The organism is Myxococcus sp. AB056 (genome assembly GCF_006547365.1).
Lineage (GTDB): Bacteria > Myxococcota > Myxococcia > Myxococcales > Myxococcaceae > Myxococcus > Myxococcus virescens.
This window is the reverse complement of sequence record NZ_VHLB01000032.1, coordinates 1-56,520: the sequence shown is the minus strand read 5'-3', so window position 1 is coordinate 56,520 and position 56,520 is coordinate 1. Positions and strand designations below refer to the sequence as shown.

Here is a 56,520-nt window from a genome sequence, read left to right as displayed (position 1 = left end):
AGGAGCGGGTGGACGCGGTGTCAGTGGAGCGGATGAAGCTCCAGCAGGACACCACGCTGTCGCCCGACGAGCGCGAGCGCCGCATCGCCGCGCTGGATGAACAACTCCCCGAGGAATACCGCGCCAGCCGCGACGAGGCGCTGCGCCCCCTGCGGCAGCAGGCGGTGGAACGCGAGCTGGTGGAATCCGGTGCGTCGGCCGAGGACCTGCGCCAGCACCGGCTGGCCACCGTGGGCGCGGAGGCCACCGAGCGGCTGGAGGCCATGGACCGCGAGGAGGCCGAGTGGAAGCGGCGGCTGGCGGAGTTCCGTTCCCGCCGGGAGGCGCTAGGCCAGTCCGAGCCGAACCCCGCCGCGCGTCAGGCCGCCGTGCAGCGGCTGCTGTTCGACTCCTTCACCCCGGAGGAGCGCTTGCGGGTGGAGGCCCTGGACGCCATCGACGCGGCGGCCAGAGCTCCCTGAGCCTCACAGCACCGGGGCGTGAGCAAGCGGGTGCTCACTTCCCAGGGAAGGTGTCGTACTCCACGAGGCCCGGAGTGATGTCGTAGTAGTCCCCCTTGCTGCCCAGATAGATGTGCGCCTTCTCGCGGATGCCGGTGGGCGACTCCAACGTCCCGGCGCAAATCGACATCTTCGCGGAAGGCGCTTCATCAAACAGCACACTGGAACCGCACTCGACGCAGAAGCCGCGCCGCACCGTGGGCGAGACGGTGTGCCATTTGAGGCCGTGCTCCTCCGTGAGCCGGAAGCCATCCCGGTCCACGGCCGCGTAGGCCCCGACGTGCCCATGCCATTTGCGGCACTTCGAGCAATGACAGTACGTCACCGCCGTCAGCGGCGCGCTCACCTCATACCGCACCGCTCCGCAAAAGCAGCCACCCGTGTTCTTGTTCATGCGCTCGTTCTACAACACACACCCCGAGCGAGTGCGCAATTCATGAACAGGGTTCAATCGTCATCATCATCGTCTTCGTAGTCCCCGTCCAAGAAGCCAGCGGCCCGCTCCGGCGACGGCACGTTGAAGGTGCAGGTCAGCTCACTGCCATCCCTGTAACGATAGACGAAGCGGCCCGCGGCCAGGTCATCATTCACCGCGTCCAGGGTCACCGAGCCCGCCACCGGCATGCCCGTCGTTTCGGGAAAGCCCGTCGTCGAGTGTGTCGCCACGCTGGCGAGCCAGTCCACCACCAGCGAGTCCGCCGCTGGCACCAGCCGCTGCCCATCCTCGTTGGACAACGCCACCGTCACCGGCCCGCCGCTGACGACGGCCCCATTCACGAGCCGGATGTCCACGCCGAACCTCGTCATACCCGCGGTGCCCTTGGGGTCGTAGCTCAGGTCAATCCAGGTGCCGTGCTGCCCATTCCCGCCGGAGCCATTGCGGATCCACCGGGACATTTCACCATCGATGGGCCATTTCACACGGGTGCCCAGAAGGGTGCCTTGGCATTCCCCCGTGGCGTCGGTACCGCAAGCCGAGGTGAGCAGGGCGATGGCAATGATTGGAATCACGACACGCATTGAAAATAGAGGCATGGGCGTCATCATAGATGCGACCGCCAGTCCTTCCACAAAGCCCCCAGCCGACGTCTCCCATCCCGGGCAACACATCGCGTCATGACGACCGCAAGGGATTGCCTCTCACGGTTTGTGTCCCCCGCCCCCGGGCCGTTCGTCCCCACCGGCGTGCAAGGCATCCCTGTCGCCCGTTGGAGACGCTGTCACAGGGAGAGCACCTGCGGGTCCTGGGCACCGACAGAAGGGCCGTGCGGACTGGGAGCAGCCACCGCGCCCGCGTGAGTCCGCGCTGGGCCATGGGCCAGAAGGCACGGGCGTTCGGCGCGCAGTGGGTGAGTCCGCGCGCGGATCCTGAGATAGTCGTCCCCGTATGAAAATCTGGGTCGATGCCGATGCCTGCCCGGGCCCCGTCCGGGACATCATCCTGCGTGCTGGCCAGCGCGTGAAGGTTCACACCGTCTTCGTGGCCAACCACGCGATCTCCCTGCCCCGGCTGGCCTATGTCTCCAGCGTGCAGGTGGGCGCGGGCCTCGACGTCGCCGACCGGCACATCGCCCAGCAGGCACAGCCGGGAGACCTGGCCGTCACCCAGGACATCCCGCTCGCCGCGCTGCTGGTGCCCAAGGGCGTCGTGGTGCTGGACCCGCGCGGAGAGGTCTTCACCGAGGAGAACGTCGCCGAGCGGCTCTCCGTCCGGAACTTCATGCAGGAGCTTCGGGAGAGCGGCGTGACGACCGGAGGCCCGGACGGCTACTCGGCACAGGACCGGCAGCAGTTCGCAGGCGCCCTGGACCGGGAGCTGACCCGGCTGGTGAAGGCGGAGCCCAAGTAGAACCTGAGAGCGCCATCCAGCCATCGCTGGGCCCTCAACGCCCGCATCGAGAACGTGTCCCCCGAGGAGATGCAGCGCCGCTTCACGCCGCTGCGCCAAGGCTGAGGCTCCGGCCTACTTCCCCAGCGACTTCACGAAGTCCGCGCGCTTCTGCACGGAGTCCTCGTTGTCCAGGCTGAAGCTGCGCGCGAGGCTGAAGTCCTCTCGAAGGAACGTGGCCGTGTCCTCGGCCAAGGCCTGCACGGCCTTGCGCCGCTTGGGCGCCAGCGGCTCGAAGGTGTGGAACACCACGTCGTCCGCCTTCGGGTCGAACTCCCACAGCCCCACCAGCCGCTCCGCATCCAGCACGGGGCGGACGAAGATGTGGGCGGCCGCTCCCAGGGTGCCGCCCTTGGCGGAACCCCACGTCGGAACCGCGATGCCATGGTGCTTGGGGTCCGTCACCCAGGCGGGCCCGCCATGCGACGAGACATACAGGTCATGCGCGGGCAGCAGGGACACGGACGTGGCCGCGGGGACCTTTTTTCGCAACTCAGCGAGGGCGTCCTCGGGCACATAGGCCGCCTCCGAGTACCCCTCCACGGCCACCGGCACCAGCCCCGCCCGCGCCACGGCCGCCTTCGCGTCCCGCTGCGAGAAGGCCGACCACGCCGCGAAGTCCTCCACCGTCGCCGGACCGAACTGGCGGAAGAAGAGGGCCGCCAGCCGCGCGTTGCGCTCCTCCGCCGCGGCGGGCACCTTGGCCCCGGTGAAGGGGTTGCGAGCCGTCAGCCGCCACAGGTAGCGCTCCGTATCCAGCCGCCCGCCTTCGGTGCGGCGCTCCACCTTGCCCTCGAACTCCAGGTGGCGCAGCGCGGGCGGCAGCGTCGAGGACAGGCCCACCTTCTTGCCCACCTCGCCCAGGCTGCGCACCACGCCCGCGGGCATCGCCTTGCGCAGCGCGTCCGAGGACAGCGGGCCCTTGCGCAGCGCCACCAGCGCGGCCTCGGCCACGTCCGCCAGCTCCTTCGCGTCCAGGCCCACCTTCTCGTGCTCGCGGTCGGCCCGCTTGCGGTACGCCTCCTCGGCCACGCGCATCACCAGGGGCACGTGGACGCGAGGCACCAGGTAGATGCAGCCACGCACCGCGGGAATCACCTGGAGCTGGGACGCCTCCGCCGCCGCGTCCAGGTCCGCCCGCCGCAGCCCCGGCACTCGGGCCCGCACCGCCAGGTACACGTCCACGCCACCCAGCGTCCGCACCCAGCCCGTCGCGGCGACCACCTCTTCCAGGCTCCCCTTCAGCGGCTCCGCGAGCCCCTGCGTCCGCAGCCAGTGCGCACGGGCGCGGGCGAGGGTGATGCTCAGCGCGGAATCAGCGGATGCGGCGACCTTGCGAGCCATGGTGTCTCCTCCTCCGCTCCCTCTAGTGCGACGGGCCCCGGCTCCACCAGGGGCACCGCGTGAGAAAGCAGCCTGAACGGAGCGCGAGACTGTGGAGCCTGGAACGCCCGGCCCCGGGTGGACGCGTACACCCCTGGCCGCCCCAGGGCTTCTGGATTACCTGGAGGCCATGCCTACCCTCGTCCTGGTCCGACACGGTCAGTCGCTGTGGAATCAAGAGAACCGCTTCACCGGCCTCGTCGACGTCCCCCTCACCGACCAGGGGCGCCAGGAGGCCCGGCGCGCGGCGGAGGCGCTGAAAGGGATGACGTTCGACGTCGCCTATACGTCAGCGCTCATCCGGGCGCAGGAGACGCTGTCCATCCTCCTGGGCTCGTTGGGACAGCAGGTCCCCACCATCCGGGACGCCGCCCTCAACGAGCGCAACTACGGCGACCTGCAGGGGCTCAACAAGGCGGACGCCGCGAAGCGTTGGGGGGACGCGCAAATCAAGGTGTGGCGCCGCTCCTTCGACGTGCCTCCCCCCAACGGCGAGTCCCTGGAGATGACGGCGGAGCGCGTGTTGCCGTTCTATGAGCGCGCCATCGCCGGGGACCTGCGCCTGGGGAAGAACGTGCTGGTGGTGGCCCACGGCAACTCCAACCGTTCCCTGGTGATGAAGCTGGACAACCTCACGGGAGAGCAGGTGGTGGGGCTGGAGCTGGCCACCGGGGTGCCGCTCGTCTACGAGATGTCGCCGGACGGCGAGGTGCTGTCCAAGCGCACCGCGTCCCCCTGATTCAGGTGAAGGCACAGGGGGACTACCCATCCCCCTGGAGTCATGGGATACGCACGGCGGCGCGAGGACGGCTCAGGCCGCTCCAGGGGGAACTTCCGTGGTCCGGAGGCAGGCTGCACGCCCTACCGCGTCCGGTTGAATGGAACCGGCCCCGGCGCGTCAGATGCTTCGAGCACATGAAAGGACGCTCCCCATGAAGGCCCTGATCACCTCCCTCGCTCTCCTCTTCGCCCTTCCCTCTCTGGATGCCCACGCCCAGGCGGAAATGCGCCGTCCGCCCAGCCCGCCGCCGGGGCAGCAGATGCCGCAGCCGCACCATCCGCACCAGCCCAACTACCCGCCGCAGCACAGCGGCAGCCAGGTGGTGGTGGACCGGCGGGAGTTGAACGAGCGCCTGGAGCGGCTGGAGAAGCTGCTGAAGGAAGCCGAGCAGCGGATGAACCGGCAGGAGCGCAACAAGTTCCGCAACGCCAAGGAGACGCTGAACTCCGTGCAGGACCTGGTGAACAGGGCGCCGCTGCTGGCCACCGTCCTCCCGCCGCCGGCGCCGATGCCGCCCCCGCAGCCGGTGGTGCGGCCCATCTCGGACAGCGAGCTGCGCCGCATCCACTCTTCCATCTCCCTGCAGACCTTCGCCGAGGACAAGATGCGCGTGCTCGTCTCGGCGGCCCAGCACCACTACTTCCTGGTCTCCCAGGTGGGCCAGCTCCTGGGCAACTTCCAGTTCACCCAGGACAAGCTGGCCGTGGTGCGCGAGCTGAAGCCGTACATCCTGGACCCGCAGAACAGCCACACGCTCTACAGCCACTTCACCTTCTCCAGCGACAAGAAGCGGCTGGACGACATTCTCTCGCAGCGCTGAGCCGCGCGGGCAGACAGGCAGACAGCAGGACTCCGGGCGTCGCGGGAAGTGATTCCGCGGCGCCCGTCGCGTTCTAGAACGAGCACACCGGTCCGCGCGGGAAGAGACGTCCCGCCGGGACGGGCGTGAAGGCGCGCTCCATGGCCTCCGCGGCCTCCGCCAGCGAGCCATGCGACGCCTCGATTCGGGCAAAGCGCGTCCGCATCCGGTCCAGGATTCCCGCGGGCAGCAGCCGCCGCGCCATGGGGAACACCTGCGCCTCCTCCACCGCGGTGTGCCCCCGGTACAGGCGCAACCAATCATCCGCCGCGTCGAGCATGCGCGCGGGGTCCGTCTCCCCGCCCCGCAGCATCGCCTCCGCCGCGCAGAGCATGGCCACCGCGTGCTCGCTGCCAGTGCCGTGCTCGCCAGACACCTGGGCCAGCAGCCCGGGCGCCAGCGGCAGCCGGTGCGCCACCATCGTCTGGAAGAGCACCATCTCCTTCGCGTGGTGGCTGCCGTCCACGAAGGTGAGGAAGAAGTTCGCGGCGCGAAGGAAGAGGGAGGCCGAGACGAACTCCCCATCACGGCCCTTCGCCACCGCCCGCTCCAGGACGACCAGCACGCGCTGGATGTGGCGGTGCTCCTGGTTCAACACGTCCAATGCATCCATGACCGACCCCTTCACACCGTGCGGGAAAAGCGGGGGCGCTCCGTCCCCGCGAGATACGCGTCGAACACCATGGCCACGTTGCGGACGAAGAGCCGCCCCATGGGCGTCAGCTCCAACTGCGAGCCGGTGCGCGTCACCAGGCCATCGGCCTCGAACGCGCGCAGCCGCTCCAGCTCCGGCGCGAAGTAGTCGGCGCCGTCCGCCCCCAGGTCCACCCAGAAGTTGCACATGAGCCGGGTGATGACCGCGCGGCGGCGCTGGTCGTCCGCCGTCAGGGACAAGCCCCGCTCCGTGGCCAGGCAGCCCTGGGAGACGCGCTCGTAGTAGCGCGGCAGCGCGCGGACGTTCTGCGCATACGCGCCATCCACATCGCTGATGCCGGTGCTGCCAATGGCCACCACGTCCGACGCGGCCTTGACGGTGTAGCCCTGGAAGTTGCGGCCCAGCCGGCGCTCGGCCTGCGCGCGCGCCAGCTCGTCCTCGGGCACGGCGAAGTGGTCCATGCCGATGGGCCGGTAGCCCGCGGACACAAAGGCCGAGTAGGCGGAGCGGAACAACTCCAGCTTGGCGCGCCCGCTGGGAATGGCCTCCGCGGGCATGCGCCGCTGGTGCTTCAGCACCTCGGGCATGAACGCGAAGGAGTAGACGGCCAGCCGGTCCGGCCGCATCGACAACACCGTGTCCAGCGTGCGGGCCCACCCCTCGGCGTCCTGGTGCGGCAGGCCGTAGATGAGGTCGAAGTTCACGCCCTTGAAGCCCAGCAGCCGCGCGTGCTCCAGCAGCGCCCGCGTCTCCTCCGGGGACTGGATGCGGTTGGTGGCCTCCTGCACGCGCGCGTCGAAGTCCTGCAGGCCCATGGACACGCGGTTGAAGCCCATGCTCCGCAGCAGCGTGAGCTGGCCGGGCGTCGTCACGGCCGGGTGGATTTCGATGGCCACCTCCGCGTCCGACGCGATGCGGAAGCGACGGGTGAGCGCCGTCCACAGCCGTTCGAGCTGCCGCTCATCCAGGAAGGTGGGTGTCCCTCCACCCCAGTGAATCTGGGACAAGGAGCGCCGGCAGCCGAGCCGCTGCACCACCAGGTCCAACTCCATCTCCAGATGGTCGATGTACTGGTCCGCCGCGGCCCGGTCCCGGCTGATGACGACGTTGCAGCCGCAGTACCAGCAGAGGCTGCGGCAGAAGGGCAAGTGCACGTAGAGCGACAGCGGCTCGGCATGCTCCCGGGAGCCTGCACGCTCGAGCCGCTCCACCAGATGCTCCGGACCGAAGTCCTTCCGCCACTCGGGCGCCGTGGGGTAGCTGGTGTAGCGCGGGCCGGAGACGTCGTACCGGCTCAGCAGGGCTTCGGGTGGCGTGGGGACGTCCTGGCGGGGGGGCTCCATCTCACCGCTTCACCATTCCAAGCCTCGTGCCAGGAGCATCCAGGACGGGACGGGGACGGAAACCGGCGAGGATCGCGCACGATTTGCGACTCCCCCCAGGCCCTGTGCAAGTCCTGCACAAACAAACGGATGTCCCGAACTTCAGCGCCACAAGGGACGCATCGGCTTCCCAATTGGGACGTACCACCTGCCACAACAGGAGCCAGGTTCACAGCACACCCAAACTGGATCTTTAAACCGCCGCAACAACAAACACAGTCCACACCTCGCTCAATCCATCAAGACTCAATTCAAATCCTTCCCACACGCAACCATCATTCGACAATTCAAACCAAAACCAATAGACAAGAATTGCCTGCCAAGACGGGCCCGGAAGCAGAAACCATCCTCCACTAGCGAAACGAGACCCAACATGAAGCGTGCGTCAACTACGTTGGCAGCAGCATTTTGCATTGCACTCGGCATGACGGCGTGTGGCCCAGGTTCCGCCCCGGAGGGAACGCCGGAAACTTCGACTGAGTCGAACGAAGTAAGCGCCCAGGCCTGCTCCCTGCACGGATGGTGGACGTGCCCAGACGATGGCACCGAGTTCCCATGGGACTCCGAAACGTGCTTGGTCCCGGCCACGAAGACGAAGGCCTATATGCGAACTGCCTGCGAGAGCTACTGCACCGCGACTTGTGTGGCCACGGACACGGACACGAACACCTGATTGCCACTGGGCTTTCAGCCGCCATGAGCGGTTTGCCCAGGACCGGATGAACCACTGTCCACCGTGAGAAGCCGAGCCAGGTGACGTTCTTCATCGACGTCACCTGGCATTTCTCTATCAAATCATGTCAACCGCCCTTGGCGGCAGGCCCTAGGAAGCGGGCCTCCATGCGCTTCACTTCACCTGAGGCCGCGTCGGCCACCTCGACGGTGAAGTGGAATGGGAGCTCCGTCCCGCTGCGCTCCACGGTGATGAACAGCGGCACTCGGAAGCTCTCCAGCGAGGCGAGCGTCACCTGCGCCTGTGGCACCACCACCTTCGCGGGCACGGGACTGTCCACGCGGATGGTGAGCACCGTCTCGGAGGGGTTCTTGTTCACGAGGTGCAGCTCGAACTGGTTGCGCACCGTGCCCTGCTCGACGACGTAGGGCATGCCCTGGAAGCGCAGCAGGTTCGCCTCGAAGGGCACGCGCCGCACCAGACTCAGCGTGAAGCCCACCACCGCCACCAGCATCAACGCGCCGTAGATGAACAAGCGGGGCCGGAGCACCCGCCGTGGCTGCCCGTCCAATCCGTTGAGCGAGTCATAGCGGATGAGCCCACGCGGCCGGCCCAGCTTGTCCATGACGCCGTCGCACGCATCCACGCACTGCGTGCACGCGAGGCAGTCCATCTGCAAGCCATTGCGGATGTCGATGCCCGTAGGGCACACAGCCACGCACTTGAAGCAGTCCACGCAGTCGCCGCGCGGAGGCGGGGCCGGGACACCTGGAGCGGCCTTGATGAGACGGCCCCGGGGCTCTCCGCGCCGCGTGTCATAGCCGACGATGAGCGAGTCCCGGTCCTGCATCGCCGACTGGAGGCGGCCATACGGGCACACCACCACGCAGAGCTGCTCACGGAACCACGCGAAGTTGAAGTACAGCGCGCCCGTCACGGCCATGGCCCACGCGAAGGCCACCGGCGAAGCCACCGGGCCGTCGGCGACCATCGCGACGAGCCCTCCCGCCGAGACGAAGAGGCTCAACGCCGCGTGGGAGATGAGCAGCGACACCGCGACGTACGCGCCATGCTTGAGCACCGCCCGCGCCACGCGCACGGGCGTCCACGGCTCCTTCGCGGCCTTCAGCCGCCGCTCCCGGGGCCCATCGATGAACCGCTCGATGGGACGATAGAGCGCCTCCAGGAACACCGTCTGGGGACACGCCCAGCCGCACCACACGCGCCCCAGCCACGCGGTGAAGAACAGCAGGCCGAAGCCCACCGACGTCAGCAGGAACAGGACGCGCCAGAAGTCCTGCGCGTTGTACGTGCCCCCGAAGAGGTAGAAGCGGCGCGCCGCCACGTCCAGGTGCACCGCCGGGTGGCCCCCCACCTCCACCAGTGGAAGGGCCAGATAGATGGCGATGAGGACCGCGAAGCCCACCCGCCGCCGATTGATGAACCGGCCGTGCACGTCCGCCGGGTGGAGCGCCAGCCGCGAACCATCCGCGTGGATGGACGTGAGCTGGTCGATGCGCGGGCCATCCCGCTGCGGTGCCGCCGACATGGCTGCTTCCTCTCCGTGAGCTACGGCTGCTCGGGTTCGCCCTGCGGCTCCTTGCCGCCAGGCGCGTTGGTGCCCTTGAGCGTGAGCAAATAGGCGGTGACGGCCTTGACGCGCTCGGCGCCCAGGGTGCGCTCCCACGCGGGCATGCCCTTGGCCACCACGCCGTCCGCCACGACCTTGTGGATGGCCATGGGGCCGCCACCGTGCATCCAATACGCGTCCGTCAGGTTGGGGCCGATGGAGCCCTGCCCCTGCACGCCGTGACAGGCCGCGCAGTTCGCCTGGAACACCTGCTTGCCGCTCTCCAGGGAGGCCGGGTCCTTGGCCAGCGCGAGCAGCATGCTGTCCGACGCCGGCGCGTTTCCGGACGCGCGCTTCGCCACCTCCGCGGACTCAGCGGCGTACTCACCGAGCTGTCCAGGCCCCGCCTCGGCGATGTGGTACCAGAACCAGTACCCCGCGCTGAAGATGATGGACGTCCAGAGGATGAACAGCCACCAGTTGGGCAGGTGGTTGTCGTGTTCCTCGATGCCGTCATAGACGGAGTGCACCAGCGGCTTGTCACTGCTCATGGCGGCCCTCCCCCTGCTCGCTCAGCGGCATCCGCGCGAGCGCGTCGAAGTCCCCGCTGCGCCGCGCCATGAACACCCAGGCGACGACGCCGAGGAACACCGCGATGAACAGGACCAAGGCGAAGAGTGGCAGCTCGGTGAGCGACATCCCTTGATAGAATTGCTTGTACATCAGCGGCCCTCCTCACTGGCGATGGTGGCGGCAGGCAAACGGTCCGGCGGCGCGGGCGCCTTCTCCGGCGGCGCGGGCAGGTCCTGCGGCCCACGGCCCAGGCGCTGGAGGTAGGAGATGATGGCCACCATCTCCGAATCCCACGCCACCTGGACACCCTGCGCCGCCAGGTCCGCGGTGATGCCCTCCGCCTGGGACTTCTGTCGCGCCTCGGCGCTGTCCACGTCCGCGTTGCTGTACGGCACGCCCAGCCGCTGCATCAGCGCGAGCTTCTTCGGCGCGTCCTTCACGACGATGCGCTGCTCGGCCAGCCATGGGTACGGCGGCATGTTGGAACCGGGGCTCGTCGCCCGAGGGTCCATCATGTGCGTGTAGTGCCAGAGGTTCGGGTACTTGCCGCCCAGCCGGTGCAGGTCCGGGCCCGTGCGCTTGCTGCCCCACTGGAAGGGGTGGTCGTAGATGAACTCCTCCGCGCGGGACACGTCGCCGTAGCGCTGCGTCTCCGCCACGAAGGGGCGAATCATCTGCGAGTGGCAGGTGTAGCAACCCTCGCGGACGTAGAGGTCGCGGCCCTGGAGCTCCAGCGGCGAGTACGGCTCCTGCGCCTGGCCGTGCGCCGGCACCGCCTGCTTGAGCATGATGGTGGGCAGCAGCTCCGCCACACCGCCAATCAGGATGGCGATGAGCGTGAGCACGGTGAAGGCCAGCGGCTTGCCCTCGATGAGGCCGAACCACGACGGACGGCCTGCTTCACGGTCCCTGCGGGTGACAATCCAGGCGAACTCGCCCAAGGCGATGATGGCGCCCATCAGCACCACCGCGCGGACCGGCTTCGCCCAGCCGAGGAACATCGTCACGGTGAGGATGGCGATGGCGAACACCAACGGCCGGCCCGTGACGACCTGCACCCAGCCAGGCGTCGGGGCCTTGGCGGGGGCGGGCTCGGTGACGGGCGTGGGCGGCTCCACGACGACGGTGGTCTCCCCGTCCACGGCCTTGCCGGCGCGGGCCGTCTTCCACAGGTTCCACGCCATCATGATGAAGCCCACCAGGTACATGGACCCGCCGACGAAGCGGACGATGTACATGGGCCGGATGGCCAGCAGCGTCTCCACGAAGTTCGGGTAGAGCAGCGTGCCGTCAGGGTTCGCCGCTTGCCACATGAGGCCCTGCGTGACGCCGCTGATCCACATCGACACCATGTAGAGGAGGATGCCCACCGTCCCGAGCCAGAAGTGCGCGTCCGCCGCCTTGGGCGAGTGCAGCTTCGTGCCGTACAGCCTGGGCACCAGCCAGTAGAACATGCCGGCCGCCATGAAACCGTTCCAGCCCAGCGCGCCGCTGTGGACGTGGCCGACAATCCAGTCCGTGTAGTGGCCCAGCGCGCTCACCGACTTGATGGACAGCAGCGGCCCTTCGAAGGTGGCCATGCCGTAGAAGGTGACGCCCGCGATGAGGAACTTGAGGACGGGGTCCTCGCGCAGCTTGTACCAGGCGCCCTTCAGCGTGAGCAGGCCGTTGAGCATGCCGCCCCACGACGGCGCCCACAGCATGACGCTGAAAATCATGCCCAGCGACTGCGCCCAGTCCGGCAGCGCCGTGTAGAGCAGGTGGTGCGGACCGGCCCAGATGTAGATGAAGACCAGGGCCCAGAAATGGATGATGGACAGCCGGTACGAGTACACCGGCCGCTCCGCCGCCTTGGGCAGGAAGTAATACATGATGCCCAGGATGGGCGTGGTGAGGAAGAAGGCGACGGCGTTGTGGCCGTACCACCACTGCACCAGCGCGTCCTGGACGCCCGCGAAGACGGAGTAGCTCTTCATCCCCGACAGCGGCAGCGCCAGGCTGTTGACGATGTGCAGCACCGCCACCGTGACGATGGTCGCGATGTAGAACCAGATGGCGACGTAGAGGTTCTTCTCGTGGCGCTTCGCCAGCGTCCAGAAGAAGTTGATGGCGAAGACGACCCAGATGACGGCGATGGCCACGTCGATGGGCCACTCCAGCTCCGCGTACTCCTTGGAGGTGGTGAAGCCCAGGGGCAGCGAAATCGCCGCCGCGACGATGATGAGCTGCCAGCCCCAGAAGTGGATTTTCGAGAGCAGGTCCGACGCCATGCGCGTCTTCAACAGACGCTGCGTGGAGTAGTAGATGCCCGCGAACATCATGTTGCCCACGAAGGCGAAGATGACCGCGTTCGTGTGCAGCGGGCGCAGGCGGGAGTAGGTCGTGTAGGGGATGCCCAGGTTCGCCTGCCACCAGGCGAGCTGACTGGCCGCCAGCGCCCCTACGGCCATTCCCACGATGCCGAACAGCACCGACGCGATGATGAAGCGCCGGACCGTGGTGTCGTCATAGATGATTCGTTGCTGATGCACGGCTTCACTCCTGGGAAGCGGAGGACGGGGGCTCGGGGGCGCCAGGCGCCGGACGGGCGCTGTCGTCTTCGAGCGGGAAGAGCGAGAGCCGGTCGGCGTGCTCGTGGTCGCGGTGGCGCACGCTGTAGACGAACAGCAGCACCGAACTGGCGACGAGCATCAGGCTCACGAAGACCTGGAGGATGAGGACGTTCATGCCGGCACCTCCCGGAGCGGCGGCGTGGGCGAGGCGGCAGCGCGCTCGCGTGAGGCGGACAGCCACCACACCGTGAAGAGCACGGTGGCCAGACTGGTGGCGGGCATGGCCACGGCGGCGCGCAGAGGCGTCATCCAACCCGCGAGGCACACAGCGACGGCCACCACGTTGTAGCTCACCGCCAGGACCAGCAGCCGGCGCACCACCTGGCGCAACCGGGCCGACAACCGCAGTGCCTCGCGGATGGCGCCCAGGCCCTCGCCCAGGAGGAAGAAGTCGCTCTTGCCGGGCATCACCGGCCGGTCGATGGCGGGCGTACCCGCGCAGAGAGCTCGCTCGAAGGCGAGGCTGTCGTTGACGCCGTCACCCAGATACAGCGTGTCCGCCGCGTCCAGCTTCGCGACGGCCTCCGCCTTGTCCTCGGGACGCTGGCCACTCAGGGTGTGCTGGGTGGGGATGCCCAGCGCGGCGGCCATGTCACTCACGCGGCCCTGGCTGTCCCCGGAGATGAGCCACACCTCGCGGCCCTCGCCCTGGAGCGCCTGGACCTCACGGCGCGCGTCGGGACGTACCGACTCCCGGAGCTGGAAGAAGGCCACTGGCACGCCGTCACGGGTAAGCACCGGGCCCGCGGCGAGGCCCGAACCGGAGAGGAGGACCTCCACACGCCCACTCGGCCTGGAGTGGCGGCTCGCGGGGCTGCCCCACGCACTCGACGCGCCATCCGTGGGCTTGCGGTCCGGATGCCCTGTCTCCACCGCACGCGCCTCGGTGGCCCAGTCCGCGCGGCCCAGCCGCCAGCGCACGCCTTCCCGATTCAGCTCGAGCCCCTGGCCCGCGAGCTCCGACACACGCGCCTCCGAGTCGAAGCGCGCGCCTTCCCGAGCCAGCGCGGCCGCGAGGCAGCGACTGGCGGGGTGGTTGCTGCGCGACACCAGGTCGAAGGCGATGTCGCGCGACGCGGGCGTCAACCCCGCCACCGCGGCGCGGTCCACCAGCTCCAGCCGCCCCAGCGTCAGCGTCCCCGTCTTGTCGAAGAGCACCTTTCGCACGCGCGGCAGCCGGTCCAGCAGGTCCGTGCTCCGGATGAAGAAGCCGCCGCGACGCAGGCGCGCCTGGACCAACTCGTAGGCCAGCGGCGTGGCGATGCCGATGGCGCACGGGCACGTCACCACCAGCAGCGCAACCGCCACCTCCAATGCCTTGTCCGGCCCGGCGGGCCACCACAGCGCGAGCCCCAACGCGGAGACGAAGAGCACCGTGACGACCCAGCGGCGCGACACACGGTCCCAGAAGCGGGTGTGCAGCGCGGGGCGCCCGGCGTCCGTGGGCGCCCGGCGGAGCAAGGCCACCAGCGGCGAGTCGGTGAACGCCTGCTTCGCCTGGACACGCACGGCCTCGCGCCCGGCGTTGAAAGCGCCCGCGGGCAACGCACCGCCCTGCCCCACCGCGCGCTCGCCGGGCTCGCCCGTAATCCAATCCGTGGACACGCGGGCCCCCGAATCGAGCAGCACCGCGTCCACTGGCACCAGGTCCCCCGGCGCAATCACCAGCACGTCCCCGTCGGCCACCTCGGCGGCGCGCACGGTGGCGAGGCGTGCGCCCTCTTCCCTGCGCACGAAGAGCCCCTCCGCCCCGTCGTCATCCAGCAGGAAGCGCCGGTTGCGCTCCAACACACGTTGCTGGAGCCACCGCCCCACCAGCATCAGCGTGACGAAGGTGTTGAGCGTGTCGAAGTACGCCAGGTCGCCGCGCCCTCCGCGCGCCTGCGCCAGCGACATGCCGAACACCAGCAGGATGCCCAGGGCAATGGGCAGGTCCAGGTGCAGCACGCCGCGCCGCAAGCCCTGAAGCGCGGAGCGGAAGAAGGGCCAGCCTCCCACCGCCACGACCGCGGACGACAGCCACAGACTCAACCGCGTGAAGAGACGGAAGACATCGCCATCCTCCGGCGTGAGCCCCACGTAGAAGCTCACCGAGAACAGCATCACGTTCATCGACAGCGCGGCGCAGATGCCCAGGCGGATGGGCAGGTCCAGGCTCGTGCGCTCCGGGCGCTTGCGGCTGGGTCCGAAGAGGTAGCCAAAGCCCTCCACGCCGCGAAGGAACTCCGCCACGTCGAAGGCGCCGCGCCGCCACAGCATCCGCACCTTGCCCAGGGCCGGGTCCACCGTCAGACCCGCCCCGCCCGGCTGCCGGCGGAACAGCTCGTTCATCAGCCACACGCATGCGGCGCAGTGGATGCCCTGCACGTCCAGCTCGAGCGCGCACAAGGGGCCAGGAGTCGCCTCCGCGCGGCTCATGAGCGGCTCCAGCCACGCGAACGCGCGTTCCTTGCGCAGCTCAGGCGCTGGCGCCGTCTTTCCTTGCGCGAGCTGGTAGTAGCGCGTGAGCCCCTGCTCCACGAGCAGGCCGTGCACGGCCTCGCACCCCACACAGCAGAAGTCGCGCGCCGCGCCCCCTGGAGGAACGGGGCTGCCGCAGTGAAGACAGGCGGCCGGAGCAGGCTCCGATGTCGTGGGGGCAGGCATTCACGATGTCACCTTGCGAACGGCATGCCTGTTGCGATGCACGGCGTTCATGTCGCCCGAACCGGCCGCACTCGCCTCGCTGCTGCACACCTCCGAACCCACCGTCATCGCCGGCGCACTGGGCGCCTTCGTGGTGGGGCTCACGGGGAGCGTGCATTGCCTCCTCATGTGCGGACCGCTGGCCTGCGCGGGTCTCCCCAGCGTGCCAGGCCCCGAGCGCCGCCGGGCCGTCGTCGCCTACCAGGGAGCGCGCCTGGGCGCGTATGCCCTCGTGGGCGGCGCCCTGGGCATGCTGGGTGGAGGCGTCACCCAGGCGCTGGCGGTCTCCACCCGCCCCTACCTTCCCTGGCTGATGGCGGTGGCGCTGGTCGCGTCCGCGCTGGAGCTGGGCAAGCGCCTGCGCCCGCTGCCGGGCATGGCGAACCTCGCGCGGCATGTCACGCGCTGGGGCGCAAAGTTTTCGTGGACGGGCCGCGCGAGCGCAATGGGTGCGGTCACACCGCTGCTGCCCTGTGGCCTCCTCTATGGCGTCTTCGCGGTGGCGCTGGCGAGCGGTTCGTTCGGAGGCGGAGCGCTGGTGCTCGCCGCGTTCGCGCTTGGCGGCCTGCCCGCCCTGCTGGGGGCGCAGCTTCAGGCGGCGCTGTGGAAGCACCGTCCGAAGTGGATGTCCCTGCTGCTCCAACGGGCGGTGCCGCTGGCGGCGGCGGCGGTGCTCGTCTACCGCGCGGTCAGCGTGAACGCCGGCGGAGCCAGTTGTCACTGAGAAGGGCGCGGGCGTTCCGGGCGAAAGTACCGAGCCGTCCGCGCCACGAGCTCAGCGCAGCGCGGCCACGGCCTCGAGCGCGGAGGGCTCGCCCGCGACGAGCAACGCGTCGGACGGGGTGAGCAGCCGGTCCGGGTCCGGCACCGGGAGCATGCGGTCCTGGAGCACGTCATGCACGGCCACCACGTGCACGCGGTAGCGCTGCGGCAGGGCGAGCACGCGCAGGCTCTTGCCATACCAGGCCTCCGGCACCGGCATCTCCTGAAGGCCGAACTCCGTTCCCAGCTGCACGTACTGAAGGAGCCGGCCGCTGGTGATGCGGCTGGCCAGTCCCAGGGCGCTCTCCCGCTCGGGGAAGATGCTCTCGGTGGCCCCCAGCGCGTTGGCGATGCGCGCGTGGTCATCCGAGCGGACCTTCACGTAGATGTCCTGGATGCCCGTGTCTCGCAGGGCGAGCAGCGCGAGGATGCTGGCCGAAAGGTCCTCTCCCGTGGAGATGATGGCGGCGTCCGCCCCCCGCGCGCCCACCTCCTCCAGCACCTGGCGCTGCGTGGCGTCTCCGACCATGGCCTTGGATACGCGCGCGCCCAGGGCGTCAACCACTGTCGGGCGCGGGTCGATGGCGATGACGTCATGCCCCTGCTCATGCAGGCGCGCGGCGATGACCGAGCCGAAGTTGCCCAGGCCCACCACGATGATGCGCTTCATCCGTGCTCCTTAACCAACGATGAGGTCCTCTTGCGCGGGGCGCACGTGCCGCAGGTGCGTCCGGGCTCGGAGGCTGAGGGCGGCGAAGAAGGACAGCGGCCCCAACCGTCCCACGAACATCAGCCCGATGATCAGCAGCTTGCCCGCCACGCTCAGGCTGGGCGACATATCCATGGTCAACCCCACCGTGCAGAAGGCGCTGACCACCTCGAAGAAGACGGGCAGGAAGCTGGCGCGCGCGGCCTGCACCGACTCCGCTCCGCGCCCCTCCGTGAAGGAGAGCACGAAGACGGCCGCCGTCATCACCCCGAAGGCGATGAGGGCCAGCGACACCGTGCGTTCGATGGTCCCCTCCGGGATGGCGCGGCCGTGCAACTCGGCGTGCCGGCGGCCCCGGATGCGCGTGAAGGCGAGCGCGCCCAGCACCGCCAGCGTCGTCGTCTTCAAGCCCCCGGCCGTGGAGCCAGGACTGCCCCCCACCACCATCAGCAGGATGGTGAAGAAGCCGCTCGCGTTGCTCACCTCGGAGTAGCTCACGCTGTTGAAGCCCGCCGTGCGCGCCGTGGCGGACATGAACCAGGCGTTGGCCACCCGGTCCACGTAGCCCAGGGGCGCCAGCGTTCCCCGCCACTCGAAGAGCGCGAAGAGCACGGTGCCGCCCACCAGCAACACCCCGGTGACGAGCAGCGCCGCGAAGGTGTGCACACTCATCCGCCGGGAGCGCTGGTCGCGGCTGCGCCACCAACGCAGCGCCTCCTCGCTCGACAGGTAGCCCAGGCTCCCCATGATGATGAGGAAGGAGATGACGAGGAGCGTGAGGGGCTCCCGGTTGAAGCCCACCAGCGAATCACTGAACGTCGAGAACCCGGCGTTGCAGAAGGCGCTGACCGAATGGAAGACGGCGTGCCAGGCCGCCTCCTTCCAGCCGAAGCGCGGCAGCCACAGCAGCCACAGCAACAACGCCCCCAGCGCCTCCACCCCCAAGGTGAAGCGCGCGACCCGCAGCGTCAGCGACACCACGTTCTGCCGGTGCGTGTAGTCCATGGGCGCACCGACGATGACCTCGCTGCGGAGGGAGAGCCGTCGGCCCAACGCGCCGATGACGAGTGTGGTGAGGGTGACCAGCCCCAGGCCCCCCAACTGAATGAAGACGAGCAACCACAGTTGCCCCCAGCGGGTGAAGGCCGTCGCGGCGTTCACCACGGAGAGCCCCGTCACGCACACCGCGCTCGTCATGGTGAAGAGCGCGTCGAGAAAGCCCAGGCGCGGGCCCGTGTACAACGCCGGGAGCCAGAGCAACCCCGCCGTCCCCACCGCGATGAGGACCGCGAAGGAGAGCGCCAGCAGCGCCGCCGGTGAGATGGAGAACCAGCGCAGCCAGAGCCAGCGGAGGGGTGAACGAAGGAAGGAGTCCACGGGGCTGGGGAGACCATCCACCAAGTCGGGGCGTTCCACCAGTTTCCCATGCTCGAACCGGGCCGCGGAGGCGCTCCGCGGGGCTCAACCGCCGCGTCGCTTCGCGCCACGCCGCCCGTTCGAAGCAGCCGGTTCCTTCGGCAGGTGCCGCAATCCCATCCACCCGAGCGCCGCGACGTGGCGCGCGACGTGGTCAATCGAGAAGGAGCGCCCATCCTCCGCCCACCACTGCCCCACCTGCGTCACCATGCCCACCAGCGCGTTCGCATAGATGGGCGCGACCTTGGGGTTGTAGCCAGCGTGCTCGAACTCGCTCTTGAAGATGTCCGAGACCCGCAGCGCGAGGTCGTCGATGACGCGCGTCAGGCCTCGCCGTCCAGCCGCCAGCGGTGAATCGCGCGTCATCACCGCGAAGCCCGCGGGCTCCTCCTTGGCGTACGTCATGAAGGCCAGCACCGCCCGCTCGAACCGTTCGCGGGGCGTGCCCGAGGCGATGCTCTCCGACACGCGCGTCACCAGGTCATCCATTTCCCGGTCCACGATGGCCGCGTAGAGCCCCTCCTTCGCGCCGAAGTGTTCGTAGACGATGGGCTTCGACACGCCCGCTTGATGGGCCACCTCCTCGATGGAGGTCGCCTCGTACCCCTTCGAGGCAAACACGCCTCGCCCCACCGCCATCAACTGGACCCGGCGGTCGGCACCCGAGAGTCGCTTCTTCGTCGCCACGTTGACCTCTAACCTACCCAACAGTAAGTTACCCAACCGGAACCTACCAACTGGTAACTCTCCGGTGGAGTTGGAGCCCCTCATGTATCCCGTCTCTCGCCGAGCCGTCTTGTCCGACACAGCCGAGCTCAACGTCCTCGCCGTCCTCGAATCGGGGGGCCGGTCCTGAGCGCCCAGGCCGCGGAGAAGCCGAAACTGCGGGGGGTCCTGCATCAGTTCGCCGCCACGGGTGCGCTGGGAGCGGGCCTGGTGCTCGTCTTGATGGCCCCGACCGACCGGGCCGCGGCGGCCGCCGCCGTGTTCGCCGTCAGCCTGGTGGTGTTGTTCTCGGTCAGCGCGACCTACCACCGGGTGAACTGGTCCACGCGAGGGAGGACGTGGATGCGGCGCATGGACCACGCCTCCATCTTCATCCTCATCGCGGGCACCTATACGCCCGTCGCGCTGCTGGGCATCTCCGGGGCCGCGGGCAACCGCCTGCTGCTCCTCATCTGGGCAGGCGCGCTCGCTGGAGTCCTGCAGTCGCTGTTCTGGATACAGGCGCCCAAGGTGGTGACGGCGGCGTTGGCCGTCGCGGTCGGCTGGACGCTGGTGCCGTACTTCGATGAAGCACGGCAAGCCCTCACGGGCAGCAACCTGGCGCTCATCCTCGCGGGGGGCGTCGCCTACACGGCGGGCGCCCTCGCCTATGCCCTGAAGCGGCCGAACCTCCGGCCCGGCGTCTTCGGCTACCACGAGCTGTTCCACGCGCTGACGCTGGTTGGTGCGGGGCTCCACTTCACGGTCGTCCTGCGGCTCGTCCGCGCCGCGACCCTGTAGACACAGGAATGCCAGGGTCAGCGTTCTGACCTCCAGACAACATGGGCCGGCCCGGCCGGCCGCTTGACTAGAATCTGACTCTAGAATCAGATTCTAGTCATGGAGCGTAAACGTCGCAGCGCGACTGGCGAGCAGAGCCGTCGCGCCATCCTGGATGCCGCGCTGGATTGCTTCTCCCGGCTGGGCTGGGCGGCAACGACCATCGAGGACATCCGCAAGGTCAGCGGCGCCAGCGTGGGCAGCGTCTACCACCACTTCGGTGCGAAGGAAGGCATCGCGGTGGCGCTCTACATCGACTGCCTGCGCCTCCATCAGGAGTCGTTGCGGGGGCGGCTGGAGCGGAAGCACGACGCGGAAGCCTTCGTGCGCACCATCGTCACCCACCACATCGCCTGGTCCCGGGAGCACCCGGAGGCCGCCCGCTATCTCCTGCGCATGCGCCGTGAGGAAGCCGTGGCCGCGGCCGAACAGGAAATCCAATCCGCGACGGGCGACTTCATCCGGGAAGGCTTCAGCCGGATGAAGGCCCATGCCCAGGCGGGCGAGCTGCTGCCACTGCCTCCGGCCGTCTACATGCCGCTGATGCTCGGCCCCGCCCAGGAATTGCTGCGCGCCTGGGCCAACGGTCACGTGGAGCTCAAGGCCGGCATCGAAAAGGTCCTCGCAGATGCCGCCTGGCGATGCCTGCGTCCGGAGACAGCCCCCTCCAGGAAGGTGCCATGATACAGGATGACGCCCTGCCCGCTCCCGTCGCGACCGCCTCACCGGAGGTCGTCCGGATTCCCGCCCGAGATGGGCTCCCACTGGCCGCGACGGTGTATCAGGGGCTCCAGGACAATGGCGTGGTCGTCCAGATCAATCCCGCGACGGCCGTGCCGCGCAGGTACTACGACGCCTTCGCCCGGTTCCTCTCGGGCCGAGGCTTCACGGTCGTCACGTATGACTACCGGACCATGGGGGACTCGGTCGTCGACGCGTCCCTGCGCAACCAGGCCCGTTTCCAGGACTGGGGCGAGCTGGACACGCCCGCCGTGCTGGACTGGGTGACGGCTCGGTTCCCCTCGCACCGGCTGGCCGTCGTGGGCCACTCGGCGGGCGGGCAGATGCTGGGGCTGGCGGAGAACGCCTCGCGCATCCAGTCCGTGCTGCTGATTGGCTCACAGCACGGCTGGTGGCGGCACTGGCCGCTCCGCCAGAGGCTGGCTTTGGCCGCCATCTGGTACGTCGCGCTGCCCGTCTCCGTCGCGCTGCTGGGCTACTTCCCGGGCCGCGCCGTGGGCTCGGAAGACCTGCCGGGAGGCATCGCGAAGCAGTGGGCGCGCTGGTGCCGCAACCCACACTACGTCTCCGATGACAACGGCGCGCCGCTGAGGCCGTACAACGACCGGGTCCGGGCACGCATACGGCTCTACAGCTTCTCCGACGACGCCATCGCGCCGGAGGCCGCAGCGCGTGCGTTGCTCGACTACTACCCGAACGCGACGCGCGAGCACCTGCACCGCACGCCCGCGGAGCTCGGCATGAAGCGCATCGGCCACTTCGGCTGGTTCCGCTCCAGCACGCCCGAGGCCGTCTGGATGGAGGCGGCGGATTGGCTCGAACAGACGAAGTGACTCCACCACCCAATGAGGGACTCATGAGCAACTTCATCACGGAAGAGACCGAAGGGTTCGTGCGGAAGATTGGACTGAACCGCCCTGAGAAGCGGAACGCGATGAACATCGCGCTCATCGAGCAACTCTCGGGTGCGCTGGGGCGGGCCGAGGCCGACGAGAACGTCCGGGTGTGCGTGCTCTTCGCTCACGGCACCGTGTTCACGGCGGGGCTGGACCTCATGGATGTGTTTCCCAGGCTGGGTGACGCCCAGACGCTGTTCAGCGCGGCGGGCATCGACCCGTGGGCCACGCATGGCCCCGCGAGAACGAAGCCGCTCATCATCGCGGTGCATGGCAAGTGCCTCACGCTCGGTATCGAACTGATGCTCGCGGCCGACATCACGGTGGCTTCCGAGGACGCAACCTTCGAGCAGATTGAAATCGACCGAGGCATCTTCCCCTTCGGCGGGGGCACGGCCCGGTGGGTGCGGACCATGGGTTGGGGCAACGCGATGCAGTACCTGCTGACGGGCGATGCGCTCGACGCGCGTGAAGCGCACCGGTTGGGGCTCGTGCAGCGTGTCGTCTCGCGCGAGGCGTTGATGGAAACTGCGATGGGCCTCGCGGCCCGCATCGCGTCGAAGCCGCCCCTCGCCATCAAGGCGACGATCGAAAGCGCGCGGACGGCCGTCCTCGAAGGGGAGCGCGCCGCGGCTGCGAAGCTCCTGCCGGCCATCCAGCAGCTCGCGACGACCGAGGACGTGCAGGAGGCGCTCTCCGCCCACTTCGAACGCCGGCCCGCGACCTTCCGAGGCCGATGACCGTCTCAGGAGGCCCGGAGCATGCCAGCGCATCCAGAGCCCCATCACGGGGAGCCCACCTCCGCTCCGCGCGTCCGACGGATTCTCGCGCTGCGCGAGCCTCTTTGCCGCCACAGCGCCCCTCGCGGACGCATCCGCGTTCCGGGCGCGACCGGCCCGGAGCGGCTTCGAGACCTTGACCCTCGACTACCGAGGCATTGGCCGCTCATCTTCGTCGCCCACCCATGCGGCGGCCATGCACTGGGGCTCATTCAACATGGTCGACGTGAACAACGTGCGCCCCGTGGACGCCCCGCGCCGTCGTCGGCCCGAGGCGTCCTGACGCAGTCCTGGCTCAGGCCTGCTCGGTGCGCAGCGTCACCGGATGTTCCTTGAGCCATGCCTGGCAGCGCTCGATGCGCGCGGCGGCGGCAGGCAGGCCCATGCTCAGCAGCAGCGCGCGGTAGGGCTCGAAGGCCTCCGGCGTCCACGCGGTGAGCGCCTTGAGGTCGGCCAGCGCCACCATCTCCTCGGGCGAGCGCCCCTCTGCTTCCTTCCGTGCCGTGAGCAGCGCGGCGAGCGTCATCCGCGCGGGCTCCGCCTCGAAGGCGATGGCGGCGTCCATGTACGCCGTGCGGGTGGCGTCATCCGCGGCCGCATCCTTCGCCTTCTCCCGCAACCGGTCGAGCAGCCCCACGAGGAAGTCCTCGTCGAGCGCGCCCTTCACCGCGCGCATCAGCGCCGTCACCGCGTCCCGGCGCACCGAGGGCTCCGTGCCCGTAGGCAGGGCCTTCAGCGCCTGCATCGGGTCCCAGAGCGCGCATGTGAGCCACAGCTCCTCTTCGGGCGAGAAGACGGCCGGCGTCGTCGAGGCCCGCAGCCACGCCTCCACGCGGGCGGCGCGCTCCTTGGCCTCGCGAGCGATGCGCTCGGCCAGCTCCGGGTCCTCTTGCACGTACTTGAGCAGCGCGCCCACGTCGCCGCCGCGAGCCTGTTGGAGCGCGGCCTTCGCCTCGTCGGAGAGGGATTCCTCCTCCAGCCCCTTCACCAGCGCCTCGTACTTCTGGGACAGCTCCTTGTGCCTGGCGCTCCACTCGCGGAACTGCACGTCGAAGACGACGTCCAGGACGGGGATGTCCTCCGGCCGGGCCTTGCCCATCCGCTTGGACGCGGAGGCCAGCAGTGTGCCCACGCCGATGGCACGCCGGTCCTCCGCGGACAGGCCGGGCGTGGACATCTTGGACATCAGCGCGGCGCCGAGCGCCTCCAGGAATGTAGGCGCGCCGAGCGCGCGCACCGTTCCCACCAAGAGCTCGCGACGGGCGCTGGCGGCGTCCTGCTCCGTGTTCTCCGAAAGGCGGGCCAGTTCATTCCCCACGTGCTCGGAGAAGGCCTTCACATCGAAGCGCAGGCCCGGCGCCGGGCCCCAGTCCGTCAGCAACTCCGCCAGCCGCTCCAGGGCACCGGACAGCTTGGACACATCGGGGTCGCCCAGCACTTCCATCGCCGCCTCGAGGTCGGCCCTGGCGGACGAGGCGGGGGCGGCGGGCGGCGCGGCGCGGGCCCGGTCCTCGGCGGCATGGCAGACCTTGTACTTCTTGCCACTGCCACAGGGACACGGGTCGTTTCGGCCGGGCTTCTTCGAGCTCAAGAGGTCCTCAGGGGGTCGCGCAGGCGACAAGGAGAGTCCACGACGGGGCTAGGAGTAGGCATCCCACCGGGCGGGAATCAAGCAGCGCCTGCGTCGAAGGCGGCACGCTCCGCCCCCGAGAGGTCCAGGCCCTGTGCGCCGCCACGCTCTTGCGCCCGGATGCCCGCCTCCAGCACGGCCTGGACGGCCACGGCCTGGATGGGCGTCACGGGGTTGGGCGCCCCTCCCAGCAGGGCATCCCGGATGCCCGCATAGTACTGGCGGTAATCCCCTGCCGAAGCGACGGTAGGCGCGCCATGCCGTCCAGGCGACGGGGCCTCGCCCCACTCCGCGCCTTCTGGAGACTCACCCATCACCAGACGTGGCACCTGCGGCTCCCTGCCCAAGGTGAGCCACGAGCCCCGTGAGCCATGTACGGCGAAGCGAGGCATCAGGGCCGCGATGAGCATGGAGGCTTGGAGCACCACCTGCCGCCGTGGATAGACGAGCGTGTACTGGAACCAGTCATCGACGAAAGCGCCCTCGCGCAAGACCTCGCGCGTACCGGACACCGACTCCGGCAGTCCAAACAGTTGCAGCGCTTGGTCGACGAGGTGCGGCCCCAGGTCGAACCACACGCCCGCGCCCGGAACCATCTGTTCCCGCCACTGGGTGCGGACCTCCGGACGGAACCGGTCGAAGCGCGACTCGACGTGAGCAACGTGGCCCAGGGTGCCTTCCGCCAGCAGCGCCTTCAACGCCAGGAAGTCGGTGTCCCAACGGCGGTTGTGGAACACCGAGAGCAGCAGGCCACGCGACTCCGCCAGGGCCCGCAACGCGCGGGCTTCGGCCAGGGTGATGGTGAAGGGCTTGTCGACGACGACGTGCTTTCCCGCCCGGAGCGCGGCCTCGGCCAGCGGCGCGTGTCGGTCATTCGCCGTGGCGATGACAACCAGGTCCACGTCGGCATGTGTGGCTCCGTCCTCATGGGAGCCGCAGAGGGTGACGTGTGGCAGCGTGGACCGCACCGCCTCTTCCTGGCGCGAGGCGACGACCTGGAGCACCAGCCCGTCCACACCTTGAATCAGCGGAGCGTGGATGGACCTGCCCGCGATGCCGTAGCCCAGCAAGGCCACTCGGAGGGGGGCTCGTCCAAGAGGGGAGAAGGCCATGTCGCACCCTACCCTGGAAAGGGCAACGCCGCCCGCCGAGGAGGACGGGCGGCGTCGCGGTTGGGAGCGGGCTTCCGGGGAGGCCTCGGCGCCGAGGCTTCCACCGCTCCCTTTCTCTGAAGCAGGCTCAGGTGTGGTGGTGCAGGCTCTCCACCAGGTACGGGTCCCCCACCGGCACCATGGGCGTGGAGCGCACGGTGCGCGTCACCGCCAATGTGAAGAGCGCCGCCATTCCCACGAAGCCGGCGAGTTCGAACACCCCCAGGGAGACACCGTCAGGCTGACCACCAGGCACCACCATCAGGTACAGGTCCAGCCAGCGGCCCACCAGGAGGATGGCGGCCACCCGCAGCAGGTGCGACGGATTGCGCTTCGCGGGCCTCGGCAGCAGCAGCACGAAGGGCAGCGCCCAGTTGAGCGCCACATTCACATAGAAGGCCACCGCCCAGGTGCCGTGCAGCCGGGTGACGAAGTAGACCGTCTCCTCCGGGATGTTCGCGTACCAGATGAGCAGGAACTGCGAGAACCACAGATAGGCCCACAGCGTGGCGAAGCCGAACATCAGCTTGCCCAAATCGTGAAGGTGGCTGGTGTTGAGCTGCGGCAGCGCGCCCGCGCGGTGGAGCAGGATCGCCGTCACGGTGATGGCGCACACCGTGGAACTGAGCAGGCCCGCGATGTTGTAGAGCGCGTAGATGGTGCTGAACCAGTGCGGCTCCAGGGTCATCAACCAGTCGAACGCGGCCAGACAGAAGGTCAGCGAGAAGAGCACCAGGAACACCGCCGACACCGTCACGTTGCGCCCGGCCAGCTCCAGGGAGCGCTCCGCGTCCTGCCGCAGGGAGATGCGCCGCAGCATCCACGTGAAGCCCACCCACAGCGCCAGCATCACCACCATGCGGACCGCGAAGAAGGGCACGTTGAGGAAGGCGGCCTTCTCGTGCAGCAGGTGGTCCGTCTCCATGACGCCCGGCTTCGCCCACGGATACAGCGTGGACACGAAGGGCAGCAGCGCCAGAATCGTCACGGCCCCCCAGGGCACGTAGGCCGCGAAGGCCTCGGGGATGCGCTTGAACACGGTGAACCAGCCCGCGTTGGCCACGTACATCAGCGCCAGGAACACCGCGCCGCCCAGGCCCAGGCAGAGGAAGTAGAAGCCGCTGGTGAGCAGGCTCGTCAGGGCACGCTCACGCGCGATGGCCAACCCCGCCACCAGGATGCCCAGGCCCACGCCGGCCAACACCTGCGCCGCGCGGTGCACGGCGGGAGGAACCTCGAAGCCACTGGTCGAAACAGCGGCGGCCTCATGCGTCGAAGCGCTCATGGCACGTCCTTCCGCGCCGTCCGCGCGGGGTCCTGCAAGGTCCGGACGTAGTGGACAATCTTCCACCGGTCCTCTGGAGCCACCTGCGAGCCATGGGCCGGCATCAGCCCCTGCCCGTGGGTGATGATGTGGAACACCTGCCCGTCGGGGAGCTGCTTCGCGCGCTCCGCCAGCAGCGACGGCGGCATGGGGAAGCGCGCGGTGACGAGCCCGTCTCCCAGGCCCTCCGGGCCGTGGCACGGCCCGCAGTAGCGCGAGAAGGTCACCTTGCCCCGCGCCAGGACCTCCGGAGAGGCCGGGTACGGATTCTGGAGCTCCCGCCCCGCGCGTGCCGCCTCCTCGGCGCCCGCGGCCAGGTGCAGCGGCTGATACCCACGCGGCACCGTCCCCTTCACCGGCGCCAGCAGCGTCTTGCCGTCCACGGTGACGGGGTTGGCCGCGAAGGTGTCGAACGGCACGGACGACACCATGTCCGGCGCGTATTCGAAGTTGGGCCGCGTCTCGTCCTGCTCGCAGCCCGCGACGGTCAGACTCAGGACCACCACGCCCAGGTGCAGCCTTCTCACGACGCCACCTCCTCCAGCAGGTCCGTCGCCACCGCGCCGTGGCGGCGCATCAGGTCCTCGGCCGCGTCCAGCTCCGAGGGGGCCTCGCGCGGCGTCACCGCGATGGCGAACCGGTCATCCGTGACACGCGGGAGCACCGAGCGGCGGCTCCCGGGGAAGAGCTTCGCCCGCGCCAGGAAGGCCGCCACCGTCGCCAGCGCCGCGAACAGCACCGTCAGCTCGAAGGTCACCGGGATGAACGCGGGGAACGAGTTGAAGGGCTTGCCGCCCACGTTGAGCGGCCAGCTCACGACGCTGGTGTAGTACTGGAGCGACAGCGCCAGCGTGCAGCCCAGCAGGCCCGCGCCGAAGCACACCCAGGTGAGGCGGCTGGGCTTGAGGCCCATGGCATCATCCAAACCGTGCACCGCGTACGGCGTGTACACGTCGTGGAGGACGAAGCCCGCCTCCCGCACCGCCCGGGTGGCGTCGAGCACCTGCGCCTCACTGTCGAAGTAGCCGATGAGAACCGGGGCACTCATACAGGTGCATCCTTTCGGGTGGCGATGGCCAGCGGCACCGGCGACGCGGGCCGGTGGGCCACGGGGTGCGGCTCCTCGGCGATGGGCTTCGCGGGCGGGTGTGGCTGCGCCGCATGACCGTCACGCGCGAAGCCCAGCACGCTCTTCACCTCGCCGATGGAGATGATGGGCAGCACGCGGACGAAGAGCAGGAACAGCGTGAAGAAGAGACCGAAGGTGCCGATGAAGGTCCCCACCTCCACCATCGTCGGCGTGTACATGGCCCAGCTCGACGGCAGGAAGTCGCGGTGGAGGCTGGTGACGATGATGACGAAGCGCTCGAACCACATGCCCACGTTGATGACCAGCGACAGGACGAAGATGGCCGCGGGCGAGGTGCGAATCTTCTTGAACCAGAAGAGGTGCGGCGACACCACGTTGCACGTCACCATGATCCAGTACGCCCAGGCGTAGGGACCGAAGGCGCGGTTCATGAAGGCGAAGCGCTCGTAGGGGTTGCCCGAGTACCAGGCGATGAAGAACTCCGTCGCGTACGCCAGCGACACCAGGCCACCCGTGACGATGATGATTTTCGTCATGTTCTCCAGGTGGCGCAGGGTGATGAGGTGCTCGTAGCCCAGCACCACGCGGGTGATGATCATCAGCGTCAGCACCATGGCGAAGCCGCTGAACACCGCGCCCGCGACGAAGTACGGCGGGAAGATGGTGGTGTGCCAGCCGGGGATGACCGACGTGGCGAAGTCCATGGAGACGATGGTGTGCACGCTGAGCACCAGCGGCGTCGCCAGGCCCGCCAGCAGCAGGTACACCGTCTCGTAGCGGCTCCACGTCCGGTTCGAGCCCGTCCACCCCAGCGACATCACCTTGAAGACGGCCTTGCGAATCCCCGCCTTCGCCCTGTCGCGCACGGTGGCCAGGTCCGGAATCAGGCCCACGTACCAGAACACCGCCGACACGGTGAAGTACGTGGAGATGGCGAACACGTCCCACAAGAGCGGCGAGCGGAAGTTCACCCACAGGCTGCCGCGATCGTTCGGATACGGCATCACCCAGAAGGCCAGCCATGGCCGGCCCATGTGGATGAGGGGGAAGAGCGCCGCGCACATGACGGCGAACAGCGTCATCGCCTCCGCCGCGCGGTTGATGCTGGTGCGCCACTTCTGCCGGAAGAGGAAGAGGATGGCGGAGATGAGCGTGCCGGCGTGGCCGATGCCCACCCAGAACACGAAGTTGGTGATGTCGAAGGCCCAGCCAATCGTCTTGTTGAGGCCCCACACGCCGATGCCCGTGGCCACCTGGTAGCCGACGATGCCGGCGCCCGTGCCGAGCACGGACACCGCGATGCCAAAGGCCACCCACCACTTCCACGTGGGGGCCCGCTCCATGGGGGCGCAGATCTCCTCGGTGAGCTGGCCCAGGGAGCGCGGCTCGGTGACGAGCGGTTCGCGCAGCGGGGACAGATGCTGGTTGCTCATGTGCCGCTTCCCGACCCGGTGTTCCGGATCTTCGTGAGGTAGGTGATGGACGACCCGATGTTCAGCTCCTCCAGCAGCCGGAACGCGCGCCCGTCCTTCGCCAGTCGCGCTACCTGGCTGTCGGGGTCGTTCACGTCACCGAAGTGGATGGCCTTCGCAGGGCAGCTCTGCTGGCACGCCGTCTGGATGGCCCCGTCACGCAGCGGGCGGCCTTCCCGGTTCGCGGCGGCCTTGGACTCCTGGATGCGCTGTACGCACATCGAGCACTTCTCCATGACGCCCCGGCTGCGCACCACGACGTCCGGGTTGAGCACCATCCGCTCCAGCGGCTCGGCGTGCTCGTAGTCGAACCAGTTGAAGCGGCGGACCTTCGTGGGGCAGTTGTTGGCGCAGTACCGCGTCCCCACGCAGCGGTTGTAGACCTGCTGATTGAGGCCCTCGCTGGAGTGCACCGTGGCCAGCACCGGGCACACCGTCTCGCACGGGGCATTCTCACAGTGCTGGCACATCATCGGCTGGTGGACGACCTGGGGATTGGCTTCGTCCCCCTGGTAGTACCGGTCGATGCGCATCCAGTGCATGTCCCGCCGGCGCAGCACCTCGTCGCGCCCCACGCTGGGGATGTTGTTCTCCGCCTGGCACGACACCACACAGGCCGAGCACCCCGTGCAGGCGCTCAGGTCCACCGCCAGCGCCCAGCGATGCCCCTTGTACTCGTGCCCCGACCACAGGGAGAGCGAGTGCCCTCCCCCGCCGTGCCCCGCCTGCACCTCGTTGCCCGCGCGCGGGTTGGCCAGGAAGGCGGCCAGCTCCGCCTCGCGCACGTGCGGCCTTCCCTCCAGCCGGTGGTGCGTCTGCGTCAGCGCCAGGGGCTGCTGCTCGCCGGTGGCCTGCACCGTGACGCCAGGCACCGTGCGCCGCGCGCGTCCGTCCACCACCGCCGACAGCGGGTAGCCATTGACGCCGATGCCATCCGCGACGCGCCCGGCCTGCGTGCGGCCGTAGCCCACCGCCACCGCGATGACGGAGGGGTGCGTTCCCGCCTGCACCAGCACGGGCACCGACAGCGTCGTGCTCCCCGCGCGCACCTGGACGACGTCTCCGTCCTTCAGTCCCAGCGCCTTCGCGCGGGCCGGAGCGATGCACGCCGGGTTGCCCCACGTCACCTTGGTGATGGGGTCCGCCACCTCCTGGAGCCAGGCGTTGTTCGCGGGGGCACCGTCACGCAGCGCCACCGTGGGATACAGCACCAGCTCCCACTCCGAGGCATGACGGGCCACGCCGGCCAGCGCCTTCGCCAGCCCCTCCTCGCGGAAGGCGGGCGCTTCCGCCGCGGCGGCGCCGAGCGTCACCACGCCTCGGCGGAGGGCATCGTCCCAGAAGGCGATGAAGCCCTGCCCCAGGCCGCTGGCCTGGGGGAAGACCTCCGCCTCCCAGCGCGCGCGGAGGAAGTCGTAGTGCGGCTGGGGCGCTCCCGCCCACTGGAGCAGCGACTCCACGCCGCTGCGCGTCTCGTGTAGTGGCGCCACCGCGGGCTGGCGCAGTGACACGACGCCCCGGCGCACCTCCGCGTCGCCCCACGACTCCAACGCGGTGGACTCCGGTGCATGGAGGCCCACGTGCACGGCCGTCTCGTCCCGCCGGTCGCTGGTGGACAGCGTGAGCGGCACGTCCTTCAGCAGCGCGGCCAGCTCCGCGCCGCGCGGGTCGCTGTAGACGGGATTGACGCCCATGAAGAGCACCGCGCCCACGCTGCCGGCGCGCAGCTCGGTCAGCAGCGTCCCCAAGGACAGCGCGTCCGCGTCCAGCGCCGTGCCGTCCGCCAGCGACACCGTGTGGCCCTCGTTGCCCAGCAGCGCGTTGGCGGTGTTGGCCAGCACCTGCGTGGCCACGTCATCACCGCCCGCCACCACCAGGGCATCCTGGCGCTGGGCCCACAGCGAGTCCGCGAGCTCCACCCTCGCGGCCTCGTCCAGCGCGGGCGGCGGCAGCGACGCCAGTCCGGGCACCTCGCGGCCCGCCTTCACCGCCAGCCGCCGCACCAGGTCCGCCAGCACCAGCGCCACATCGGAAGGCGCCACCACGAAGCGGCGGTCCGCGGCGGCACCGGTGAGCGTCATCACCGGCTCCACCTGGAAGTGCCGCGACATCGTCCGGCGCCGGGCCGCGTCGCGCGACTCCGCGTACTGCCGGGTGAAGGCCACGGGCGACACCCACGTCCCCAGGAAGTCCGCGCCGAAGCTGGCGATGACGGCGGCCTTGTCGAAGCGGTAGTCCGGCACGGCGTGCACGCCATGCGTGACACGGTGGGCGTCGGCGATGGCGGACAGCTCCCCCAGCGCTTCGTCGCGCACGGTCCGCGCGGTGGGGTACGCGGCCAGGAAGCGCTTCACGGCCGCCTCCGCCGTGGGCCCCAGGTGCCAGGGCAATACCACGCGGATGCCCTTCCCCGCCTCGGTGGCCTTGCGCAGGGCCTGCGTGACGTCCGCGTCCAGGTCCGTCCAGGACACGCGCGTGGCGCCGCGGGTGGGGTAACGGGCGCGGCTCGCGTCGTAGAGCGACAGCACCGACGCCTGGCCCACCGCGCACACGCCACCGCGCGACACGGGGTGCTCGTCGTTGCCCTCCACCTTGATGGGGCGGCCATCGCGCGTCTTCAGCAGCAGGCCGCACCGGGCGCTGCACCCGTTGCAGGTGGACGCGTACCAGAGCGCCAGACCCGGCGTGACTTCATCCGGGCGCGCCACGTAGGGGATGATTTCCTGCACCGGCGCGCGCTGGCAGGCCACCATGGCCGCCGCGGCGCTCAGGCCCATCAGCTTGAAGAAGTCGCGGCGGCTGTTCGCATCCGGAGGCGTGGCGGCGACGCCCACGGGGAGCGGCTCCGCGAATTCATCCTGCGTCTGTGCGAGCGCGCCAAGGTCGCCAGCGCGCTCCGCCAGGCTCTGCCAGTACTTGGGAAGTGGGTCGGACATGGATGGGACTCCTCAGCGGTGGCAGCTCGAGCAGTCCGTGGGGGGCTGCAGGATTCGAGGGGCCTTCAGTGGCTCCGGTGCGGGTGCGCCGGACGACAGGGCCAACAGCTCTCCAGCGCGGGGCGCGGAAGGCGGCGGCGCGGACACCTGCTTCGCCGCCGTGTCGCGGTGGCAGTCCAGGCACCAGCCCATCGTCATGGGCTCCTTCTGCTCCACGCGCACCATCTCCTGCACGGGCCCGTGGCACGTCTGGCAGTCCAGGCCCGCGCCCACGTGGCTGGCGTGGTTGAAGTACGCGTGGTCCGGCAGGCGGTGGATGCGCACCCACGCCAGCGGCTTGTTCTCCGCCACCGCGGCCGCGACCTTCTGGATTTCGGGCGAGTCCGTCTTCACCTGCGTGTGGCAGTTCATGCACACGCTGGTGGAGGGCACGCCGGCGTGGCGGCTCTTCTCCGCGCCCACGTGGCAGTACTGACAATCCAGGCCGTACTGCCCGGCGTGGACGGCGTGGGAGAAGGCCACGGGCTGCTCGGGCATGTAGCCCTGCTGGTTGTTCACCGGGCCGCTACAGCCCGCCAGGGAGAGCGCGGCCAGCGGGCCCATCCAGGCAGCGGTCAGGGCACGACAAGGAAAGCGATTCGAGGCATCTTTCATGACGGGTGTGCCGCCGCGTCAGCGGGCGGTCTCCTCCCGAGGCGTGACGAGCAGGGGCGCGGTGATGGGCTCGGGCCGCGCGCGGATGAAGAGAGCCAGGGCCAGCACCACCATCCCGAACAGGGTGTGGAACTGGACGATGAAGGGCGCCTGCGTCAGCAGCGACGCGTCCGGCTGGAAGGCCAGCACCGAGCGCAGGTACGGCACCACCACGTGGACGTACCAGGCCGAGCCCCAGCGCAGCGCCACCGCCAGGTAGAGGCCGGAGCACGACTGCGCGAACAACAACCCCAGCAGCGCGGCGGTGCTCCACTGCCCTTCTCGAGCCCGGCGCAGCGTCAGGCCCACCAGACCCCAGGCGAGCAGCAGCGCGCCAATGAGGCCCACCGCCTCCAGCGTGAAGAGGCGGCCCGGCGACGCATTGAAGGCCTGCATCGCGCGCGGCGCCAGCAGCCCCAGCAGGTGGATGAGGGCCACGATGACGCCCCCCGCCAGCACGGCCCGCCCAGAGAGCGTCCAGGGCGTGGGCGCGCTGGGGGCATTCGCGGGCGCGCGTGCCATCAGCCGGCGCGCCACGCCCACCACGGCCGCGCCCGCCGCCACGTAGGGGATGGCGGAGAAGAGGGCTTCACTCACGGCTGACCTCGCTTGGTGTGCGCGTTGAAGGCAACGCCCATGAACCCGAGCACCGCGAGCATCCCGACGAGGCCCAGGTAGAAGAAGTCCCTGTCCGTGCGAGGCTTGCTGCCGTCGCGCGACACGTCCGCGAGGTACGCCTTGAGGGCGTATTGCTCCTCCTCCTCCAGCGGGGCCTTCGCGTACAGCGCGGCCATCATCGGCGTGTCCAGCTTCGCCAGGAGAGGCCGCATGCCGCGCTCGCCCATGCGCGCGAAGGCGAAGGTGAGGTTGGGCCCCAGCGTGCCGCCGCCCGCCACGCCCAGCCCGCGCACGTCATGACAGCCGAAACAGGCGGGACCGCCCTTCGCCAGGGCTTCCGTGCCCTCGAAGAGCCGGCGGCCGCGCGCAACCTCTTCCGAGGTCGCGTCCGTGCCCATCTTCGCCGCGGGCGACGGCTTGCAGCCGCCCGCCCCCTTCTTCGTGCAGTCGCGGAAGAAGGCGTAGAGGGCGCCGAGCTCCTCGGGAGCCAGCTGCTGGTCCGGCATGCGGATGCCGTTGAACTGCTTCAGCAGCGCGTTCGCCACCGGGTCGCCTTCGTCAATGACGGCGCTGGGGCTGGTGATGAAGCGGGTGACCCATGCCTCGTCGCGCCGCTCCATGACGCCGTGCAGGTCCGGCCCCACGCGGTCGCCCTCGCCCACCGTGTGACAGGTGGCGCAGCGCTGCGTGAAGAGCGTGGCCCCTTGCGAGGCGCTCTGCGCCCCCGCCACTGGCGCCGCCACCAGGGCCAGAAGCTGAATGACGGGGACGAGCCCCCGCGCCATGCGCGGTCGTCCGTCCTGGGCGTGTGTCCGCATCGCCGCGTGCCCCTCCTCGAAGGGAGGCCGGGCTCACTGCCCGGCACGCACGACACGAATTGCAATGCGAGGGCCAGAATGACGAAAGGCCAACACCCAGGCGAACATGCGTGGGGGTTGGCCTGATGCGCGCAGCATTTGCGCCGCGCGCCGTGATTCAGCGCAGCATTTACCCGGCGCGGCTCACATCGCCGTCGTGGTGAACACGCCACGGCTAATGGCCATGATGCCGCCGATGATGAAGACGATGGACACCGCCACGCCCACCAGCGGCAGCACGAAGGTCGGCTGCGGCTTGCGGCGGTTGATGGACAGCGTCGCCTGCGCCACGCCGGCGGCGAGCACCATCATCACGATGTGCCCGATGAGCGCCGGGTAATAGAAGCGCGTCACCAGCACGCCGACGCCCAGCAGCACCTGAAGCTGGAGCAGCCCGGAGTAGGCCGAGCCCAGGATGCGCCCCAGCTTGTCGAAGGGCTTCCGGGTGGCGAGCCCGGAGACGAAGTACGCGAGGGCCAGGATTCCAGCCAGCAGCACCAGATAGCGGAGCCCGGAGTGGGCGTAGAAGAGCATTCGGTCCATGGGCCTCGCTGCTTAGCAACGCGCGGGGCGCCGCGCACGTTTAAGACGGGTCCGGCTTGGGCGTCTTCGCGGTGCTGGGGGGAAGCTCCGGCGGGGCGATGAACTCCGCGGGGGGCAGCTCCCCCGTGAGGCTCTTGAGGAAGGCGACCAGGTCGTCCACCTCGGGGTCCGTCAGCGTGCGCGCCAGTTGGTGCTTCGCCATCAGCCGCACCATCTGCGGCAGCTCCACCACGCTGCCGTCGTGCAGGTACGGCCCCGTCTTGTCCACGTTGAGGAGCGTGGGCACTCGGAACTTGCCCCGGTCATCCTCGTTCTTCGTGGCGTCGAAGCGGCCCGCGTCCTTCAGGCCCGGGTAGTCCTCGATGAGGCCCAGCTTCTGGAAGGAGGTACCGCCCACGGCGGGGCCGTTGTGGCAGGTGGTGCACCCGGTGGTGGCGAAGAGCTGCAGGCCCCGCTGCTCCTGCTCAGTGAGCGCGTCGTGCTTGCCGCCCACGAAGGCGTCGAAGCGAGAGGTCGTGACGAGCTTGCGCTCGAAGGCGGCGATGGCGCGCGCGGTGTTGGCCATGGTCACCGGCTTCTTGTCGCCCGGGAAGGCCTCACGGAAACGCTTCGTGTACTCCGGGATGGAGGTCAGCGTGGCCAGCACGCGCTTCTCATCCGGCATGGCCATCTCCACCGGATTGAGGATGGGGCCCGTGGCCTGCGCCTCCAGCGTGTCCGCGCGCCCGTCCCAGAACTGCGCGATGTGCCCGGCCGCGTTGTACACGGTGGGCGAGTTGCGCGTGCCCTTCAGCCCCTTGTGGCCGTCCGACAGCGCCTTGTTGTCCACGCCGAAGGTCGTCAGGCCGTGGCAGGTGTTGCAGGACACGTCGTGGTTCTTCGACAGGCGCGGCTCGAAGTAGAGCATCCGCCCCAGCGCCACCTGGGCATCGGTATCCTCGGGAGGAGGCGGCGCGTCCTTGCGCTGGGGCAGCGGCTTGAAGAAGTGCGCGAGCTGCTCGGCCGTCATCGGCTTGGGCGCCGGCAGCTTCTGGGCTTCCGGCGCAGCCACGGGCGCCTCGGCGGGCGGCGGCGTCCGCTCACACCCCGTGAGCGCACTGACGCCCAGAGCGGACAGCGACAGCAGCGAGACCCACCGGTTCTGAATCATGGAAGCCCTCCATGGCCGCTTCGATAGCGCGGCGCAAGCTACCAGCAATCAGCCCGGGAGGAATGCTGTGTCGCGACATCCCTGTACGTCCGCTTTCCGGACCCATCAGCCACCGGGCCGCCTTCCCGCTCCGGAAGCACTCGAACGACCAGGGTGGCCTGCGGGACTTCTGACAGCGCGCTACCTCCCAGTCTCAGCCCGCCGTGCGTGCTGCAACCAACAGGGCCCCCGAGCCTCAGGGCCGGGCGCGCGGCGCATCGAGCGGCATCGACGAGACGATGGAGGACGGATGCGGGACGACAGCGGCGGTGGTCCGGTGGAGGACGTGGAGGTGCTCGTCTGCCGGAAGTGCCTGATGAAGGGCGGCACGCGTGCCGGAGGACTGGACCTGCCGCGCTGGCTCCAAGGCACGCTCACCGAACGCGGCCTGGGAGAACAGGTCCGCGTGCTCCCCTCCGGCTGCATGAACCAATGCCCGCGCGGCAAGGTCACCGTGCTCGTCTCCAGCGCCTCCGGCCGCGGCGGCGCCCTGGTGACGGTGGACCCGAGGCTGCATCGAGAGGAGCTGGTACAACTCGTCGAACGCCATGCGCGTGGCGAACCCACGCGGGAGGCCCCCGTCCCCAGCGACGTAGGGGCGGAGCGCGACGGGGCGACGTAGCCGCGCCCGGCGGGCCACCTCGGACGGCGTGTCGTCACGGCGGAAGACGAGCCGGTCCACCACGTACGACACCGCGAGCCCGGACGCCGTGCCCACCGCGTCCCACGCCAGGTCCTTCATCGAGAACGTCGTCCCGCGCCCCAGGTCATAGAGCTCCTTGCCCACCCCGGCGCCCATCGCGAGCCCCGCGCCGGTGAGCCAGCGCGCGTGGGGATTGTCGAAGAGCAGCGCGCCCCCGGCGTACCCCGCGCCCGCGAACACGAAACACGCCGCGAAGTGCTTGGGCTTGTCTGGCCCCAGCCACTCATCCCCCGACGCGGCGCGCGCGCCGAGAGGAGCCAGGAAGACAAGCAACAGCAAGCTGGGCAGCAGGGCGTGCAGGTGCATGTCTTTCCCTGTAGCACCACACGACCCGTCAGGGCGCCCTGTCTCTCCGTGAAGTGGGGGCTGACGGGTTCATGCGTTTTCGAGACGTGGCCCGAGTCACGGCCTATGCTGGAGACCTCGTGAGTCAACTCGGCCCTACCTTCACCTTCCAGAAACGAGACACCCGGCACCCCGGACTCGACTGCGCGCGCGGACTCGCGGTGATGGCGATGGTCATTGGCCACACGCTGGACGCGGTGCTGTCGCCGGACGTGCGCGCGGACGTGTGGGTCCAGCACTACTGGACCTGCCGAGGCATCACCGCGCCCCTGTTCCTGATGGTCGCGGGGTGGGCGGTGGTCGCGGCGCTGGGCTCGAAGCCCACCGCGGCCCGGGACACCTACGGCAAGCGGGTGCGGCGCGCGCTGTTGCTCATCTTCCTGGGCTACCTCGTCCACTGGCCCGGGTGGTCCACGGTCATCCAGATGGGGATGACCGAGCGGATGCTGACGAAGGTGCTCGTCTTCGACGCGCTCCAGTGCATCGGCTTCGCCCTCCTGGTGGGCGCCACCCTGCTGGCGGTGACGCCGGGCCGCTGGGGACGCACGGTGATGCTGGCGGTGGTCGCGGTGGGCCTGCCACTGGTGAGCGCGACCCTGTGGACCCTGGGCGAAGGGTTGCCCGGGCCGCTGACGCAGCTCATCGGCAGTGGCGGCGCCAGCCGCTTCCCCTTCTTCCCGTGGGCCAGCTACTTCTTCGCGGGCGCCCTGGCCGCGAGCCTGTTGGGCACCCTCCGCCCCGGCGTGCCGCAGGGGCTGGCGCTGCTGATTCTGGGCGGCGGCCTCTTCTGGTTCATGCGCGGGCAGAACCAGGACTGGGGCACCGCCAGCGCGTGGCTGGTGGCGTACCGCGTGGGCCAGGGGATGATGGTGCTGGGCGTGGTCAACCTGCTGCCGCGCAAGGTCAGCGGCCTGCTGGCGCCCCTGGGCCGCCTGTCGCTCTGGGTCTACGTGCTGCACCTGCCCATCGTGTACGGCTGGTCCAGCTACGCGGGCCTGTCCAGCCGCGTGGGCCCCACCCTGACGCTTCTGGAGGGACTGGGCATCGGCGTATCGCTGCTGGTGGGCTGCGCCCTGGTGGCCCGCCTTGGGACGTGGCTGAGGGACCAGGCCCGGCCGTGGCGCACCGGCTCCACCACGCTGGAAGCCAGCGTGGGCAGCCTGGGCTCGCGCGGGAACTGACGTCCGGGCGGCGCATCAGCTCCGCCGGGGCTCCTCCTCGGTGAACTCGGCATCTACCTCCGGCTGCTGGCCCTGAGGCCGGCGGGCCACGGTGCCGCCGGCATCCGGCTCCAGGGCACCGGTCCGCGGAGAACGCGGCACGGGGCCTCCGGGAAAAGGGCTTCCCATGGACGCGTGGAAGCCGCCTCCAAACGCCCCGCCACCGAAGGTGGTGACGTGCATCGAGCCCTCACGCACCTTGCGCTCCAGGGTGCGACGCACGCGCGCGGAGATGAGGCGCCGCACGGGCGGAAGCAGGAGCAGCAGCCCCACGACGTCGGTGAGGATGCCGGGGATGACGAGCAGCACGCCGCCGGCCAGCACCAGCACGCCGCTGAGGATGCCTTCCTCGGGCACCTGGCCGCGCGCCATGGACTCACGCCAGTGGCGCAGCACCCGCCTGCCCTCCCGCCGGGAGAGCGCGGTGCCCACCAGGCCGGACACCAGCACCCAGGCAAGCGTGGGCATGGGTCCTATCTGCCGGCCAATGGCCAGGAGCAGGTAGAGCTCGAGGAAGGGCACCACGATGAGGGCGAGGAGGAGGTAGCGGAACACGCCCCCAAGGTAACGCTTCGAGAGGGGTCGTGCTCGTCTTCCGCCGCCGCGTCAGCGCCCGCCGAGCTGCCCCACCAAGGTGTCCACGACCAGGTACAGGACCACGAAGATGCCAATGGCAATGAGGACCATGCGCGTGGAGAGTTGGAAGCCGCGGGAGCCCTCCGTCTCCAGCGCGTAGCTGCCCGCGCCCATCGCCTCGGGCACGCCGGCCACCTCGCCCGCGTAGCGCGCCGTGCGGACGTACTGCTCCATCACGCCGGCGTCGTCATTGCCGGTCAGCGAGCGGCCCAGCTGCGGGTCCACCAGCCGGACACCGGCCTCGGAGGCCAGGGCCGCCGCGGCCTCCACGGCCTCGCGCATCAGGTCGGGGCGGTCCGACAGCGGCACGCGCAGCTCGGTGGCCACCACCTGGCCGCCCTCACGCAGCTCGCCGACGTCGACGTCGCCATTCTTGAAGGACCACCTGCGCACGCCGTCCGGCCGGGCGACCACACCCCGCTCGGAAAGGAGGGCATCCACCCGCGCCGCCTCATAAGGCGAGCCCGGCGTCATCGTCTGGAGGAGCAACTCGTATCTCACGCGGGTTGCGAGTATACGCCGCGAACGCCATGTCCACCTCTTCCAAGCCCCCCTACCCGCGCCGAAGCGGAAACCGGCCCTCGGGCCCCTCCTCTCAGCAGCAGGGCCGGGGCCGTCCCCACACCCGCCCTGAGAAGCCCGCCCCGGACCGCACCTCGCCCGAGCTGGGCCCGGACGGCCTTCCCCAGGTGTCCCTGCTGCGCCGCGGCGTGGAGCGCTGGCAGGGCGGCCACCCGTGGATCTACCGCGCGGACCTGAATGGAGACCCCGGGCTGCCCGGCGGCGAGGTGGTGCGCGTGACGGACACCCGGGGATGGTTCCTGGGCAAGGCCTTCTATTCGAAGCACTCGAAGATTTCCCTGCGCTGGCTCTCCTTCGACGACGTCGCGGTGGACGCGGATTTCTTCCGGGAGCGGCTCCTGGCCGCGGACCGGCTGCGCCAGCTCGCGCTCCCGGGGGAGAAGACGTACCGCCTGGTGCATGGCGAGGCGGACGGCCTGCCCGGGCTCGTGGTGGACCGCTACGGCGACTTCCTCAGCGTGCAGTTCCTGGTCCCCGCCATGGAGCAGCGCAAGGCGCTCATCGCCGACCTGCTCCAGGCGCAGTTCAACCCGCGCGGCATCATCAACCGCTCCGACGTGGGCGTGCGCAACCTGGAGGGCCTCACCCCGGAGAAGGGCGTGCTGCGCGGCGAACATCCCGGCCCGGTGTCCTTCGACGAGGGCCTGGTGAAGATGCGCGCGGACCTGCTGGAGGGCCAGAAGACGGGCGCCTTCCTGGACCAGCGCGAGAATCACGTCATGGCCGCGCACTATGCCCACGGCGAGGCGCTGGACTGCTTCTCCTACGTCGGCGGCTTCGCGCTCCAGCTCGCCACGCGGGCCAGGCACGTCACGGCGATTGAAATCTCCGAAGCGGCATCGGCGCAGCTTCGGGAGAACGCCGCGGCCAACAAGCTGAACAACCTGGACGTGGTGGTGGCCAACGCCTTCGACTTCCTCCGCGACGCGGTAGACGAGGGCAAACGCTTCGACACCATCGTCCTGGACCCGCCGTCCTTCGCGAAGAACAAGGACGCCATCCCCGCCGCGGTGCGCGGGTACAAGGAAATCAACCTCCGCGCCCTGCAGCTGTTGCGGCCCGGCGGCATCCTCATCACCGCCAGTTGCACGTACCACGTGGACGAGCAGGCCTTCGAGGACATGCTCGCCTCCGCCGCCGCGGATGCCCGCCGCCGCGTGCAAATCATCGAGCGCCGCGGCGCCGGCCGGGACCACCCCGTGCTGCTCAACTTGCGTGAGACGCGCTACCTGAAGTGCTTCGTGCTCCGGGTGCTCTGAGGATTCGCCCATGCGGACGCGGGACTGGGACGACGAGGCGGACGACGCGCCCCTGGGTGGCACCCGTGAAAGGGAGCGCGCGCTGAAGGAAGTGCGCGCTGTCTACCGCCAGGCGGACGCGGCCTACGCCCCCTACTCCTGCCCGGCCAGCGGCGAGTGCTGTCAGTTGGCCATCACGAAGCGCCAGCCCTGGCTGTGGCAGCCTGAATGGGAGCTGCTGTCCCGAGGGCGCCCGCTGCCGCCACCTCGCGCGGACGGCGGCTGTCCCTACCTGGACGCCACGGGCCTGCGCTGCTCGGTGTACGCGGACCGGCCCTTCGGCTGTCGGACCTTCTTCTGCCAGCGCATCCAAGGCCCCTCACGCCAACCCGCGGAGACAGTGGCCACGCTGCTGGAGCGGCTGGAGCGTGTGTCTCAGCGCGTGGCCCCTTCACTGAAGGCTCCGCGCCCTTTGCTGGACTGGCATGCGGAGGCCTGGCACGCGGCGACAAATGCTTGAATTGCCACTTTTCAATTCAAGTCTTTATAGGAATTCGCGGCGCTAACGTCCGGTTGATACATAGAAGTGATGAAACACGCATCACCCCAGGAGTGGGAATGACGTTGGGAGTGGTATGCCAGGGGTGGGGGCTCTCGCAGGTAGAGGACGCGGTACAGGTCCCCTGGCCTTCTGGAGTTCCCTGGACACCTCAGAAAGCGCCAAGCCCTTCACCGTGATTTCTCCTCGCTGGCTCGTCGCACCGCAAGAATTCAAGGGAACGCTGTCCGCCGTGGAAGCGGCTGAAGCCATGGCTCGCGGCCTCCGTGAGTCCTCGCCGGAAGTGGTGTTGGACGTGGCGCCGCTCGCGGATGGCGGGCCTGGGACGGTGGAAGCGCTGCTGACGGGCCTGCGCGGCGAGCGTCGTCAGCAGGTGGTGCGTGGACCGCTGGGCGCGCCCGTGGAAGCACACTGGGCCCTGGTGGAGGACGGACGCACGGCGGTGGTGGAGATGGCCTCCGCGTCCGGCCTGTCGCTGCTGGCGCCCGAGGCTCGCGATGCGTTGAAGGCATCCACGTATGGCACCGGCGAGCTGATGCACGCGGCGCTGGAGTCGGGCTGCGAACGTCTCATCGTCTGCCTGGGTGGCAGCGCCACCACGGACGCGGGCACCGGGGCGCTCAGCGCCCTGGGCTTCCGCTTCCTGGACGCGCGAGGACAGCCTCTTCCCCCGGGAGGCGCGGCGCTGGCCCAGCTCGCCCGCGTGGACGCGAGTGGTCGTCATCCTCGCCTGGGCGCCGTGGAGCTGCTGGGTGCCACGGACGTCACCTCGCCCCTGTTGGGGCCGGACGGAGCCGCGCGGCTCTTCGGTCCACAGAAGGGCGCGGACGAGGCCGGCGTGGAAGCACTGGAGGCGGCGTTGGCACACGCGGCAACGGTGCTGGGGGATACGTCCGCGGGCTGGCCCGGCGCGGGGGCGGCGGGAGGCTTCGGCTTTGGCCTGCTGGCCCTCGCTGGCGCGCGACTGGTGCCCGGCTACGAGTTGGTGTCACGCGCGCTGGGCCTGGAGCGGCGCGTGCTGATGGCGGACGTGGTGCTGACCGGTGAGGGGCGCTTCGACCGGCAGACAGCGCTGGGCAAAGGCCCGGGCGGCATCGCGAGGCTGGCCCGCGAGCACAGCACGCCGGTGGTGCTCTTCGCCGGACAGGTGCAGCGGGACGAAGGCCTGGCGCTGGACCTCTTCCACGAGGTGGTGGAGCTGAGCGCCCACGCCCAGCCGGGCGAAGCGGCCTCGAAGGTGCTGTGCGAAGCCGCCGCGCGCTGGGCGACCCAGCGTCTCAAGGGACGCTGAGCCGAGCCCTCACATCCTGCCGGGCCTGGCGACGCGAGAGAGGCGTCGCTGGCGCAGCGCCGCGCAGCGTCTCAAGGGACGCTGTGCCGTACCCTCACTTCCCGTCTGGCTTGGGCGGCGACGCGGGAGGTTTCGCCGGTGCCGCCGCGCCCGCCAGCTTCCAGTGAACCAGCGCGTCCTTCGTCCCGTCATACATGACGAGCGACGGCACCCCGCCCGTCCACAGCAGCGCCGCGCCCTTCTCCGGGACAGCGCCCAGCACCAGGGGCGGCTTGAAGGCCGCGCCCACCTGCTGCACGTAGAGGTGCGGGTTGCGGCCCGCGCTGTTCAGGACGCGGTAGTAGAGCCAGTCACCCTCGGGCGACAGCGAGCCCAGCGTCACCGACTCCCCGGAGGCATAGCGCGCCAGCCGCGCCGTCACCGCGGGCGCGCCTTCCCACGACACGCGCCAGATGCCAGGGTCCTCGGGCTTCTCCTTCCCCTCCTCCCGCTTCGGCGTCACGTCACGGCCCAGGGCCACGAGCGCCACCGGCAACGAGGGATGCAAACGCAGCGACTGCAACGTGAGGCCATCCACCGTCAGCTTGCGCAGCGCGAGCGCCAGCGGGTGCTCCGGCTGGGGCTTGGCCAGGTCAGGCCCGTAGAGCTCCAGCGCCACGCCGGGCTTCTGCACCGCGACCAGCCCCGCCCCCGCGTCCCACTTCACCGCGCCGACGACGGAGCCCAGCTCCAGCGAGCCCAACTTCGCGCGCTTTTCGCCCTCCAGCCGCCAGGTGCGCAGCCGGAAGGAGATGCGGGAGGTGCGGGCATAATTCGTGGTGTCCTCCAGCTCCGCCGCCACCACCAGCGGGGCGTGAGAAATCCACGCGCCGCGGATGGCGACCTCCTCCAGTCGCTCGACCATGAACCACGTCTTGGCCAGTTGCCACTTGAGGTCGTACATCACCAGGCTGCGAGTCTGGAGGTACGCCAGGTGCGTGGGTGACGGAGGCAGCATCCCTTGCAGCTCGCCTCCGGAGACCTGCTCCAGGTACTCGTCATCCACCTCGACGCGGCGCACCTCGGAGCCGGACAGCTCCAGCCGCCAGAGCTTGTCATTCAGCGTGAGCACCGACACCGAATCCGGCGCCGGCGATGGAAACACGAGCGCCACCTGATTCCAGGGGAACGGTGAGGGATGACGCACAGGCGCCGCGGCCGCGGGCAGCCCGGGCGTCAGCAGGAAGGGGTCCTTGTTGGGCTCCATGGGCGGGGCTCCTACTTCGCCTTCGTGGTCGCGGTGAACAACATGGGACCGCTGGCCAGGCCGCCCGCCTTGTCAATCTGCTCCAGCGGGTGCTGCAGCCGCATCAGCGTCGTGAAGTTGTCCTCGAGCTTGTCCACCGCGGCGCCCGTCACGTTGAGGTCCGTTTGAAGCTTCTTGAGGCCCTCCTTCATCTTCGGGGCGACCTCCATCATGCGGTAGTAGCGCATGGGATTGACGATGGCGAACTGGGTGAAGAGGTTCACCTGCGTCGGTAGCTCCTTCTGGATGAACTCCAGCCCGCGGATGGTGCGGCTGTACCAGGCCGCGTATGCCACGGGCTCGGCGGTAATCATGTACCAGTCGGTGCCGAACATGACCTTCTTCAACATCCACGGGCTGGACTTGAGGATTTCAGCCAGCAGCTTCCACTTCTGCTTCTCCATCAGGTCCAGATAGGAGATGTCTGTGTAGAAGTTGGGGAACTCGTTGCACAGCTCGACAATGGAGCCAATCCAGCTCTTGTCGTACTGGACCTTCTGGCCATCCTGCTTGACGGTCAACCCCTTGCGGAAGTCCCAGAAGGTGCCGTCGCTGGCGAAGTGCGCCAGGCACAGGCGCAGCTTCGGGTTGTCATTGAGCACCGGGCGCCACGCTTCCGGGTGCACGTAGTTCTCATAGAAGTAACGCATCCGGCCCGGGTTCAGCAGCTTCTCCTTGGCCTCGATGGCGTCCTCCACGCCATTGCGCGCGCGGCGGAGCACGAGCGGGATGTGGCTCTTCCAGCTCGCCTCCAGCTCCGTCACGTAGTCGCGCGCCTTGGTGATGTCCGCGTCGGCCTTGGCGATGGCGTCCTTCGAAGGCCAGTACTTCGGGTCGTTGCGGATGGCCTCGTCCGGCTCGTGGTCCAGGTAGAAGCGTCGCTCGTGCGTGTAGAAGCCGGACGGCGTGCAGTGGGTCATCAGCGGGATGTCGTTCGACGCGCACTCGGAGAAGAACCAGCTCAGGATGTCCTTCACCGGCGCATGGCGCTCCTTGGGCATGTAGCCCTGGGGCGTGTACATCTTGAAGCCGATGTAGGGAGCCGCCTTGGAGGCCGTCACCACCTTCTCGAAGGGGAACGACTTGTCCTCGTTCTTGATGAAGCGGCGCGGTTCGAAGTGAAACATGGGCAGCAGCCGGAAGGGATTCTCCGCGACCACCTGCTCGGTGTGTCGGAGCTGCCGGTCCCACGTCTCGTGAAGCCGTATCTCATCGGGCTTCGCTTCAATCAGCTCGCCAGGGTCGTCGGACTTCGTGCGCCAGCGGTAGGTGAAGCGGGGCTCGGCCCCATCGAAATCCGAGCTGTAGATAGGGTCCCCCTGGTAGCCAGCCAGGTGGCAGTAATCCATGTCCATGGTGAGGACGATGGACATGCCCAGGTAGGAAGCACTGGCCTCCGCGTGGCCCTGCGTGGACACATAGGCTCGCAGGGGCGCGGGGATGGTGTACTCCTCCACGTTGCCCATTCCATCCGAGGTGTATCCCGTCCGGTCCTGGGCAAGGCTGTCATTGGAGCGCACGGCCTCTTCGCCAATGCGGTGCGTGTCGCGGTGGGACACATCACCGATGTCGGGCGCGAACGGGATTTTCGCCGCCCAGAAGCCCAGGCGGTTGATCTTCGTGCGGCTGGTGCCCGTGCCCACGAGGAAGCCCAGCCCCTTGTCCTTCATCATCTGCACCAGCGCGGGCATGGGCGTGCAGTTGCCGCTCATGATGTGCATGTGCGCGTCGAAGTGGACGGGCGGCAAGGTGAGCGGCGTTCCCGGCGTGGCGATGAGGTTCTGCGGCCCTCCGGCGGACACCTGGTTCTCTGGCAGGTCCGGGATGATGACCCGGTCATCCGCCTTCACTTCATTGGCGCCGCGAGTGGCGCGCAGGCCCCCGTTGTCCGGATGCTCGTAGATGAGCTTCCATTCCTTGAACCCGTACTTCTGCGCGATTGAGTCGGGGGAATCCCCGTCCTTGACGACGTACGTTTCCATCGCTGGCCTATCCGAAATGGCGCGTGTGCCCGCGCGGGCGGGTACGGCTCAGGAACCCTTGTTGATGCGGCCTGACATCTCCGGGAAGACGACGCGGTAGTCGCCGGGCGGCACCTTCTCCACCACGCCCTTCCCGCTCCCGTCCACGCGGCCCTTCTTGATGGTGCCGTCGGGCATGTGCAGCTCGAAGGGCTGGTCCTTGATGGGCTTGCCGTCCATGCCCTTGAGGTTGAACTCGACGTTGACGGGGTCTGGCTCCTTGAAGTGCTCCAGCTCCTTCGCCTTGCGCGAGTCGCTCTTGAGCGAACCAGCCGCCTCCATCTTCACCTTGCCGCCCTTGATCTTCACTTCCTTGCCGTCGACGGTGAGCGTCTTGAGGGCGAAGGTCACCTTGCCGGACTTCTCCATCTTCAGGATGAGGTTGTCACCGACGAGCAGCGAGAACGTGTCTGCCTTCAGCTCGAACTTCTTGGCCAGGCCCGCCATGGCCTCGGTGATGTAGAGGCCGGTGGTCTTCCCGATGTCCTCTTCCCAGTCCTTGCCGATGGTCAGCGTGAGCTGGCCCTTGGTGCGCAAGTCCCAGTCCATGCCGACGTCCACCGTCTTGTCCTTGCCGACCGTCTCCTGCCGCGAACCCAGCACGTGCTCGGTGTGCGCGGCGGCGACCTGGAGGCCACGCGCGCCGCCGGTGGCCTCGTTGTAGGCCAGCGCCACGTTGACGCTGTAGACGCCGCCAATGGTGGTGGCCTTCGCGGCCCCCACGTTCTCCATGGCGCCCTGGAGCACCAGCGCGGTGAGGTTCCCGCCCACCGTCATCGTCTGGTTGCCCTCCACTGCCTCGTCGTGGGACAGCGTGGTCCGGGTGGAGCGGTTGCCCTGCACCAGCAACGTCTGGTTCTGCTCGACGACGCCCACGTCGTCCATGCCCACGCGCAGCTCCTGGTTGCCCTCCACCGTGCGCTTGCGGTCCTTCTTCACCAGCAGGTCCTCGAAGCCCGTCACCTGCTGGTCCTTGTCGTTCTCCGTGAGCAGGTCCTCGTCCTTCTGCGCGTGGGTGAAGACCTCCTCCTGGCCCGCCGCGTCCTCGATGCGGATCTCGTTGAAGCCGTCGCTGCCCAGGCTGGAGGCGCTCTTGCGCGTGGACTTCGTCTTCTCCCCCGGCAGGCCATACGGCACCGTGTTGGTGCCGTTGTAGACGGCGCCCGCCACCAGCGGCCGGTCCGGGTCGCCTTCCAGGAAGCGCACCACCACCTCCTGGCCGATGCGCGGCAGCCACACGTCACCCCAGGCCGGGCCGCCCCACGGCTGTCCCACGCGCACCCAGCACGAAGACCTCTCGTCGCGCTTGCCCTCGCGGTCCCAGTGGAACTGCACCTTGATGCGCCCGTGCTCGTCGGTGTGAATCTCCTCGCCCGCGGGGCCCACCACCGTGGCCGTCTGCGGGCCCGCCAGCTGCGGCAGGGGCGTCAGGCGCCGAGGCCGGAAGGGCACGGCCTTGGGGAGCAGCTGGTACTGGTTGCGGTACAGGCCCTGAATCGCCTCGCTGCCCGCGCTGACGTCCGGCTGCGTGCCCGAATGCACCACCTCCGTCACCAGGTACTCGCCCGCGAAGGTGCCATCCTCCGGGGACTGCACCTCCAGCAGGTACCCGGGCGTCAGGCGCGGCGCCACGCCCTGCCCCATCAGCGTGCGCCCGCCCATGCTGGCTGCTTCCGTGCGCACGTTCGTCGCCGCCTTGCCCACGCCCGGCGCCACGTAGCCCGCCGGATAGTCGTAGAGCTCCAGCTCCGTGACACCTTCGGGCGCCTGCGCCTTACCGGAGATGTCCAGGCCGGGCTTCTCGAAGTCGAAGTCCTTCAGGTGCACGGCGCCGGGGCGCAGCCGGTGCACCACCTCCAGCGCGGAGAGGTACTCCCCCTCCACGACCTCCTTGCCCAGGCTGGGACGCAGCGGGAGCTGCTGGCCCTGCGGCAGGGGCGCGTGCGCGCTGGGCTTGTCCCCCAGCACCAGGGTGTGCCCGTCCTCGGTGTGCTCGAAGAAGTAGAAGATGCCCTCCCACTCCATGATGCGGCTGAGGAAGGCGAAGTCGCTCTCCCGGTACTGCACGCAGTACTCGCGGGGGGCGTAGCTGCCGGACAGGGCCAGCCGCATCTTCACGCCCGCCGCGTCCAGGACGTCCTTGAGGATGTCCGGCACGGACTTCTGCTGGAAGATGCGGCTGCGGTGGTGCTGGGTGAGCCGCCACAACCGGGGCACCACGTGCGCCCGGTAGCGGCGGCGGCCCGTCTTCATGCCCAGCGATTCCACCTCGCGGACCCAGCCGTGCACGTAGCGGGGCGCGCTGTCGCGGATGGAGAGGGTGAGCAACGCGTCCTGCTCCAGCAGCTCACGGGTGGCGATGGGGTTGCCATCCTTGGCGAAGAAGTCCACCCGGAAGTCGAACAGGTGGCTCAACGCCTCGGTGCCGGAAATGCTCGAAACACTCAGCGCATCCGCGCCGTGTGAGCCGACCTGCACCGTGAACGCAGGCGGATTGAATTGAGCGGCCATGACTCCCCCTTCACCGACGCGGAGGTCCCCAGCCTCGCCGGGAACGAACGGGAGATTCTACCACACGCTGGGTACGTGGGCGCACGCGCCCGGAATGCCGCCCGGCTACCCTTCCAGCGGGTCCGAGGTCCGGACCACCCGCATTCCCGCCGCCTGGAAGTCCCGGAGGGCCTCCTTCGCCAACCGGGGGAAGTCCAACGAGGCGGGCAGCGGCGCCAGGGGAGGCGCCGGCACCGGACTCATGGCGTCCTCCAGGATGTGGATGCGGCCCATCTTCGACGGGTCCGTCTGCTCGATGTGACGCCGCAGGTCCAGCAGCGTGTTCAGCACGCAGTGGGAGCTGGCCTGGCCGAACACATAGACGCGGTCAAAGGACATCAGGTGCTCGAAGAGGCGCGTGTTGAAGGCCCCGACCCGCTGCCCCTTCAGCTCCGTCACCTCGGGTGAGAGCACGGAATAGTTCTCCGTGAGCGGGTGCTCCCCCTTCAGCTCGAAGTGCGTGGGTACGTCGCGCACCAGGGCGTGGAAGAGGCTCGCCTCGAAGACGGACGGAACCAGCGCGTGACTCAGGCCGCCCAGCATCGCGTGGAAGGGCCAGACGGTGAGCACATACCGGCCGCTGGACTCCAGTTGCTCGCAGTAGGCCAGACTCTCCTCGTGGAAGCGCGTGGCCCGCCAGCGGCCGGAGCGAACATCCGCCGCGGTGATGGCCGTCAAGGGCGGCGGCGGCCGGCCTTCCGCGTCCCGCCACCAGGACGGATGGAACACGTGGTACGCGCGATGGGTGTCCAGCGAGAACACCAGCTCCGTCACCCGGTCCAGGTTCGCGTAGAGCCAGCGCAGCGCGCGCTGGGTGTCCTCCACCGCGCCGGGCACGAAGAGGCTGGCGCCCGGCGTGCAGAAGGCCACCTGCACGTCGATGCCGAACGCGGCGATGCGCGTCGCGTCCTCACGCGAGGGGCGGATGCGGTGCTCCGCCACGTAGCGGAGGGCCTCCTCGGTCACCTCCGCGCCACGCTCCAGGTAGAGCTGGCTGACGCGGGCGTCCTCGTGAAAGCGGGGAATGGGCAAGGGCATGTCGGCCTCAGCGGTGCTGCTGGGGGAAGTGACGGCGGTGCAGCGCATCCACCAGCGCCTGCGTCGCGGCGGTGTAGGCGACACGCGCCTCGGCCGCCGTCTCCTCCGCGCCCACCAGCGATGGGGTTTCCTGCGCGCTCTCCATGAGCGGGAAGTAGCCGTCCGGGACGGGCTCGCCCACCTGGCCGACCAGTCCGATGGGCCCCGAGCCATGGCGGCGGCGGAAGAGGACGGGCTCGCCGGGGATGCTCTTCTTGCCCTCGGCCAGCTCGTTGCCGAACTTCATCACCGGCGTGTTGCCCGTGCGAGACAGCTTGTAGATGGCGGCCACCTTGTCCCGGGTGAGCGGGCAGTCCATGGTCCGCGCGATGATGTGGCCGCCGTAGCCGTAGAACTGGGCCGACGGCTCCCAGCCCACCTGCCGCCGCAGCTCCTCGAACTCCCGCGTGGCCTCCGCGTCCAGTCCATCCTCCAGGATGTTGACGGGCCGAATCCCCAGGTCCCGCGCCCGCGTCACCGCGTAGAGGTACTGGAGCTTCTTGTTGCCGGAGTCGAAGCGGATGGAGTCGTTGTTGCCGGGCTCCTCCTGGATGAGCTGGAAGGCCGCGGGGATTCCGGACGTGAGCGTGTCGAAGGTGTCCAGCAGGTAGCTGGAGCGCTGCGGCCGGCGCTCGCGCATGGCCCGGAACGCGGCCTCATCCGAGCCATAGCGCTGGATGTGCTCGTGCCCCATGGTGCCCACGGGGACCATTCCCAGCTTCGCCGCCCCGTCCACGTTGGAGGTGCGCGTGACGCCCGCCTCCTTGCAGCTTCGCAGCGCCACCTCGTGCTGCTCCAGACAGGTGGCCGCGCGCAGGCCCACCTCGAAGATGCGGGACGGGTCCTCGACGATGTCCACCAGCTCCTTGACGGTGGCGAAGACGCGCCTGGCGTAGCCCTCCGTGTCCACGGTGATGGGCACCGCCTTCACGCCCACCGAGTCGAGCGTCTCCAGCGCGATGGCCTTCTGCTCGTCGCACGTCACGGTGGCCAGCGCGCGGGCCAGCGCGTCCCGGTCCGACAGCGCCAGGGTGGCGACCTGGATGCGGAAGTTGAGCTGGAGCAGCAGCGGCTCCACCCAGGACACCAGGGCGGACGGCCCAGTCAGCGTGAGGATGGGCTCGCGCGGATAGAAGAGCGCACCCTTGGGGATGGCGCGAATGCTGAGTTTCTCACGGCGGAGGATGGCCGCCTTGAACCCCACGCCCATCTCATAGTCGTACCGGCTGAGGTAGTCGTAGTCCTCCGCCTTGGGCTCAGGGATGAGCGACTTGACGAAAGCCGCCACATCGAGCGGCATCACCTGGAGACCACCCCGCCGGTGCGAGTAGTAGAACGTTTCCCGACGAAGCGGCCAGCCGGCCTCCGCCATGCTGAACTTGTAGCCATCCGTCGCGAGCAGCGAGGTCGACATCTTGGTCCTTCCTCCGATGCCGCGAAGAGTAAACGCGTCAGGGTTGCATTTCCTATCCTCCCGTCGCGGATTCCCAGGGCATGACGTGAAAGCGGGGTTAGATGGAGGCGCATGCCTCGGGAGCCCACCAGACGCCTGCTGCCAGCGCTCGCCGCCAGCATGGGCGTGCATGGGCTCTTGTGGCTGACCCTGGAGCGCGAGGAGCCGGTCCCGAGGCCCCCTCCGGCGTCCTCGCCGCCTGCCCTGGAATGGGTCGATGTGGAGGTCGCGGAGGCCCGTGTATCGCAGGACACGCTGATGCCGGACGAGGGCCCGGTCGCCGACGCCGCCCAGCCGGTGCCGCCAAAGCGTTCGGACGGCGCCCATGCGCCCCCTGCGCCCCGCACGGCCGCGAAGCACCGGGCTCCGTCGGGGCAGGCGGCGCCGGAGCGCGACACCGCGCCCGCCCAAACGAAGTCCCGGTCCGAGCGCCACACGGAACCCGCCCACATGAGTTCCCAGCCCGCCCACGACACGCAAGTCCCCCAAGCGGACGCGCGGCCTGAACGTCACGTGGAGGCCCTGGACTCGACTCCGGCGCTGCCCCGCTTCGCGGACGCGCCCCTGGCGGGGACGCCCCCCACGGACATGCCCCGCGCGGAGCCCGGCGCCAACGCCGTCTCGGGCTCGCGGCTGTTACTCGCGGCCCGTCAGGTCACCGCGCTTTCAGGAACGCATCGCGATGTGGCGGCGGAGCTCGACGGCGGCGTGGACCCGCATGCACCGCCTTCAGCCCAGCGCCTGGTGGAAGAGCTGGTATCCGAAAGCGTGGGCCGAGGCCGGGTGGAACGCGGGCTGGTGCACCCGTATTACGGCCAGCTCGGCAAGGCGTTGATGAAGGCGTGGGACGCCGACCGCTCCGTGAAGGAGCACGGCCTCCAGGGCTACTTCGACATGGGCATGGAGCGCGGCCGTGCGTACTCGCGCATCTGGGTGGAGCGCGCGGCGGACTACGGCGCGTCGGGCTCGTTCGCCACGAAGAATGGCCCGGGCGAGGACCGGCGCAGGCCGCTCAGCACCGCCGGAGACCCCACGCTCAATGCCCGCCGCGAGATGCGCCAGCAGATGCGTCAGGAGTTCCGCACCACGCGCCGTGCCCTCATCCGCGTCGTCCAGGACGCGAAGGGCCAGCTCGTGGACGTGCACCTTCTGGAGCCCAGCCACCAGCCCGAGGTCGACAAGGAGGCCCTCAAGGACGTGCGCGCCATGGCGGAGAAGCTGCCCCCGCCGCCGGACGAGGCCGTGGGCGGCCGCTCGCGGCTCACCAGTGTCTGGGAGTTCGAGCTGCTCATCTCCATCAGCCCGCCCATCCCCACCTTCAGCTTCGAGTTCGATGAAGCGCTCGGCTTCATCGACACCCGCCTGCCGCTGGACCGCCGCATCTACAAGCGCGTGCGGCTGGTCGAAGTCCGCTGAGCCGGCTCAGGACGCGCGCGACTTGCGCGCCGCCTTCGTCTTGGCCTTCGAGGGCTTGGCGATCTTCGCCTCCACCGCCGCGCCGCGCGTACGGACAGCGCGCGCCTTCGTGGTGACCTGCGGGCCGTAGATGCGCTCGTAGTCCTTCATGCTGCGCTTGATGACCTCGAGCGCCTCCGGCTGGTCGTAGACCTCGGCGATCTCCACGCTGCGCTTCCCCTCACCGGGAATCTGCTTGTAGGTGAGGAAGTAGTGCTTGAGGCGGTCGAGCAGCGCGCGCGGAAGCTGCGCGAGGTGCTGCAGCTCGCCGTACACCAGGTCGGACTCCAGCACCGCGATGATTTTGTCGTCGGCCTCGTCGCCGTCGACCATGCGGAAGCCGCCAATGGGAATCGCGCGCACCAGCAGGTTGCCGCTGGAGATGACCTTCTCCGTCAGCACGCAGATGTCGATGGGGTCGCCGTCGCCCTTGATGTCCTTCAGGCCCGTGCGCTCGGCACAGCGCTTCGCCACCAGTTCGTCGCAGTACGTCTGCGGAATGAAGCCGTAGAGCGTGGGGCACTGGCTGCTGAAGCGCTGCGGACGGTCCAGCTTGAGGATGCCGGACTCCTTGTCCAGCTCGTACTTCACCGCGTCCGTGGGGACGATTTCGATGTACGCGGTGACGATTTCGGGGGCGTCCTCACCCGGGGTGATGCCGTGCCACGGGTGCGCCTGGGATGTGGTCTGGATTGGCTTCTTCATGGCGTGTCTCCCGAGCGCTTGCAGGCCTCGGCATAGAGTTCTGCGACCGCGTCTTCCAACTGGCGCGTGAGCGCGTCGCGGTCCTGCATCGTCAGTCCCTGGGTGGGGATGGGCTTGCCCACCACCAGCGCCACGCGCTGTCCCCACCGCACGGCCCGGCCCCCCTTGGGAAGAATGAGGCGCGTCCCTGACACGGCCAGGGGCACCACCGGAACGCCCGCCTGGATGGCCAGCGTCGCGGCTCCCTTCTTGAACGGCCGCAGCCGCCCATCCGTGCTGCGCGTGCCTTCCGCGAAGAAGAGCACGCTCACCCGTTCCCGCAGCGCCGTGACGGCTTCCGACAGGCGGGCCCTGTCTCCCGCACCACCGGTGCGCTCCACCGGGATGTTGCCCGCGCGCCGGAGCGCGGGCCCGAAGAGGGGGATGCGGAACAGCTCCGCCTTCGCCACGTAGCGCGTGTGCTTGCGGATGTGGGCGAAGTTCACCAGCGCGTCGTAGTGAGACTGGTGGTTGCTCACGAAGACGACGTGGGTGTCGGAGGGGACGTTCTCGACGCCCACCGCCTCGTGCCGCACCCCCGCGGATGCCAGCAGCGAGCGCGCCCACAGCACCAGCACGCCGTCCGCGTCCTTGGCGTCGCGCAGCGACAGCGCCGACACCACGGGAGACAGCACACCGGTGATGCCCACCGCCGCCGTTCCAGCAAAGGCCGTCTGCAGGAGCTTGCGAATCAAACGAACTCGTGGGCGGGGAAAAGGAGCACGTCCGAGATGCGCTGGACCCCGAGCAGCAGCATCAGGATTCTATCGAGCCCGACGGCGATGCCCGCCGAAGGCGGCATTCGCCCTACCGCGTCAAGGAACCGCTCGTCCAGAGGATACACGGCCCGGCCCAGTTGGCGCCTGAGCTCCTGTTCTTCTGTCAATCGTGCCCGCTGTTCCACGGGGTCCGTCAGCTCGGAAAACCCGTTCGCCAGCTCCAGACCCTTGGCGTACAACTCCACCCGCTCCGCCACCGCCGCGTCACCGGGCTTCAGCCGGGACAGCGCCGCCATGGACGCCGGGTACTCCATGAGGAAGGTGGGCCGCTCGTGGCCCAAGCCGGTCTCCACCTTCTGGAGGAAGAGGTGGAAGAAGACGTCATCGAACGACTCCGCGTTCCCGGTGCGCACCCCGGCCGCCTCCGCCGCCCGCTTCAATGACGGGCCGTCCGAATGCTGGCGGATGTCCACGCCGGTGGCGCGCAGCACTGCGTCACGCACCGTCAACCGCTCGTAGGGAGTGCGGGTGAAGAAGAGCGGGTCCGCCCCGGGCTCCCCTTCCGTCGCGCCGCGGCCGGCCTCCGCCAGCGCCCCTTCCAGGTCATCCATGATGGCGTGGTAGTCCGCGTGAGGCCGGTAGAACTCCAGCATCGTGAATTCCGGATTGTGGGTCGGGGACACCTCCCCATTCCGGAACACCTTGCACAGCTGGAACAACGGCCCGGCCCCATCCGCGAGCAGCCGCTTCATGGCGTACTCGGGGCTGGAGTGCAGGTAGAGCGTCCGCGCGGAGCCCACATCGGTCTCCGGGATGAAGCCGGCCTCGAACGCGTTGATGTGCGGCTCCATCCCCGGAGCGGGGACGAGCAGCGGCGTCTCCACCTCCAGGTAGCCGTGGGCGGCGAAGAAACGTCGCAGGGCGGAGTAGAGGGACTGGCGGCCCCGGGCGGCCCGCCATTGAGAAAGATTGGGCATGGGCAGCGCGCAAGTAACATGAGGAGCCACATGCACCCAAGGATTCCCCTGCTGCTGGCCTTCGCCTGCTGCCTCACCGCCTGCCCCAAGGGCCCGCCCGCCGATGGCCGGCAGGTCCTTTCCGAGAAGCAGCAGCTCGAGGCGGACGTCAGCGCCATGTCCTCGAAGGCTGAAACCCTCCTCGAAGCCCAGAGCCGCCTGGTGTGGGACTTCTGGACGGAGGGCCGCCACGTGGACGTCGCCGCCACCTACGCCGGCCAGGAAGCGCTCTTCACCATCGAGAACATCCGCAGAATCGACCGGCTGCGCCAGCTCACGGATGACGCCCGCGAGGTGCGCGCCCTCACCGCGCTGCACTCGCACTTCGCCGGCGAGTACCTGTCCCACGCCCTGGCCGAGTTCAACGACGCGGCCGCCAATCTGGAAGCGTCCCTCACCTTCCCCGTGGACGGGAAGGACGTGCGCTACCGGGACCTGGAGCGGCTGCTCGCCAACGAGCGCACGGCGGCGCGGCGCCGGGCCCTGTACGCCGCGGCCACGCCCGCGATTGAACGCCTCAACCAGACGCTGCGCCGCCGCGAGGAGCGTGCGGACGAGCTGGTGCGGGAGCTGGGCTTCGCCTCCTACGAGGCCTTTGGCAGCGAGCTGCGGCAGTCGGACCTGGGACGGCTGAGCGTGCTGGCGGAGGAAATCCTCCAGGCCACGCAGGCCCCCTACCGCGTGGTGATGGAGCGGCTGAGCCAGCGCGAGCTGGGCATGGCGTTCAAGGACATCACCCGCGCGGACATCCCCCGCCTGTTCCGCTCGCGCGAGGTGGAGGACGCCTTCCCCAAGGGCGAGTCCCTGCTCAAGGCCCACGGGACGCTGGCGGGCATGGGCCTGGACCTGGGTGAGCTGCCCCACGTCACCATCGACGCGCGGGACGTGAAGGCCAAGAGCTCACGCCCCCTGGCACTGGCGGTGCGCGTGCCCTCCGACGTGCGCATCTCCTTCAAGCCGGGCACGGGCGTGCTGCACCAGGCACGCGTGCTCCACGAGTTCGGCCACGCGCTGCACGCGGCCTTCACCACGGAGACACGCTTCGAACTGGCGCGCCTGGGCAACCCCACCGTGGGCGAGGCCTACTCCGCCCTCTTCGAGGACCTGGCCGAAGACCCGGTGTGGCTGGAGGAGCACGCGGGCGTCAGCGGCGAGCAGCGCGCGCAGTACCTGGCCGCGTCCAGCGCGCACAAGCTGTTCCTCATCCGCCATGCCGCGGGCCGGCTGCTCTACCAGTTGGAGCTGCACCGCCGCGTCGAGGCCGACCCGAAGGCGCTGTACCGCGAAATCATGTCGCGCACCGACGACATCCCGATGACGGACGAGGACACCGAGCGCTACCTCGTGGACCAGGAGGACTTCTTCCAATCCGCGGACAGCTTCCGCGCCTGGTTCCTGGCGGGTCAGCTCCAGGCGCAGCTCAAGGCGCGCTTCGGCCCCGCGTGGTGGCGCACGTCGAAGGCGGGCGAGTTCCTCAAGACGCTGTGGGCCAAGGGCAACGCGATGTCCGCGCGCGAGGTGGCCCAGGCGATTGGTGAGAAGGGCATCGAGCCGGACGTGCTGCTGTTGCGGCTGGGCACCACGCTCCAGGTGCCCATGAAGCTCAACCTCGAAGGCGTGGAGGACGCCATCCTCCCCGCCGCGCCGGGGCTGGAGGACTTCACCCAGCCCCTGTCTCTTATACACCTCTGACGCTGCCGACGATCTTACGCGT

The 56,520-nt window shown here is 69.3% G+C and carries 52 protein-coding genes (1 of these 52 only partly in view); 15 read left to right on the top strand and 37 right to left on the bottom strand.

Annotation, left to right across the window (positions count from 1 at the left end):
- Positions 1-461: the 3' end of a lipase secretion chaperone gene (locus FMP39_RS16380; protein WP_141591142.1), read on the top strand. It extends 592 nt beyond the left edge of the window; 461 of the gene's 1,053 nt are visible here — the last part of the coding sequence; the start codon falls outside the window, past its left edge; the stop codon is at positions 459-461.
- A gap of 34 nt (positions 462-495) precedes the next feature.
- Here FMP39_RS16380 and FMP39_RS16375 read toward each other — a convergent pair whose 3' ends face one another.
- Together FMP39_RS16375 and FMP39_RS16370 are read right to left on the bottom strand one after the other, a co-directional pair.
- A complete protein-coding gene (locus FMP39_RS16375) occupies positions 496-894 on the bottom strand; it encodes a GFA family protein (RefSeq protein ID WP_090490125.1) in 399 nt (132 codons plus the stop codon).
- Between the two features lie 53 nt (positions 895-947).
- Positions 948-1,397, bottom strand: coding sequence for a hypothetical protein (locus FMP39_RS16370; protein WP_228558039.1), 450 nt, complete (start codon positions 1,395-1,397; stop codon positions 948-950).
- 490 nt (positions 1,398-1,887) lie between these two features.
- On the opposite strand from FMP39_RS16370, the gene FMP39_RS16365 reads away from it, so the two are divergent.
- Complete coding sequence (locus FMP39_RS16365; RefSeq protein ID WP_141591139.1) at positions 1,888-2,349, top strand: YaiI/YqxD family protein; 462 nt, start codon at positions 1,888-1,890, stop codon at positions 2,347-2,349.
- A 114-nt stretch (positions 2,350-2,463) separates the two neighbouring features.
- Here FMP39_RS16365 and FMP39_RS16360 read toward each other — a convergent pair whose 3' ends face one another.
- Positions 2,464-3,732 (bottom strand): crosslink repair DNA glycosylase YcaQ family protein, encoded by a 1,269-nt coding sequence (locus FMP39_RS16360; protein WP_141591137.1) that lies wholly within the window; start codon positions 3,730-3,732, stop codon positions 2,464-2,466.
- A 169-nt stretch (positions 3,733-3,901) separates the two neighbouring features.
- Between FMP39_RS16360 and FMP39_RS16355 the strand changes: the two genes are divergently transcribed.
- Both FMP39_RS16355 and FMP39_RS16350 read left to right on the top strand, forming a co-directional pair.
- Positions 3,902-4,510, top strand: coding sequence for a 2,3-diphosphoglycerate-dependent phosphoglycerate mutase (locus tag FMP39_RS16355; protein ID WP_141591135.1), 609 nt, complete (start codon positions 3,902-3,904; stop codon positions 4,508-4,510).
- A gap of 193 nt (positions 4,511-4,703) precedes the next feature.
- On the top strand, positions 4,704-5,372 hold the full coding sequence (locus tag FMP39_RS16350; RefSeq protein WP_228558038.1) for a DUF4476 domain-containing protein: 669 nt from the start codon (positions 4,704-4,706) through the stop codon (positions 5,370-5,372).
- Between the two features lie 73 nt (positions 5,373-5,445).
- Here FMP39_RS16350 and FMP39_RS16345 read toward each other — a convergent pair whose 3' ends face one another.
- From FMP39_RS16345 to FMP39_RS16310, 8 genes are all read right to left on the bottom strand, one after another.
- Entirely contained in the window at positions 5,446-6,024 is a 579-nt protein-coding gene (locus FMP39_RS16345; protein WP_194858421.1) for a hemerythrin domain-containing protein, read from the bottom strand.
- An 11-nt stretch (positions 6,025-6,035) separates the two neighbouring features.
- Complete coding sequence (gene hemN / locus FMP39_RS16340; RefSeq protein WP_141591128.1) at positions 6,036-7,409, bottom strand: oxygen-independent coproporphyrinogen III oxidase; 1,374 nt, start codon at positions 7,407-7,409, stop codon at positions 6,036-6,038.
- Positions 7,410-8,248: 839 nt separating this feature from the next.
- Positions 8,249-9,670, bottom strand: coding sequence for a cytochrome c oxidase accessory protein CcoG (ccoG, locus tag FMP39_RS16335; protein WP_141591126.1), 1,422 nt, complete (start codon positions 9,668-9,670; stop codon positions 8,249-8,251).
- A gap of 20 nt (positions 9,671-9,690) precedes the next feature.
- The gene (locus tag FMP39_RS16330) at positions 9,691-10,242 is read right to left on the bottom strand and encodes a c-type cytochrome (RefSeq protein WP_090490134.1); all 552 of its coding nucleotides are present in this window, start codon (positions 10,240-10,242) and stop codon (positions 9,691-9,693) included.
- Complete coding sequence (locus FMP39_RS16325) at positions 10,232-10,414, bottom strand: cbb3-type cytochrome c oxidase subunit 3 (protein WP_141591124.1); 183 nt, start codon at positions 10,412-10,414, stop codon at positions 10,232-10,234. The genes FMP39_RS16330 and FMP39_RS16325 overlap by 11 nt, the downstream gene beginning before the upstream one ends.
- Positions 10,414-12,795 carry a cytochrome-c oxidase, cbb3-type subunit I gene (gene ccoN, locus FMP39_RS16320; protein WP_141591122.1) on the bottom strand — a complete coding sequence of 794 codons (2,382 nt, stop codon included), beginning with the start codon at positions 12,793-12,795 and terminating at the stop codon, positions 10,414-10,416. Before ccoN ends, FMP39_RS16325 begins: the two co-directional genes overlap by 1 nt.
- 4 nt (positions 12,796-12,799) lie before the next feature.
- On the bottom strand, positions 12,800-12,991 hold the full coding sequence (locus FMP39_RS16315; RefSeq protein WP_141591119.1) for a cytochrome oxidase: 192 nt from the start codon (positions 12,989-12,991) through the stop codon (positions 12,800-12,802).
- Positions 12,988-15,522, bottom strand: a complete 2,535-nt coding sequence (locus FMP39_RS16310; RefSeq protein WP_141591117.1) for a heavy metal translocating P-type ATPase — start codon at positions 15,520-15,522, stop codon at positions 12,988-12,990. Before FMP39_RS16310 ends, FMP39_RS16315 begins: the two co-directional genes overlap by 4 nt.
- A 49-nt stretch (positions 15,523-15,571) precedes the next feature.
- On the opposite strand from FMP39_RS16310, the gene FMP39_RS16305 reads away from it, so the two are divergent.
- Entirely contained in the window at positions 15,572-16,285 is a 714-nt protein-coding gene (locus FMP39_RS16305; protein WP_141591115.1) for a sulfite exporter TauE/SafE family protein, read from the top strand.
- Positions 16,286-16,336: 51 nt separating this feature from the next.
- Here FMP39_RS16305 and FMP39_RS16300 read toward each other — a convergent pair whose 3' ends face one another.
- The 3 genes from FMP39_RS16300 to FMP39_RS16290 are packed head-to-tail and all read right to left on the bottom strand — an operon-like array spanning position 16,337 to position 19,135.
- Positions 16,337-16,993: a TrkA family potassium uptake protein gene (locus FMP39_RS16300; protein ID WP_141591112.1), complete on the bottom strand. Its 657-nt coding sequence runs from the start codon at positions 16,991-16,993 to the stop codon at positions 16,337-16,339.
- A gap of 9 nt (positions 16,994-17,002) precedes the next feature.
- Positions 17,003-18,448, bottom strand: coding sequence for a TrkH family potassium uptake protein (locus tag FMP39_RS16295; protein ID WP_141591110.1), 1,446 nt, complete (start codon positions 18,446-18,448; stop codon positions 17,003-17,005).
- A 45-nt stretch (positions 18,449-18,493) separates the two neighbouring features.
- Positions 18,494-19,135, bottom strand: a complete 642-nt coding sequence (locus FMP39_RS16290) for a TetR/AcrR family transcriptional regulator (protein WP_225909458.1) — start codon at positions 19,133-19,135, stop codon at positions 18,494-18,496.
- Positions 19,136-19,285: 150 nt separating this feature from the next.
- On the opposite strand from FMP39_RS16290, the gene FMP39_RS16285 reads away from it, so the two are divergent.
- The 5 genes from FMP39_RS16285 to FMP39_RS37965 all read left to right on the top strand — a co-directional run bounded on the left by FMP39_RS16285 (position 19,286) and on the right by FMP39_RS37965 (position 22,692).
- Positions 19,286-19,954 (top strand): hemolysin III family protein, encoded by a 669-nt coding sequence (locus tag FMP39_RS16285; protein WP_368667065.1) that lies wholly within the window; start codon positions 19,286-19,288, stop codon positions 19,952-19,954.
- A gap of 99 nt (positions 19,955-20,053) precedes the next feature.
- Complete coding sequence (locus FMP39_RS16280; protein ID WP_141591103.1) at positions 20,054-20,677, top strand: TetR/AcrR family transcriptional regulator; 624 nt, start codon at positions 20,054-20,056, stop codon at positions 20,675-20,677.
- Positions 20,674-21,567, top strand: a complete 894-nt coding sequence (locus FMP39_RS16275; protein ID WP_228558037.1) for an alpha/beta fold hydrolase — start codon at positions 20,674-20,676, stop codon at positions 21,565-21,567. Before FMP39_RS16280 ends, FMP39_RS16275 begins: the two co-directional genes overlap by 4 nt.
- 23 nt (positions 21,568-21,590) lie before the next feature.
- A complete protein-coding gene (locus FMP39_RS16270; protein WP_141255272.1) occupies positions 21,591-22,370 on the top strand; it encodes a crotonase/enoyl-CoA hydratase family protein in 780 nt (259 codons plus the stop codon).
- A 175-nt stretch (positions 22,371-22,545) separates the two neighbouring features.
- Positions 22,546-22,692: a hypothetical protein gene (locus FMP39_RS37965; protein WP_228558036.1), complete on the top strand. Its 147-nt coding sequence runs from the start codon at positions 22,546-22,548 to the stop codon at positions 22,690-22,692.
- 12 nt (positions 22,693-22,704) lie between these two features.
- Here FMP39_RS37965 and FMP39_RS16265 read toward each other — a convergent pair whose 3' ends face one another.
- From FMP39_RS16265 to FMP39_RS16205, 13 genes are all read right to left on the bottom strand, one after another.
- Positions 22,705-24,000, bottom strand: a complete 1,296-nt coding sequence (locus FMP39_RS16265; RefSeq protein ID WP_228558035.1) for a YecA family protein — start codon at positions 23,998-24,000, stop codon at positions 22,705-22,707.
- A 77-nt stretch (positions 24,001-24,077) separates the two neighbouring features.
- The gene (locus tag FMP39_RS16260) at positions 24,078-25,151 is read right to left on the bottom strand and encodes an oxidoreductase (protein ID WP_141591098.1); all 1,074 of its coding nucleotides are present in this window, start codon (positions 25,149-25,151) and stop codon (positions 24,078-24,080) included.
- Positions 25,152-25,278: 127 nt separating this feature from the next.
- Positions 25,279-26,475 (bottom strand): hypothetical protein, encoded by a 1,197-nt coding sequence (locus FMP39_RS16255; RefSeq protein ID WP_141591096.1) that lies wholly within the window; start codon positions 26,473-26,475, stop codon positions 25,279-25,281.
- Entirely contained in the window at positions 26,472-27,041 is a 570-nt protein-coding gene (locus FMP39_RS16250) for a cytochrome c (protein ID WP_141591094.1), read from the bottom strand. The genes FMP39_RS16255 and FMP39_RS16250 overlap by 4 nt, the downstream gene beginning before the upstream one ends.
- On the bottom strand, positions 27,038-27,562 hold the full coding sequence (locus FMP39_RS16245; RefSeq protein ID WP_011555509.1) for a DUF3341 domain-containing protein: 525 nt from the start codon (positions 27,560-27,562) through the stop codon (positions 27,038-27,040). Before FMP39_RS16245 ends, FMP39_RS16250 begins: the two co-directional genes overlap by 4 nt.
- A complete protein-coding gene (nrfD, locus tag FMP39_RS16240) occupies positions 27,559-29,037 on the bottom strand; it encodes an NrfD/PsrC family molybdoenzyme membrane anchor subunit (RefSeq protein ID WP_141591092.1) in 1,479 nt (492 codons plus the stop codon). The genes FMP39_RS16245 and nrfD overlap by 4 nt, the downstream gene beginning before the upstream one ends.
- Entirely contained in the window at positions 29,034-32,012 is a 2,979-nt protein-coding gene (locus FMP39_RS16235) for a TAT-variant-translocated molybdopterin oxidoreductase (protein ID WP_141591090.1), read from the bottom strand. Before FMP39_RS16235 ends, nrfD begins: the two co-directional genes overlap by 4 nt.
- A gap of 12 nt (positions 32,013-32,024) precedes the next feature.
- Positions 32,025-32,615 carry a cytochrome c3 family protein gene (locus FMP39_RS16230; RefSeq protein WP_228558034.1) on the bottom strand — a complete coding sequence of 197 codons (591 nt, stop codon included), beginning with the start codon at positions 32,613-32,615 and terminating at the stop codon, positions 32,025-32,027.
- 69 nt (positions 32,616-32,684) lie between these two features.
- Entirely contained in the window at positions 32,685-33,302 is a 618-nt protein-coding gene (locus FMP39_RS16225) for a respiratory nitrate reductase subunit gamma (protein ID WP_141591086.1), read from the bottom strand.
- Positions 33,299-34,141 carry a c-type cytochrome gene (locus tag FMP39_RS16220; protein WP_228558033.1) on the bottom strand — a complete coding sequence of 281 codons (843 nt, stop codon included), beginning with the start codon at positions 34,139-34,141 and terminating at the stop codon, positions 33,299-33,301. The genes FMP39_RS16225 and FMP39_RS16220 overlap by 4 nt, the downstream gene beginning before the upstream one ends.
- A gap of 183 nt (positions 34,142-34,324) precedes the next feature.
- On the bottom strand, positions 34,325-34,723 hold the full coding sequence (locus FMP39_RS16215; RefSeq protein ID WP_141591084.1) for a hypothetical protein: 399 nt from the start codon (positions 34,721-34,723) through the stop codon (positions 34,325-34,327).
- Between the two features lie 40 nt (positions 34,724-34,763).
- Positions 34,764-35,873 carry a cytochrome-c peroxidase gene (locus FMP39_RS16210; protein WP_141591082.1) on the bottom strand — a complete coding sequence of 370 codons (1,110 nt, stop codon included), beginning with the start codon at positions 35,871-35,873 and terminating at the stop codon, positions 34,764-34,766.
- Between the two features lie 235 nt (positions 35,874-36,108).
- On the bottom strand, positions 36,109-36,921 hold the full coding sequence (locus FMP39_RS16205) for a hypothetical protein (protein ID WP_141591079.1): 813 nt from the start codon (positions 36,919-36,921) through the stop codon (positions 36,109-36,111).
- Between the two features lie 53 nt (positions 36,922-36,974).
- On the opposite strand from FMP39_RS16205, the gene FMP39_RS16200 reads away from it, so the two are divergent.
- Positions 36,975-38,141 carry an acyltransferase gene (locus FMP39_RS16200; protein WP_141591077.1) on the top strand — a complete coding sequence of 389 codons (1,167 nt, stop codon included), beginning with the start codon at positions 36,975-36,977 and terminating at the stop codon, positions 38,139-38,141.
- A 15-nt stretch (positions 38,142-38,156) separates the two neighbouring features.
- Here FMP39_RS16200 and FMP39_RS16195 read toward each other — a convergent pair whose 3' ends face one another.
- Positions 38,157-38,735, bottom strand: a complete 579-nt coding sequence (locus FMP39_RS16195) for an FxsA family protein (protein ID WP_141591075.1) — start codon at positions 38,733-38,735, stop codon at positions 38,157-38,159.
- A 51-nt stretch (positions 38,736-38,786) separates the two neighbouring features.
- Complete coding sequence (locus FMP39_RS16190) at positions 38,787-39,317, bottom strand: hypothetical protein (protein ID WP_141591073.1); 531 nt, start codon at positions 39,315-39,317, stop codon at positions 38,787-38,789.
- Positions 39,318-39,346: 29 nt separating this feature from the next.
- Here FMP39_RS16190 and FMP39_RS16185 point away from each other — a divergent pair, with 29 nt between their 5' ends.
- The 3 genes from FMP39_RS16185 (at position 39,347) to FMP39_RS16175 (ending at position 42,486) form a co-directional block, all read left to right on the top strand.
- Positions 39,347-40,657, top strand: a complete 1,311-nt coding sequence (locus FMP39_RS16185; protein WP_174257099.1) for a class I SAM-dependent rRNA methyltransferase — start codon at positions 39,347-39,349, stop codon at positions 40,655-40,657.
- Positions 40,658-40,667: 10 nt separating this feature from the next.
- A complete protein-coding gene (locus tag FMP39_RS16180; protein ID WP_141591071.1) occupies positions 40,668-41,156 on the top strand; it encodes a YkgJ family cysteine cluster protein in 489 nt (162 codons plus the stop codon).
- A gap of 214 nt (positions 41,157-41,370) precedes the next feature.
- Complete coding sequence (locus FMP39_RS16175; RefSeq protein ID WP_141591069.1) at positions 41,371-42,486, top strand: glycerate kinase; 1,116 nt, start codon at positions 41,371-41,373, stop codon at positions 42,484-42,486.
- A 94-nt stretch (positions 42,487-42,580) separates the two neighbouring features.
- On the opposite strand, the gene FMP39_RS16170 is transcribed toward FMP39_RS16175, so the two are convergent.
- The 5 genes from FMP39_RS16170 to FMP39_RS16150 all read right to left on the bottom strand — a co-directional run bounded on the left by FMP39_RS16170 (position 42,581) and on the right by FMP39_RS16150 (position 50,833).
- Positions 42,581-43,732: a hypothetical protein gene (locus tag FMP39_RS16170; RefSeq protein ID WP_141591067.1), complete on the bottom strand. Its 1,152-nt coding sequence runs from the start codon at positions 43,730-43,732 to the stop codon at positions 42,581-42,583.
- 11 nt (positions 43,733-43,743) lie between these two features.
- Positions 43,744-45,753: a LysM domain-containing protein gene (locus FMP39_RS16165; protein ID WP_141591065.1), complete on the bottom strand. Its 2,010-nt coding sequence runs from the start codon at positions 45,751-45,753 to the stop codon at positions 43,744-43,746.
- A 48-nt stretch (positions 45,754-45,801) separates the two neighbouring features.
- Positions 45,802-48,303, bottom strand: a complete 2,502-nt coding sequence (tssI, locus tag FMP39_RS16160) for a type VI secretion system tip protein VgrG (protein ID WP_141591063.1) — start codon at positions 48,301-48,303, stop codon at positions 45,802-45,804.
- Between the two features lie 105 nt (positions 48,304-48,408).
- On the bottom strand, positions 48,409-49,380 hold the full coding sequence (locus FMP39_RS16155) for a nicotinamidase (protein ID WP_141591061.1): 972 nt from the start codon (positions 49,378-49,380) through the stop codon (positions 48,409-48,411).
- Between the two features lie 7 nt (positions 49,381-49,387).
- Positions 49,388-50,833, bottom strand: a complete 1,446-nt coding sequence (locus FMP39_RS16150) for a nicotinate phosphoribosyltransferase (RefSeq protein ID WP_141591059.1) — start codon at positions 50,831-50,833, stop codon at positions 49,388-49,390.
- Positions 50,834-50,944: 111 nt separating this feature from the next.
- Between FMP39_RS16150 and FMP39_RS16145 the strand changes: the two genes are divergently transcribed.
- Positions 50,945-52,288, top strand: a complete 1,344-nt coding sequence (locus tag FMP39_RS16145; RefSeq protein ID WP_141591057.1) for an energy transducer TonB — start codon at positions 50,945-50,947, stop codon at positions 52,286-52,288.
- A 6-nt stretch (positions 52,289-52,294) separates the two neighbouring features.
- Here FMP39_RS16145 and FMP39_RS16140 read toward each other — a convergent pair whose 3' ends face one another.
- From FMP39_RS16140 to epmA, 3 genes are read right to left on the bottom strand one after another with little or no spacing between them, the layout of a single operon-like run.
- The gene (locus FMP39_RS16140; protein WP_141591055.1) at positions 52,295-53,032 is read right to left on the bottom strand and encodes an inorganic pyrophosphatase; all 738 of its coding nucleotides are present in this window, start codon (positions 53,030-53,032) and stop codon (positions 52,295-52,297) included.
- Positions 53,029-53,766, bottom strand: coding sequence for a 1-acyl-sn-glycerol-3-phosphate acyltransferase (locus tag FMP39_RS16135; protein WP_141591053.1), 738 nt, complete (start codon positions 53,764-53,766; stop codon positions 53,029-53,031). The genes FMP39_RS16140 and FMP39_RS16135 overlap by 4 nt, the downstream gene beginning before the upstream one ends.
- Positions 53,763-54,767 (bottom strand): EF-P lysine aminoacylase EpmA, encoded by a 1,005-nt coding sequence (gene epmA / locus FMP39_RS16130; RefSeq protein WP_141591051.1) that lies wholly within the window; start codon positions 54,765-54,767, stop codon positions 53,763-53,765. Before epmA ends, FMP39_RS16135 begins: the two co-directional genes overlap by 4 nt.
- Between the last annotated feature and the right edge of the window lie 1,753 nt (positions 54,768-56,520).

Coding starts and splice junctions, on each gene's coding strand:
- FMP39_RS16375 (WP_090490125.1), bottom strand. CDS start 894: ATGAACAAGAACACGGGTGGCTGCTTTTGCGGAGCGGTGCGGTATGAG.
- FMP39_RS16330 (WP_090490134.1), bottom strand. CDS start 10,242: ATGAGCAGTGACAAGCCGCTGGTGCACTCCGTCTATGACGGCATCGAG.
- tssI (WP_141591063.1), bottom strand. CDS start 48,303: ATGGCCGCTCAATTCAATCCGCCTGCGTTCACGGTGCAGGTCGGCTCA.
- FMP39_RS16350 (WP_228558038.1), top strand. CDS start 4,704: ATGAAGGCCCTGATCACCTCCCTCGCTCTCCTCTTCGCCCTTCCCTCT.
- FMP39_RS16185 (WP_174257099.1), top strand. CDS start 39,347: ATGTCCACCTCTTCCAAGCCCCCCTACCCGCGCCGAAGCGGAAACCGG.
- FMP39_RS16210 (WP_141591082.1), bottom strand. CDS start 35,873: ATGATTCAGAACCGGTGGGTCTCGCTGCTGTCGCTGTCCGCTCTGGGC.
- FMP39_RS16220 (WP_228558033.1), bottom strand. CDS start 34,141: ATGCGGACACACGCCCAGGACGGACGACCGCGCATGGCGCGGGGGCTC.
- FMP39_RS16215 (WP_141591084.1), bottom strand. CDS start 34,723: ATGGACCGAATGCTCTTCTACGCCCACTCCGGGCTCCGCTATCTGGTG.
- FMP39_RS16370 (WP_228558039.1), bottom strand. CDS start 1,397: ATGTCCCGGTGGATCCGCAATGGCTCCGGCGGGAATGGGCAGCACGGC.
- FMP39_RS16150 (WP_141591059.1), bottom strand. CDS start 50,833: ATGTCGACCTCGCTGCTCGCGACGGATGGCTACAAGTTCAGCATGGCG.
- epmA (WP_141591051.1), bottom strand. CDS start 54,767: ATGCCCAATCTTTCTCAATGGCGGGCCGCCCGGGGCCGCCAGTCCCTC.
- FMP39_RS16155 (WP_141591061.1), bottom strand. CDS start 49,380: ATGCCCTTGCCCATTCCCCGCTTTCACGAGGACGCCCGCGTCAGCCAG.
- FMP39_RS16165 (WP_141591065.1), bottom strand. CDS start 45,753: ATGGAAACGTACGTCGTCAAGGACGGGGATTCCCCCGACTCAATCGCG.
- hemN (WP_141591128.1), bottom strand. CDS start 7,409: ATGGAGCCCCCCCGCCAGGACGTCCCCACGCCACCCGAAGCCCTGCTG.
- FMP39_RS16140 (WP_141591055.1), bottom strand. CDS start 53,032: ATGAAGAAGCCAATCCAGACCACATCCCAGGCGCACCCGTGGCACGGC.
- FMP39_RS16145 (WP_141591057.1), top strand. CDS start 50,945: ATGCCTCGGGAGCCCACCAGACGCCTGCTGCCAGCGCTCGCCGCCAGC.
- FMP39_RS16245 (WP_011555509.1), bottom strand. CDS start 27,562: ATGAGTGCCCCGGTTCTCATCGGCTACTTCGACAGTGAGGCGCAGGTG.
- FMP39_RS16305 (WP_141591115.1), top strand. CDS start 15,572: ATGTCGCCCGAACCGGCCGCACTCGCCTCGCTGCTGCACACCTCCGAA.
- FMP39_RS16270 (WP_141255272.1), top strand. CDS start 21,591: ATGAGCAACTTCATCACGGAAGAGACCGAAGGGTTCGTGCGGAAGATT.
- FMP39_RS16325 (WP_141591124.1), bottom strand. CDS start 10,414: ATGTACAAGCAATTCTATCAAGGGATGTCGCTCACCGAGCTGCCACTC.
- FMP39_RS16170 (WP_141591067.1), bottom strand. CDS start 43,732: ATGGAGCCCAACAAGGACCCCTTCCTGCTGACGCCCGGGCTGCCCGCG.
- FMP39_RS16260 (WP_141591098.1), bottom strand. CDS start 25,151: ATGGCCTTCTCCCCTCTTGGACGAGCCCCCCTCCGAGTGGCCTTGCTG.
- FMP39_RS16280 (WP_141591103.1), top strand. CDS start 20,054: ATGGAGCGTAAACGTCGCAGCGCGACTGGCGAGCAGAGCCGTCGCGCC.
- ccoG (WP_141591126.1), bottom strand. CDS start 9,670: ATGTCGGCGGCACCGCAGCGGGATGGCCCGCGCATCGACCAGCTCACG.
- FMP39_RS16235 (WP_141591090.1), bottom strand. CDS start 32,012: ATGTCCGACCCACTTCCCAAGTACTGGCAGAGCCTGGCGGAGCGCGCT.
- FMP39_RS16315 (WP_141591119.1), bottom strand. CDS start 12,991: ATGAACGTCCTCATCCTCCAGGTCTTCGTGAGCCTGATGCTCGTCGCC.
- FMP39_RS16310 (WP_141591117.1), bottom strand. CDS start 15,522: ATGCCTGCCCCCACGACATCGGAGCCTGCTCCGGCCGCCTGTCTTCAC.
- FMP39_RS16180 (WP_141591071.1), top strand. CDS start 40,668: ATGCGGACGCGGGACTGGGACGACGAGGCGGACGACGCGCCCCTGGGT.
- FMP39_RS16255 (WP_141591096.1), bottom strand. CDS start 26,475: ATGAGCGCTTCGACGCATGAGGCCGCCGCTGTTTCGACCAGTGGCTTC.
- FMP39_RS16365 (WP_141591139.1), top strand. CDS start 1,888: ATGAAAATCTGGGTCGATGCCGATGCCTGCCCGGGCCCCGTCCGGGAC.
- FMP39_RS16275 (WP_228558037.1), top strand. CDS start 20,674: ATGATACAGGATGACGCCCTGCCCGCTCCCGTCGCGACCGCCTCACCG.
- FMP39_RS16355 (WP_141591135.1), top strand. CDS start 3,902: ATGCCTACCCTCGTCCTGGTCCGACACGGTCAGTCGCTGTGGAATCAA.
- FMP39_RS16345 (WP_194858421.1), bottom strand. CDS start 6,024: ATGGATGCATTGGACGTGTTGAACCAGGAGCACCGCCACATCCAGCGC.
- FMP39_RS16360 (WP_141591137.1), bottom strand. CDS start 3,732: ATGGCTCGCAAGGTCGCCGCATCCGCTGATTCCGCGCTGAGCATCACC.
- FMP39_RS16300 (WP_141591112.1), bottom strand. CDS start 16,993: ATGAAGCGCATCATCGTGGTGGGCCTGGGCAACTTCGGCTCGGTCATC.
- FMP39_RS16205 (WP_141591079.1), bottom strand. CDS start 36,921: ATGCACCTGCACGCCCTGCTGCCCAGCTTGCTGTTGCTTGTCTTCCTG.
- nrfD (WP_141591092.1), bottom strand. CDS start 29,037: ATGAGCAACCAGCATCTGTCCCCGCTGCGCGAACCGCTCGTCACCGAG.
- FMP39_RS16230 (WP_228558034.1), bottom strand. CDS start 32,615: ATGGGCCCGCTGGCCGCGCTCTCCCTGGCGGGCTGTAGCGGCCCGGTG.